This window comes from Brevundimonas sp. M20 (assembly GCF_006547065.1).
GTDB lineage: Bacteria > Pseudomonadota > Alphaproteobacteria > Caulobacterales > Caulobacteraceae > Brevundimonas.
Genome location: NZ_CP041243.1, coordinates 1,895,464 through 1,950,571 on the forward strand (window position 1 = coordinate 1,895,464; position 55,108 = coordinate 1,950,571).

Genomic DNA, 55,108 nt, shown 5'->3' on the forward strand with positions numbered 1-55,108 from the left:
CGCTGTTCGAACTGGCGGCGTGGAAGGTGCGCGACCTGACCGGCCGTCTGGTGCTGGCGGCGGTCCTGATCGGCGCTGTGCTGCTGGTGTGGGCCGATGGGGCCGTGGGGATCTTCTGACCCCGTAAACTCTGGTCGGAGTGAGAGGATTCGAACCTCCGACCCTCTGCTCCCAAAACAGATGCGCTACCAGGCTGCGCCACACTCCGATCCAGAGCGGCGCGTCTTGCCACGCGCCGCCCCCGACCGCAATGCGCCGCGTGCTTATTCCGCGAAGAAGGGGTGATGAACCTTGTCGCCCGGCTTGGCGCCGATCTCGTCCGAGCGGCCGCCACGCAGTTCCAGCACGCCCATGGCCGGACCGTTGGACGGCAGGACCGTGTCGTTGTTCGGCGCCGCGTTCTTGACGATCGAGACGATGCGTCCGTGCGGGTCGAGATAGAGGATGTCCAGCGGGCTGGGCGTGTTGTGCATCCAGAAACCGCGCTCGGCCACGTCCGGGAACTGGAACAGCATGCCGCGATCATCGGCCAGCGGCGGGCGCTCCATCAGGCCGCGTTGACGCTCGGCGTCGTCATCGGCGATCTCGACCATGAATTTGTGCTCGCCGGTCGAGGTGGTGATCGACAGCGGCTCCATCGGCTCGCCGTTCGCCCCCTTGGGCGTGCCCATGGCGCAACCAGCCAGCAGCAGGGCGCCCGCGATGGCCGCCAGAATTCCACGACGATAGATCATACGCATCCGCCCTTGCACGAGGGCGGATACCTTATCCGCCCATTCTGATTTCAGCGACCACCAGCCCCTTGGGGCCATCGGCGAACCGCACCGAAACCGGCTCTCCGGGCAGAAGATCGTCCAGCCCGCAGCGCCGCAGCGTTTCGACATGGACGAAGATATCGCCGGCCTGTCCGTCGCGCACCACGAATCCGTAGCCCTTGGTGCGATTGAACCATTTGACCACGGCGGGCTCCAGCGGACCGCCGGAGCCCGCCGGAGGCGCGGCCCCCTGCTGGCGCAGACTGTCATAGCCGTTCCGCCGCGCGGGCGGCGCGGCGGCGGCGGCCGGATCGCCCGCGCCCAGCTCCACGATTTCGGTCACCTGCCAGCCCTTCGGACGGCGCACGCAGTCACAGGAGATCGGCGCGCCCTCGGCGGCGGTCTCATGCCCGCTGTCCCGCAGGCTGGAGATGTGGAGGAGCACGTCCTTGAGATCCGTCAGCCCCGGATCGTCAGGTACGATGAAGCCGTATCCCTTGCCGGGATCGAACCATTTGACCCGTCCGGCGATACGCACCGCGACCGCCGCCTCCCCAACCTCGTAGTCCGACACAACTTTCCCCCTGCCCGGGATCAGTACGGGCACGGCTTATTTAACACGGTTCTTCGAACCCCTGAAAAGCGAAAAATGTCCATTTTTCTAAGTTGTAGGGCGGCGATCGTTCAACCCTGCCCCACACATCTCTCCGCGCGCGCCACGGCCATGTTGATCCGGACCCGACGCATCCGGCGGCGGGGGCGAGTCTGTCGGCGATGTGGGGAGAAGCCCCCGCGTGGCAGTCCCTAGGGGAATCGAACCCCTCTTTTCAGGTTGAAAACCTGACGTCCTAACCGATAGACGAAGGGACCGCGGCGCGGGGAAGCGGCGATATAGCCGAGCCCATCCCGCAGGCCAATCCCCAATCTGACGACAGCGTCCCTGCCTCATCCTGAAACCGGATGGCGGACACGACGAGGCTAGTCGCGTTGACTGTGCGGAAAAGCGGTTCGGAATGTCCTGGAGGGGGCGGCCTGTTCAGACCAGAAGCCTTTGAAAGGCTAACCCCGCGTGGCAGTCCCTAGGGGAATCGAACCCCTCTTTTCAGGTTGAAAACCTGACGTCCTAACCGATAGACGAAGGGACCGCGGCGCGGGGAAGCGGCGATATAGCCAACGCCTCCGAAGGCTGCAACGCCTTTTTCGAGAAAAGTTCAGATCGCCGTTCCGGTCGGGCTCAGGGCTGGGCCATGCGGGGATCGGCGACGTCCTCGATCTCGAATTGCACGCCGCGACGGCCGTTCCAGTCGTCCGCCTTCAGACGACCGACCACGCTCAGCCCGCCGCCGCCCGACAGCAGGGCCTGACCGGTCGGCAGGTCGGCGCAGCGCCAGGCGATGGCCTTGACCGAGGCGCCGTCCGGGCCGGTCAGGCGGCAACGCACATGGCCGCCGTTCATGGCCACGGGCTCGCGCACCTGCACATGCTCCATGGCGAACAGGGGCTCGGGATTGCCCGGCCCGAAAGGCGCCAGGGCGTCGAACTGTTCGAACAGGGCGCGGGTGGCGGCGCGCGGCTCGATCAGGGCGTCGACCTCGACCGCGTCCAGCGCCTCGGCGGCGGCCTGTTCGCCGGCCATGCGGCCGTTCAGGAAGTCGCGCAGCTCGCCGATCCGGTCCGCCTTGACCGTCAGCCCGGCCGCCATGGCGTGCCCACCGCCGGCGAGGAGCACGCCCTCCTCCCACGCCGCCTGCACGGCCTTGCCCAGGTTCATGCCCGGCTGGGACCGGCCCGAGCCCTTGCCCACGCCGTTCACCGCATCCACGCCGATAACGATGACGGGCTTGCGCCAGCGCTCGCGCAGGCGACCCGCGACGATGCCGACCACGCCCGGATGCCAGTCCTCGCCCTCGACCACGACCACGGCGGAGCCGTCGTCATGCGCGCCCGTCGCCTCGACGCGGCGGATGGCCTGATCGATGACGGCCTTCTCGACCTCGCGCCGGGCGATGTTCAGGCTGTCCAGTTCGCGGGCCAGCTCTGCGGCCTCGGCGGGATCGTCGGTGGACAGCAGGCGCGCGCCCAGATCGGACTTGCCGATGCGTCCGCCCGCATTGATGCGCGGCCCAAGAATGAAGCCCGCGTGATTGACCTTGGCCGGACCTTCCTCGGCGCCCGCGGCGGCCAGCAGGGCTTTGAGGCCCGGATTGCTCCAGCTGGACATGACGTTCAGCCCGAGACTGGTCAGCGCCCGGTTGAAACCGGTCAAACCGGTCACGTCGCAGATGGCGCCCATCGCGGCCAGATCCAGCCACTGGCGGATGTCCGGTTGCTCGCGCGCCTCAAAGAGTCCCCTGCCCCGCGCCTCGCGGTTCAGCGCCGCCAGCAGGACGAAGACCACCCCGGCGGCGGCCAGATTGCCCTGCCCGGAGTTGCAGCCGGGCCGGTTAGGATTGACGACCGCCAGACAGGCCGGCGGCTGCTCGCGCATCATATGGTGGTCGATGACCACGACCTTCAGCCCGATCGCCGCGGCATGGGCGACCGCCTCATTGGCCGCCGCGCCGCAGTCCACGGTGACGACCAGATCGGCGCCGGACGCCTTCAGGGTGTCGAACGCCTTTGCGCTGGGGCCATAGCCCTCGGTGATGCGGTCCGGGACATAGATGGGCAGCTCGGCCCCCATCTGGCGGAACCAGCGCACCAGCAGCGCCGCGCTGGAGGCGCCGTCCACGTCATAGTCGGCGAAAACGTGGATCGACGATCCGGCCTGCAGGGCGTCGATGATCGCCGTCGCGGCGGCGTCCATGTCGGTGAAGCTGGACGGGTCCGGGAACAGGGCCTTCAGCGTCGGCGCCAGAAAGTCCTGCCCCTGATCGGCGCGCACGCCGCGCGACGCCAGCGCTCGCGCCAGCGGTTCATCGAGCCCCAGCGCCTGCATATGGGCGCGGATGACGCCCGGCTCGGCGGGCCTTTGCCGCCATGGGCGACCGGAAAGCGAGCGGGAGACGCCCAGAAACGCAGACGCCGAGGCCGGGGAGCTCCCGCCGCCGTTCGCCATCAGGCCACCGGACGCGTCGTGCGGATGCGCTGCACGGTGCGGGTCGAGGAATCCATCACCAGCGTATGGGTGGTGACGAAGCCGTCGCGGAAGTGGACGCCGTCCAGCATCGCGCCCTTGGTCACGCCCGTGGCGGCGAAGATGGCGTCCTTCGAAACCAGCTCGTGCAAGTCGTATTTGCGGTCGAAGTCGGTCACGCCGGTGCGGCGGGCGCGCTCGCGCTCGTCATCGTTGCGGAAGACCAGACGCCCCTGGAAGAAGCCGCCCACGCACTTCAGCGCCGAGGCCGCCAGCACGCCTTCCGGCGCGCCGCCCTGACCGAGGTACAGGTCGATGCCGGTTTCCGGCTCGGCGGTATGAATCACGCCCGCCACGTCGCCGTCGGTGATCAGCACCACCTTGGCGCCGACCTCGCGCAGGGCGGCGATCAGCTCGGCATGGCGCGGACGATCCATGACGCAGACCGTGATCTCAGTCGGGGAGACGCCCTTGGCCTTGGCCAGATTGCGCACGTTGTCCTGCGGGGTGAAGTCCAGATCGACCGTGCCGGCGGGGTAGCCCGGGCCGACCGCGATCTTGTCCATGTAGGTGTCCGGCGCGTGCAGCATGCCGCCCCCCGGCGACATCGACAGCACGCACAGGGCGTTGGCCATGGCCTTGGCCGTCAGGGTGGTGCCTTCCAGCGGGTCCAGCGCGATGTCGATGGCCGGGCCTTTGCCGGTGCCGACCTTCTCGCCGATGTAGAGCATCGGTGCCTCGTCCCGCTCGCCCTCGCCGATGACGATCTTGCCGTCGATATCCAGGGCGTTCAGCGCGGTGCGCATGGCGTCCACGGCCAGCTGGTCGGCCTTCTTCTCATCGCCGCGGCCGATCTGGGCGTAGCTGGCGATGGCGGCCAGTTCCGTGACGCGGGCGGCGTCCGCGGCGAGGGTCGAGGCGTAGGGGGCCGTGTCGGCCATGGGCGGTCTCCGTGAGCTTGATCCCCGGATTCTGTCGCCCGGGCGATTCTGAAAGGGGATTAGCGGCGGGCGACCGGCGGCGGGGCGCGGCCCCGTTCGCGCGCGGCCCGCAGATTCGCCTCGATCTCCGCCAGGGTTTCGGCGGTGGCCGGAGCGACCGGCGTGGCGGCGACCCGCTCGCGCACCTGATCGGCGAAAGCGGCGGCGTCGCCGGTGGTCTGCCAGTCGATTCGCGCCGCCTCGCCCGCCAGGGCACCGGCGGAAACACGCAAGGTGTTCACCTCGACCGCCAGCTGAACCGGCTCAGGCGCGGCCTCGCCCTTCGGAAAATCCTCCCAGCGGGGATATTCGCGGTTCGCGTCGACCAGCGCCTGGGCCTGCGGCAAGACCGGCGAGCTCATGTCGCCGCGCGGAGAGAACGCGGCCCCGCAGGCCGACAACAGGCCCGCGCCCGTCAGGACGACGCACAGCGCAGCATTTTTCCGGATCAGCGCGTTCATTTCACTGGCGGTCATATGCCATGATCGTGACAGGCGGAAGGGCGGCGCGAGTCCTTTACGTCCAATAATGACGCGCAGCAGGAACCGCAGCATGGCCCGACGCCCCACCGTCCCGCCGCCCGCAGCCTCCTCCGGGGAGGCGGAAAAGGCGCCGCGCCGCTCCGGCCGCCCGACCTCGGCCAAGCCCCCTCGTCCCCGCGCCGCCAAGTCAAAGGCCGCCGCCGCGCCTGAGCCGGATCCCGCTCCCACGCCTCAACCTGAGCCGCGACAGGAACCGGACCCCGGCTCGCAAGCCGGGCCGGACGCCGGGGCCTACGGCGCCGAGCAACGGGAAATGCTCGAGACCCTGTCTTTCAATCTCGCCAAGGCGGTGATGACCGCCCAGACCGCCATCGCGGAGGCCGCGCTCAGTCAGGCGGATCGCCCGGCGGCCCTGTCGCCCGATCCGTTCAACGTCGGCCCGGCCATGACTTCGGTGATGTCCAGCCTCGCCGCGCGTCCCGACCGGCTGTTCAGCGCCCAGGCGGACCTGTTCAACCGCTATATGGACCTGTGGGCCAGCACCGCCCGCCGCGCGGCCGGCGATGACGTCGCCCCCGCCGCCTCCCGGGACAAGCGTTTCAAGGATCCCGCCTGGTCCGAGAACCCGATGTTCGACGTCATGCGCCAATCCTATCTGGTCACCGCCGACTGGATGAACGGACTGGTCGCCTCGGTCGACGATGTGGATCCGCGCACCAAGCGCCGCGCCGAGTTCTTCACCAAGCTGCTGACCGACGCCTTCTCGCCTTCGAACTTCCTCGCCTCCAACCCGGTCGCCCTGAAGGCGCTGGCCGAGAGCAACGGCGAGTCGCTCGTGCGCGGGATGCAGAATTTCGCCGCCGATCTGGAGCGCGGCCACGGCAAGCTGAAGATCAGTCAGGCCGACGACGGCGGCTTCGAGGTCGGGGTCAATGTCGCCACCGCCCCGGGTCAGGTCGTCTGGCGCGACGATCTGTTCGAACTGCTCCAGTACGACCCGGCTACCCCGACCCAGCACGCCGTCCCGCTGCTGATCTTCCCGCCGTGGATCAACAAATTCTACATTCTGGACCTTCAGCCGGCGAACTCGATGATCCGCTGGCTCTCGGCCCAAGGCTTCACGGTCTTCGTCTGTTCATGGGTCAATCCGGACAGGGACAAGGCCGATTACGGTTTTGACGATTATCTGGAGAAGGGCGTCTACCGCGCTGTCGAAAAGGTGCTGGAGCAGACTGGCTCTAAGCACGTCAACACGGTCGGCTACTGCATCGGCGGCACCCTGATGGGGGCGGCGCTGGCCCATATGGCGGAAAAGGGCGACGACCGGGTCTCGGCCAACACCTTCTTCGCGGCCCAGCATGACTTCGCCGAGGCCGGCGACCTGCTGCTGTTCACCGACGAGCACTGGCTGGCCGAAATCGAGCAGCAGATGGACGCCGCGGGCGGCGTGCTGCCCGGCGCGGCCATGGCGGACACCTTCAACGCCTTGCGGGCCAACGATCTGATCTGGTCGTTCTTCGTCTCGAACTATCTGATGGGCAAAGCGCCGCCCGCTTTCGATCTGCTGGCCTGGAACTCGGACCAGACCCGTATGCCCAAGGCCCTGCACATGGACTATCTGCGCTCCATGTACGGACGTAACGCCCTGACCGGTGGCGACTTCACCATCGGCGGCGTCACCGTCGACCTGTCGAAGGTAACCATCCCGCTCTATTTCCAGGCCAGCCGCGAGGACCACATCGCGCCGATGAACTCGGTCTATCGCTCGGCCCGCGCCTTCTCCGGCGCCGACGTGACCCTGACACTGGCCGGCTCCGGCCATATCGCGGGGGTCGTGAACCCGCCGTCGGCGAATAAGTACCAGCACTGGATCAACCCCGCCCTGCCCGCCACGCTCGAGGAATGGCAGGCCGGAGCCGTTGAACATCCCGGAAGCTGGTGGAACCACTGGGCCGACTGGCTGCATGACAAGTCCGGCCCGCAGGTCCCCGCCCGCGATCCGAAATCAGGCCCGCTCAAGCCGCTCGAACCGGCCCCCGGCAGCTATGTGAAAGTAAAGTCTTGAAGCGTATCGAACCCAATCTGCTGCTGGCGATCTCGACCGCCAGCGCCCTGATCCTCGTCCTGGCGACCATCCATCTCTTCGGCGCGCCGGGCCAGGATCTGCGCAACATCCTGCTGGTGATCATCTGCACCGGGGGCTTCGTGCTGCTCAACCCGATCATGCTCAAGATGATGAAGATCGCGCCGCGTCCGCCGCTGATCCACCCGGACAGCCCGTCGACCATGCTGTGGGCCGCCCTGTTCCCGATGGCGATCATCCTCGCCGCCGCCGTGCCGGTGTTCTGGCCCGGTCAGGATTACGGCCTCCTCGTCCTGATCGCCGCGGTATGGTTCGGCGCGACCGTGGAGTCCGCCCTCAAGGTGCTGCGCCCGCGCTGACTGTTCACGCTCTCGCGGGCTGCTAAGCTACTCGCATGAGCCGTATCACCGCCGCCCTCGCCGCCCTTGCCCTGCTGGCCGCCGCCACGCCCGCGCCGGCCCAGCAGCCGACGCCCGAGACCAATCCGTCCGGCGTCCTGTTCTGGTCGCCCGCCGATCGCGAGCGCGCCTTCCGGACGATGGACACCATCATGCCGCACGCGCCGGTGTCACGCGGCGACGGCCCGGTCCGGCCCCTGCCGCAGGGCGCGCCCCTTGATCTCGACCCGGCCGCTTACATGGTGGATCAGCGGGTCGCCGGGGTGCTGGTCCTTCAGGACGGCAAGATCAGGCTGGAGCGCTACGGCCTGGGCATCGACGCGGACACCCGCTGGGTCTCCTTCTCCATGACCAAGAGCCTGACATCGACCCTGGTGGGCGCGGCCTTGAAAAGCGGCGCCATCGCCTCGCTGGAGGATCCGGTCACCCGCTACCTGCCCGCCCTCGCCGGCGGCGGGTATGACGGCGTGACCGTTCGTCAGTTGCTGACCATGACCTCGGGCGTCGCCTGGAACGAGGACTATTTCGACCCGAACGCCGACGTGGCCCGCTTCCTTCAGGAGCCTCCGGTTCCCGGACAGGACCCCGTGGTGACCTATATGGCCCGTCTGCCCCGGGCGGCCGAGCCCGGGACGCGGTGGCGCTACTCCACCGGCGAAACCAATCTGGTCGGCGCCCTCGTCGCCGCGGCCGAAAACAAGCCTCTGGCCCAACTGCTCAGCGAACACATCTGGTCGCGCGCGGGCATGCAGGCCGACGCCGTCTGGGCGCTGGATCAGGGCGGGCGCGAGATCGGCGGCTGCTGCGTCTCCGCCGTGCTGCGCGACTGGGGCCGCATCGGGCTGATGGCGCTGGAGGACGGCGTCCTCGGCGGCGAGCGCATCGTCCCCGACGACTGGTTCGCCCAGGCCGTCCGCAAACAGGCGGAAACCGGCGAGCCCGGCGAGGGCTATGGTTTCCAGTGGTGGACCCAGGACGACGGCGTCTATGGCGCTTACGGCATCTTCGGCCAGAGCATCCGCGTCGACCCCGAGCGCAGGCTGGTCATCGTCCTGCTGTCCGCATGGCCCCAGGCCGTGGGCCGGACCCAGAGCGCCGCCCGTCGCGCCTTCTTCGCCGATGTCGTCCGCGCGGTGGACGCCGCGCCGCAGCCGTAAACCCCGACCGCTGTAGCGGTCAGCTCAGGCCAGCACCCTCGTCCAGACCCAGCATCAGGTTCAGGTTCTGGACCGCCGCGCCGGACGCGCCCTTGCCGAGGTTGTCCAGCAGGGCGACCAGACGCACCTGCTCCCCGCCGCGATCGCCGAACACATGCAGGCGCAGGCGATTGGTGCCGTTCAGACCTTCAGGGTCGATCCCGGTCATGGCCTCGGTCTCCTCCAGCGAGGCGACCTCGACGAAGCGCTGACCCGCATAGGCCTCGACCAGCGCGCCGTGCACCACCTCGACCGAGGGCGAGCCCGGCAGAGCCGACAGATGCAGCGGAACCTCGACCAGCATCCCCTGCCGGTACGATCCAACCGCCGGGGTGAAGAGCACCTTGCGCTCCAGCCCCGTGTGCGTCGTCATCTCGGGCACATGCTTGTGCTTCAGCGTCAGGCCATAGGCGCGATAGGCCTCGGCCTCGCCGCTCTCGAACTCGGCGATCATGGCCTTGCCGCCGCCGGAGTAGCCGCTGACCGCATTGACCGTCACCGGCCAGCCCGCCGGAATGATCCCCGCGCTGACCAGAGGCCGCACCAGACCGATGAAGCCGGTCGGATAGCAGCCGGGGTTCGACACCCGCGTCGAGGCCGCGATCTTGTCGCGCTGGTCCGGCGCCATCTCGGCGAAGCCGTAGGTCCATTCCGGATCGACGCGATAGGCGGTCGACGCGTCAATCACCCGCGCCTTCGGGTTTTCGATCATCGACACCGCTTCCTTCGCCGCTTCGTCCGGCAGGCAAAGGATGACCGCATCAGCGCTGTTCAGCGCCTCGCGCCGCGCCTCGACGTCGCGACGGCGATCGCCCAGCAGCAGCAGTTGAAGATCGGCGCGCGCTTCCAGACGCTCGCGGATCTCCAGCCCCGTGGTTCCGGCCTCGCCGTCGATGAAGATGGTGTGGGTCACGATAGAACTCTGCTCAGCGCCGGAGAGCACGCTCGCCCGCCGGGGGTCACGCACATAGGGCCGGTTTCGGATCGACGCCAGAGTTTCCGCCCTTGGCCGTGCGCCGGACTTCAGAACAGCCCGCGCGCCGTGATCTCCTGCTCGATCAGCCCGGCCAGCACGACTTCGTCCGCCAGTGACGGATGCCAGTCGCAGCCCTGCAGCTCCAGGCCGGTGAACGGCACGACCGTCGCCAGTCCGGGCGTCCGCCCGTTCACCGCCTCGGCCACCTGACGAACATCCCCCACAAAGGCGTCCCCGCCCATCAGGATGAAGCGCGCTTGCGGCTGCCGCCCGGCCAGTTCGCCGAGGAAGGCCACATAGCGCTCACGATAGGCCGCCCGCAGACCCGCATCATCCGCCCAGCGCTCATCGGAATGCAGGGGCGTCGAAAAATCGTTGGTGCCCAGGTTCACGACGATGACCTGCGGCTTCCAGTCGCCCGGTGCCCCGTCCAGCGCCTCGGCCATGTCCGGCTTCAGTCTTCCGTACAGCTCCGGCAGACTCAGATCACGCGACCCGCCGTCATAGTTTCGCACGATGCCGAAGCCGGAATAGGCGTTGATCCGGTAGTCCGCGTCGAAATGGCGGGCCACGCGCGGCCCAAAGGCGCTCTGGGTGTCCGTGGTCGCCGTGATCTCGTCCGGCGAGCACGTCCGCCCGCGCGCGGTATTGCCGTAGCCCACGGTGTAGGAATCCCCGATGAACTCGATCTGGCGCGTCTTCGGGACAGCAGGGAGCGCATGCCCCGCGCCGATCACCTCGAATCCGATGAACCGCCCGCCGCCCGTCTGGCTTTCGCCCTGCTTCTCCAGCCGCACGACGTGGTCGCCGACCGCCATCCCGGTCAGGGTCAGGTCGACCGCGCCGGCCTGCCGGAACACCGCGCGCTCCTGCCCGTCCAGCAACAGTCGCATACCACCGGCCGGAGCCTCAAAGCGGACCCGTACCGCCTCGCCGTGGAACCGGCCCTCGAAGTAAACGCCCGGCCAGCCGAAGCGCAGGCTCCCGTCCGCCTCATGGATCACCCGCCCGCCCATATGCAGCGGCAGGGGCTCGTCCGCGACCGCAGGCGTCGCCGCGACGGCCAGAACCGCAGCGGCGGCGGTCATCAGTGTCTTCAGCATTCTCAGGCCGTGAAGTCTTTGGTTTGGAGCGCCTCGGCCACCGCGCGGATCAGAGCTTCGGCGGCGACCGGCTTGGACACCGCGCCACAGAACCCTTCCGCCCGGAGGTCGGCTTCCAGACCTTCTCCCGCATCGGCCGTATAGGCAAGGATCGGCGTCAGGCGGTTCGGCCCGGCGCCCTCGCGGATCGCCTTCAACGCCTCGCGGCCGCCCAGCCCCGGCATCCGCATGTCCATCAGGATCACGTCATACGTCGTCCGTCCGGCGCACTCCACGGCGGCCAGACCGTCGACCGCGTCCTCGACCTCGACCCCCATCCCGCTCAGGAAGGCGCGGGCCAGCTCGCGGTTGGCCGGGTGGTCGTCGGCGATCAGCACCTTCAGTCCACCCACCTCGGCCGCCGCCATCGGGGTCGTCGCCGGCGCGACTTCCCGCTCGGCGCGCGGCGCGGGAATGTCGAACCAGAAGACGCTGCCCTGTCCCTCGACGCTCTCCGCGCCGATAGCGCCGCCCATGGCCTCGGCCAGACCCTTGCAGATCGCCAGCCCCAGACCGGTGCCGCCGACCGCCTTGTTCTGGGCTCCGTCCACCTGCGAGAACCGACGGAACAACCGGTCCAGCTTGTCCGCCGGAATCCCCGCCCCGGTGTCATGGACGGCCACGCGCAGCCGCTCGCTCTCCGGCGACCAGCGGACCTCCAGGCGCACCTCGCCGGTGGCCGTGAACTTCACCGCATTGCCGACCAGATTGAGCATGATCTGGCGCAGACGGTCCGCATCCGCGACCACCGGCGGGGCCGGATCGGCGTCCAGCGTCAGGGCCAGATCCTTCGCGCCCGCCTGCGGCGTGAACAGCTCCAGCGTGGCCGCTGACAGCGCGACGACGTCCATCGGCTGGGGCCGGATCACGACCTGCCCGGCTTCCAGCTTGGAGAAGTCCAGAATGTCGTTGACCGTGCACAGCAGGGCCCGGCCCGCATTGTCCACCCGCCCGATGTAGCTGCGCGCCGCGTCTGGCAGGTCCTGCTCGAGGGCCAGTCCGGTGAAGCCGATGATGCTCGTCAGCGGAGTCCGCAGCTCATGGCTCATATTGGCCAGAAACTCGGACTTCACCGTCGCGGCGGCCTCGGCCTCGGCGCGGGCCAATTGCAGCTGCGTCTCCAGCGACTTGCGGCGGGAGATGTCACGGATCACCACCACGGTCTCGACCGGTCGCCCGGCGTCGTCGCGGATCAGCTGCATCCGGGTCTCGCCCCAGACCTCACGTCCGTCACGATGCAGCAGGCGATGCTCCAGTGTCGCCGAGTCCAGCCCCCGCCCCATCTCGGCGAAGGTCTCGTCCAGTTGCGCGCGGTCTTCGGGATGTACGAAGGCCGCCGCCGACCGACCCGCCATCTCGGTCGGCGTCCAGCCCAGCAGGCGCTCGATGGCCGGCGAAATATAGTTCGATGAACCGTCCAGCTGAACCCGGGCGATCACGTCGGCGGCGTGATCGGCCAGCAACTTGTAACGGCCCCGGCTGCGCTCCATCACCGCCATCGCCTCGCGCTGGTCAGTCACATCCTGGAACACCCCGAACATCGCCGGAGACCGGCCGTCCAAGGACAGTTCCGCCGCCCCCTTGGCCACCACCCGGCGCTTCACCCCGTCGGCCCGGGTGATGCTGAGCTCGACCGAGAAAGCCCCCTCGCCCGCCATGGTCCGCTCGCAATGCTGCGACAGGATTGCGCGATCAGCCTCGGGGTAGAAGTTCAGAGCGCTTTCAAAGGTCGGGCTGTAGGTTTCCCGGGTCAGGCCGTGGATCGCGTAGACCTCATCGGACCAGACGACCTTCTGATCCATCATATCGACCCGCCAATGGCCGACACCGGACAGGCCCTCGACCATGGCCAGCATATGCTGGTTCTCGCGCTGCAACCGGTCCGCCCGCGCCCGCTCCAGCTCCCCGACCACCAACCGCGCCAGATCACGCAGTCGGTCCAGCAGGGTTTCGTTCGGCCTAGGTCGCGGCTTGGTGTCGATCACGCAAAGGGCGCCCAGACTGGCGCCGTCCGACGCGGTCAGCAGGGCCCCGGCGTAGAAGCGGACGTTCATCGACCCGGTGACGTTCGGATTGTCCACAAAGCGGGGATCCTGCGTGGCGTCCTCGACCACCATCACCGCATGCGCGGGCAACTCCAGGGCGTGAACACAAAACGAATCCTTGCGCGGCATGGAACAGACATCGACGCCGCACACAGCCTTGACCCACTGGATCTCGTCCTCGATCAGGGTCACCAGCCCGATCGGGCAATCCATCAGATGGGCCGCAAGCCGCACCGCGCCCTCGATCGCCGGACCCGGCGGGGCGCCGATCGCTCTCAGCGAGCGAAGAGTCGCGAGGCGTTGGGCTTCGTCCATTGGAACTCTCTCGGGTACGCCCGGTGAATTCTGGAGGACCAAAGCTGACGTTTCGTTAGCGCGCTGACGATCTCAACTCGTCGGCGGCGTCGCGATCACGACCGGAGGCGCCGAAAGTTCCGTCGCCGGACTGACCCAGGCGTCGCCGCCGAGAACCCGCTGACGGCCCAGTTCGAACACCCGCGTCATCGACTCATTGTCAAATTTCAATGACGACGCATCCTCGTCCGCCGGGATGGAGGCGACCCTGAAGGTCACGCCGTTGCGCTCGGCGAAGGCCGCGTTGGCGGCTATGAAGGTCCGCGCCGTCGCCTTGCTCATGCTCTCGTAGGTTCGCGTCAGGATGGAGGACAGGTTTCCCCGCACCACGCCGGACGTCCGCCCCACCTGTCCGTTGACCACCACATAGAGCGACGCCCGCTCCGCGCCGGGGAACCGGTTGGAGGTCGCCAGCAGTTCTTCGGGCACGGCGAGGAAGGGCATGTTCACCCCGCCGTCCACATGCATTTCCTGAACAATCTGATCGCCTTGCAGCGATGAAATCAGAACCGGCGGGAAGACGCCGGGAATGCTGGCCGACGCCACCAGCACTTCACGGAACAGCACCAGCGCCTGCTCGTCGCCCTGACTGGCCAGCTGGCCCATGTCCCAGATGACCGACTCCTGGGTGTCCAGATTGGTCGTCACCACCAGCAGCCGCCGCCCCTTGGCATGCTCCACCGCGATGGCGCGCAACAGCTCGGGCGTGACGTTCTGTTCGACCAGCCGCCGCAGCGGGGCGGCGCTGAACATGCTCGGGCCGACCAACCCCGCCAGCGCGCGCGGACTCAGGATGCTGGAGGCGCCGCCGCCGGTATAGGCCTCGCGCAACTCGTCGTCCCAGTCAGAGCCCAGGAAGGCGAACGGAGCCGAAAGCGCGCCCGTGCTGATGCCGGTGACGATGTCGAACTCGGGCCGGGTTCCCATCTCGGTCCAGCCGATCAGAAGCCCCGCGCCGAACGCTCCGTTGGCCCCGCCGCCGGACAGCGCCAGCATGGCTCCGCTGCCTTCATGTGAGGCCAGCCGCCGGGCCACGAGGTCGATGACCTCATGCTCCAGCACCTGATCGCCGGGGCGAATGCGGGGGTCTTCTGTCGGCAAGACCGAGGCCTCGACCTGGCGCAGGGGCACCGGCTCAAGTCGCGCCACCGTGCCACAGGCCGACAGGGTCATCGCCAGCGCGACGATGATCCCGATACCCGGCCATCCGCTCAGTCCTGATGGGCGAACCATGATCCTCTCCGGCCCGCCCCGATCATCCCGACCGGGGCTCGCGAGGAGGAATGCCTAACAGCACAGGTTGGTTCGCGCCATCACATCGGACCGGTGTTCTGACGCGGACTATTTCCTGTCCGGCAGGTTGCTCCAGATGGAGACGCCGCCGACCACCAGCATGAAGACGGAAAAAAGGCCGACGATGGCGATGACGACGGGGACAGCGGATTCGGGCATGACAGGCTCCTGTTCTGCCCGCCTTCTCCACCCGCACCCGGAGCAACGCCTTGATCAGGATCAAACGGCGACGCTGGCGGAGCGCAAGATGGACAACAGCCGGTCCTGATCAGGCCTCAATCTCAACGCCGCCCTGATTGGCCGAAGCCAGATAGGCATGACACGCCCGCGGCAGCTCACACCGCAGCCGATCCAGCGTCTCCTCGGACGGATCGGCCTCCATGACCACCCGAACCGATCCGCCCAGGATGGCCGTCAGCATGAAGGCCGCGGACGGCCGATCCTCGAACCGGGCCTCGGGCGCGTGGGCCAACAAGTCCTCGAACAGGCCGGACAGCATCTTCGCGGCCCGGTTCATGTGTTCCGACAGATCGAACTCGGCGGCGATGCCGTAGATGGCCCGCGACGAGACCATGTCCGCCAGCTTGGCGTCGAGCCAGGCGGCCGACAGCCCCTCCGCGATCCCCTTCAGATCACTCCCCCTCAGTCGCTCGGCCGCCGCGCACATCGCCGCCTCGATCAGCGCCATCTGCCGTTCGACGATCCCGAACAACAGGGCCTGCTTGTGCGGAAAGTACTGGTACATCGTTCCGACCGAGACACCCGCCCGTTCGGCCACCCGCGTCGTCGTCAGCCGCCCGACGCCCTCGGCCAGCAAAACCTGAATGGTCGCCTGCCGGATCGCCTCGATGGTGGCGGCGGATCGGGCCTGTCGTGGCGATTTGCGGGGCTGCAGCAGCGCGGGCCGGGGCCGGTTCAAATGCGAATTCCAAACCTGAAGGATGCTTCATATTCTGAAGCCTCAGTTCACCCCCCACAAGGAGTTTCCCATGCAGACCGTCCTCATCACCGGCTGTTCGACCGGCTTCGGCCGCGAGGCCGCGCTCCATTTCCTCGAAAAGGGCTGGTCCGTCGTCGCGACCATGCGCAACCCGGCCGCCGGCGACCTTCCCGCCTCCGACCACCTGCGGGTGCTGCCGCTGGATGTCACCGACCCTGACAGCATCGCCGAGGCGGTCGCCGCCGCCGGCCGCATCGACGTGCTGGTCAACAACGCCGGCATCGGCTGGCTGAACGCCATCGAAGGCACGCCGATGGAGGCCACCCGCCGGGTGTTCGAGGCCAATCTGTTCGGCGCCATCGCGATGATGCAGGCGGTGCTGCCGGGCATGCGCGCCCAGCGCTCGGGCGTCATCGTCAACGTCAGCTCCAGCTCGACCTACAAGCCCCTGCCCCTGCTCTCGGTCTATCGGGCCAGCAAGGCGGCGATGAACGCCCTGACCGAGTCGGCGGCGCCCGAACTGGCCGAGTTCGGCATCCGCGCCCGCGTTGTCCTGCCGGGCATGGCGCCGTCCACCGCCTTCGCCGCGAACGCGCAGGAACAGGTCTTCGGCGCAGGTGGTTTCCCCGAGGCCTACGCCGACTTCACCCAACGCACCATGGCCGCCCTCCACGCCGCCACGGCCGGCCCGGTCACCGTCGCCCGTGATGTGGCCGAAGCCGTCTATCGCGCCGCCACTGACCCGGCCTGCCCGATGCTGCTGCCCGCCGGCCCCGACGCGGTCGCCTGGGCCACCGGCGAATAATCCCACAAGAAGTACCGGCCTGACGGTCTATCCCGGGCACCGCGCATCGCTGGTGCGACTGAGCAGGCCGATATCCTCCACCGAAATCCGCGCAGCGCCCGACGACCGCAGGGCGAACGGCGTATCGACGGCGGTCACGCCCGCCCGGTCTGGATTGAAACAGGCCAGCGGAATGCGGATCGCTGTCCAGACCCCCGGTCTGGCGTCAGCCAGCAGGGGTGCGAGATCAATCCAGTCGCGGCCAAAACCGAGTTCGAGCGGCCCGGACAGCGGACCATCCAGTCGAACGGACAGCCCCAGGACCATGTCCCCATTACGTTGACGTGACAAATCGACCGTGGGTCCGGTGATCCTCATTTCCGCCCTGTCGCTGAACGCAAGGGCGGCCGCGCTCTCCTGGGCCGAGCCGTCGGTCGGGCGAACGCTCACACGCCCGCGGGGACTCGCCGCCGCCAGGATGGCTCCCGCCCGACTGTCGCCGCCCTCGTCCCGAAGAATGAGCGACCAGGGCGGCAACACCCGACCGTCAGCATAGTAGCGGTCGGCGTTCCCGCGACCCGGCGCGACGCCGGCCTCTTCGGAAAGACGGCCAACAAACGCCGGCCGGGCGTAGCTGAGGCCGTAGCCATAGGAGAATTGGGGGTCATAGCCCGGCGTTCCGACGTTCAGCACCTCCTGCGCGGCGCTCTTCGGCCACGAGAAAGACAATCGGCCGGAGAAGTCGAAGCGCGTGCGGCCATCGGGCCCGGCGACCAGGACATCGGCGACGCCCCCGCCCTCCGTTCCGGGGAGCCAGGCCGCGACAAAGGCGTCCGAGGCGTTGATCTCCGGATTGGTCCAGAGCGGGCGACCGCTCAGGAAGACGGAGACCGTCGGAATACCGGCGGCCTTGTAGCGCCTCAGAAGCGCCAGCGGCGTCTCCGGACCAAAGTCGAGGGTCTCGATATCGCCCTGAAACTCCGCGTAGGGCGTCTCTCCAAACACGACGATGGCGACGTCCGGACGCGTCCGCCAATCCCCGTCGGCGCTGAGTTCGGCCTGTCCCCCGCTCGCTTTCACCGCCGCCTCGAGACCGGCCCATATGGAGGTTCCGCCGGGGAAGTCAGCATTGGTGGTGTCCGCCCCCTGCCAGGTCACCGTCCAGCCGCCGGAGGCCTGGCCGATCGAGTCCGCCGCATCTCCGGCGACGAGAACGCGGGCGCCGGGCCGGAGGGGGAGCACGCCATTGTTCTTGAGCAGGACGAGGGATTTGCGGACCGCCTCGCGCGCCAACGCGCGGTGGGCCGGCGAGCCCAGGATGTCAGCACGGCCCTCCAGCGATCGGTCACGATCAAACACCCCCAGCTTGAACTTCACCCGGAGAATCCGGCGCACCGCATCGTCAACGCGCGCCTGCGGTATCTGCCCTGAGCGCGCCTGGGCCAGGGTGTTTGCGTACAGCCCGCGCCAGCTGTCGGGCGCCATGAACATGTCCAGCCCGGCGTTGATCGCCTCGGGACAGCTTTCATTGCCGCAACCCGGGATCTGTCCGTGAGCATTCCAGTCGCCGACGACGAAGCCCTCGAACCCCATCCGGTCCTTCAGGACGTCGGTGAGCAGGGAACGGTTTCCGGTGATCTTGACGCCGTTCCAGCTGGAGAACGACGCCATCACCGTCAGCACGCCGGCGTCAATGGCGGGGACATAGCCCTGGGCGTGAATGGCGACGAGTTCGGCTTCCGGAATGACGGCGTCGCCCTGGTCCACCCCCCCGGCGGTGCCGCCGTCGGCGAGGAAATGCTTGGCCGATCCGGCGATGTGGTCAGGGCCGAGCGGGCGGCCGGGGACAAGAGCCCCCTGCAGGCCGAGGGTCATCGGCCCGGCATAGCTGACGACAATCTCGGGATTTTCGCCGTAACCTTCATAGGCGCGCCCCCACCGGTCGTTGCGCGGCACCGCCAGTGTGGGCCCGAAAGTCCAGTCCGCGCCCGAGGCGGCGACTTCCTGTGCGGTCGCCGCACCGATGCGCCGGATCAGATCCGGGTCGCGCGCGGCCCCCAGGCCGATGTTGTGCGGAAACAGGGTGGCGCCGACGATATTGTTGTGCCCGTGGACCGCGTCGATGCCGAACATCAGAGGGACCGCCGCCCCGGGCCGGGCCGCCGCCGCGTCGCGGAACGCCCGGGACAGCGAGACCCAGTCCTGAAGGGGCGCGCGCTCGTTACCCGCGGGCGCCGAGTTGCCTCCCGCCAGGATCGAGCCGATCGGGTAGGTCGCGAGATCCGCCGGGGTAATTGAGGCGATGTCGGCCTGAATCAACTGCCCGACCTTCTCCTCCAGCGTCATGCGCGCCATCAGGGCGTCGATACGGGCCTCGGTCGCGGCGTCGGTGATCGCCGCCGGGCTGGCGGCGACCGGCCAGACGGCGGGATCGGCGACAGCGGCTCTCGGCGAAGGCCCGCCGGTCGAGGCGCAGCCGGCCAGGACGGCGGACAGCGCGATAGCGGAGACGAGCGCTCGACGGGACGCGGGCATGGGGGACCTCAACACGGCTCGGTACGGACAAGGAAAGGGCGGCGCGATCCGGAGATCCGCGCCGCCCCAGGGTCAGGAGACTAGAAGTTGGCGCGCAGACGCACGCCGAAGGTGCGCGGCTGGTTCAGGAACAGCACATTGACGACCTGATCGGACACCAGCTGCTTCTCAACGACGGTCTCGTCGAATACGTTGTTCACATAGCCCTCGACGCGGTAACGACCGCTGGACGGCTCCCAGCCGGCGCCGAGGTTGACCGTCACATAGCCGCCCTGCCGCCCCCAGAAGCCGCCGTCGCGGGCTTCGGTGCTGCGCAGATAGGGGCTGGTCAAGGGCGCGGTCGGATCAATCGTGGTTCCCGCCACCGACGCCTTGAAGGCGTCATAGGCCGCCTGCCCCGCCGCATCTCCGGGCCGCGCGGTGAACTGGATCACCGGAAGCTCATTGTAGATGTTGAGGTAGTAGGACGAGCGGTAGTTGGCCAGCAGGTGGAAGTCCGCCCGGCCGCCGAACAGATCCATCGTCTGCTGCAGGTGAGCGTTCAGATTCACCTTCGACACGTTCGGCAGGTCGTTGCCCCCGATATCGATGTTGAAATTGGGCGTGCCGTCGCCGTAGTCGGTGCCGCGGGTGTCCGTCAGCGACCCTTCGTCCGCCTGGGCGTCGATATAGGCGCCGATGATGTCCAGCCGCATGCCGAACGGCAGGTCGAAGCGGGTCTCGAGCTCGAAGCCCTGGATGGTCGATTGGGCGACGTTGATGTTCTGCTGCGAGAAGCCGGCGCTGGCCCCGCCCGGGCCCGTGCCGAGCGATACCAGGGTCTGGAAGACCTGGTCGGCGTAGTCATAGAAGAAGATGTTGGCGTTGACGTCGATCCGGCCGGTCGCGGGACGGAAGGTGTTCTTCGTGCCCAGCTCGAACAGTGTCACCGATTCCGGCGCGAACGTCGGTGCGGTCGAGACGCCGTTGACGACGATGGTGTCGTTGAATCCGCCGGACTTGTGACCCGTCGAGACGGTTCCGTAGAACAGGTTGTCGGGGGTGAGATCGTACTCGAAGCCCAGGCGATAGTCGCTGAACGAGTCCTCGTAGGAGCCGACCTGCTCGCCCGGGGCCGTGATCTGGAAGAAGCTGTGCTGGCCGTTGGCGGGGCAGACCTGCCCGCCGCCGCCCGGCTGGGTGTCCGGACGGTTGATGCAGGTGCCGTTGGGGCGCGAGCCGTCGGCCACCCCCGCGATCTGGTCCAGGAAGGTGTCGCGCGCGCCGGGCCGGAAGGCGCCGGCGAAGTAGCGCGCCGCCGCGGCGTTATCGCCCGGGGTCGGCGGAGCGTAGCTGTCCCGACCTGTGAAGATCGGGCGGAAACCCTCCGTGCCCAGACGGGAGGTGAAGCAGCAGTTGAAGGCTTCCGACCCGAGGCCGAGCGACCAGTTGCCGCCGATGCCGCGCCGGGACTTGTTCTCCTCCGTGTAGCGATAGCCGGCCTTCAGGCGCAGCTGATCCGTCACGGGATAGGTGATGTCAAAATAGGCGGCGAACGAATCGGCCTGCACGTCCGGGAAGGTGAACTCGGTTCCGGAATAGAACTGTCCCTTGTCGACCACCGACAGGAAGCCGACCTGCTGGCTTTCCTTGAAGTAGAACAGGCCGGTCGACCAGACCACCTCGGCGTCGGGCGCGGAGGACAGGCGCAGCTCGTGCACATCGGATTCGGACAGGGTCAGCCAGTACTGGGTGCCGAAATTGTCGTAGTCCACATCGCCCGCGCCGTATCCGGGACGCACCACGCCCTCGTTGGCCGCATTGACCTGATAGTAGTCCACGCTGCGTCGGCTGGCGGTGTACTCAAGCACAGCCGGGCCGAAATCATAGGAGGCGTTGAGCGCCAGACCCCAGTTGTCATTCTCCACCAGGCCCTGAGGCCCCCGGTAGAGAACCTCGCGCAATTCCAACTGGTCCGGCGTGCCGCCGCCGACCAGGCCGTTGCGCACGTTCGTCGCCGGATAGCCGGTGCCGCGCTCGGACTCGAAGTCGCCCATGAAGGTCAGGCGGAAGCGGTCATTGGGCTGGTAAAGGTAGGTGGCGCGAGCGGAGAACAGCTGCTGCTCGCCGGTCGGATCCAGACTCTGATCGTTGCCGACGTTCTCGTAGGCCGTGCCGCGATCCACTCCGTAGACCGCCAGACGAAGGGCCTGATCCTCGCCGATCGGCATGTTGACGGCGCCTTCGTAGCCGTAGGTGTCCAGATTGCCGACCTCGCCCTGAACAAAGCCCTCGCTCACGCCGAGCCGCGGCATATTGGGGATGATGTTCAGCGTGCCGGCGACGGCGTTGCGGCCCCGCAGGGTGCCTTGCGGTCCCTTGGCGACCTCGACGCGGGCGAGGTCGAAGAAGAGACCGCCCAGACCCCGGGGACGCGGCAGGTAGACGCCGTTGAGGTGGGTCGCCGCCGAAGGGTCGCCCAGCTCGGTGTTGTTGGCCGTGCCGACACCCCGGATGTAGATCTGGACGTTGCCTTCCTGGTTGGCGATCGACAGGCCGGGCACAGCCGACTGCAGATCCTCGATCTGGTCGATGCCGACCGCCCGGAGGTCCTCGCCCGAGATCGCCTGGGCGACGCCGGCGTAGTTCTGCAGCGTTTGTTCGCGACGCTCGGCGGTGACCACGACTTCGCCCAGGTCAGCCGCCTCTTCCTGCGTCGCCGGCTGCGGACGCGTCTGGGTGGCCTCGGGAGCTGTCTGGGCCGCGGCGACGCCCGCGCTCAGAGCCAACGACGCGCAACCGAGCAGCAGCGAGCGTTTGAATTCGATCATGATCTTTCCTCCCCGTGGATCCTGTTCTTCAGGATTCCATCGTGCCGCGCCCGGAGGCGCCCGTTTCCCTGGCTCAAACTGTCCTGTTTTGACAGCGCTGTCAAATTCAGCCCGAAAATCACGGCGTCCCTTGGGACGAGCGCCGGACTATAAGGGAATAGGACACTTCCTCGGCCTGCCCGGGAGCGCCGCGGCTTCCGGGGAGGAGCAGCCGGGTGGCCGCGGCCGCCATCTCGGTGACGGGCTGACGGATGGTGGTCAGCGGCGGAGTGCTCAACATGGCGCTGGGCGTATCATCGAACCCGGACACGGCCACATCCTCCGGAATCCGTACCCCCATGGCGACCGCCGCGTTGAGAACGCCAAGGGCCATGTCGTCGTTGCTGGCGAAGATCGCCGTGGGCCTGTCCGGCAGACCGAGACCGAGCAGTTGCTCCCCTGCCCGCCGCCCGGATTCGAAGGTGAAGTCTCCCTCGACGATCAGCCGGGCGGGTGCCTCCAGTCCCCGGGCCCTGAGAGCCGTCTCGAATCCCTCCTGACGCCGACGGCTGGCGGCGTAGCTCGCCGGTCCGGACACGAAGCCGATCTTCCGGTGCCCGAGGGCGATCAGGTGGTCGGTCATGTCGCCGGCGGCCTGACGATCGTCCATGAAGACACGCATGCCCCGCTCGGGATGGGTTTCCGCGCCAAGGCGGACGAAGGGCGTCCCGTGGCGTTCCAGAACGTCCATCACCCGGGGATCATCCGAGTTCGGCGGCGTCAGCAGAACGCCGTCCGGGCGGAGCGCCCGCAGGAGGGACGACAGGCGGGTCTCCAGACTCTGCGAGCCGTAGTCGATCAGTTCGACCATGAGGTAGTGGTCGGCCCGGCGGCACTCCACGAGCGCGCCGTACTCCAGACGGCTCAGATAGTCGTTGCCCCGACCGCTACGCCAGTGCTCGAGCGTCAGCTCGGCGTCGACGAAGGCGGCGATCAGGTAGGAAGAGGCTCCCGCCAGCGTCCGCGCCGACAGATTGGGGCGATAATCGAGGGTTTCAACCGCCGCGCGGACCTTCGCCGCGAGGGCGGGGCGGACATTGGGTTCACGGTTGAGGACGCGGGACACGGATTTGATGGACACCCCGGCAAGGGCGGCGACATCGTAGATCGTCGCGCTCATCGTGGCGGCCTTCTTCCCGGGGCCGCGACACGCGACCGAACTCGCCTGATATGCCGTGGAGAGTTCGGCGCACGCAAGATTCCCCTCGCATCCGGACGAGGCTTTCGACATGGTCCGCCCCCATGAGGGCATCCGTGGATCCCGGGCCTGACCCCGAAACGCCTGTCAGCATCAGCTTTATCGCCCTGCTGACCTGGGCCAACATCGGCGCCTTTATCGCCTTCGTACCGCTTCTGAGCCTTCTCGTGCCGTTGCGCGCGGAGGTGCTGGCGCCCGCCGACAAGGTCGGCCTGCTCAGTCAGGTCGCCCTCTGGGGCGCGGTCGCCGCCAGCCTGGCCAATATGGCGGTGGGCTGGGCGAGTGACCGGACGCGGCACCGCTGGGGCCGCCGCCGCCCATGGATCGCCGCCGGACTGGCCGGGCTCGTTCTTGCTTACGCCCTGATCGCCGTCGCGGCGTCGCCCGGCGCCCTGATCGTCGGCGTCGTGGCTTTTCAGGTGGCCTTCAACATGATGTTCGCGCCCCTGACCGCCACCCTGGCGGATCGGGTGCCGGACCGGCAGAAGGGACGCGTCTCGGCCTTTCTCGGACTGGCCGCTCCCATGGGCGCGGTGAGCGGCGTCCTGATCACGGCGCCGGGAGACGGGGTGCTGCGAATGGCCTTGCTGACCGGTCTGGTTCTGACCGGCGTTCTGCCCTTCCTGCTGGCTTATCGGGAGCCGGTTCGCCCCGCCCCCGAAAGCACGGTCGCGAGCCGCGGCGCGCTTTCCGCCGACTTCGGCTTCGCCTGGACCTCGCGTTTCTGCCTCCAGATCGCGGCCAGCGTCGTGAACGCCTACATGCTCTACTATCTGGCGGACTACGCCCGCTATGCGGAGCGATTCCCCGGATCGACCGTCGAGTCGGGACTGGCGCGCTTGATCGCCCTGTCGACGGTGCTGATCGTGGCGGCGGGCTTCCTGGGAGGGCTGGCCTCGGACCGTTTGAACCGCCGCCGCGCCTTCATTCTTCTGGCCGCGGCCCTGATGGCCGCGGGTCTTTCGGTGTTCGCGATCTGGCCTGACTGGCCCGGACCGCTGGTCGGCTACGCCCTGTATGGGGTGGGATTCGGCATTTACAGCACGGTGGACGCGGCCCTGGTCGCGCAGGTGCTGCCCTCGCGCCGTGACGCCGCGCGGGATCTCGGCGTAATGAACCTGACCAACACCCTTCCGGCGGTTCTGGCGCCTCTGCTTGCCCTGGTCGCGCTGGGGCCGGACCGACAGGGCTGGCCGATCCTTATGGGCGCCGCCGCCCTTATCGCCGTACTAGGCGGCTTGACCGTTCTGGGCGTGCGTCGTGTGCGTTGATCCTGCCTTACCTCTTCTCGCCGCGTCTTGACGCCGACGGCCGCTCACGATTGCCTGCGCCGCGTTCCATCCGCCGGAGTCATCCGATGTTCCGTCCACTGGGCCAGATCTTGCTGGCGATCGCCCTGTGCCTCGCCTCCCTCTCGACAGTGACGGCGGCGGAGCGTCCCACCGCGCGCGAGGCGGCGGACGGCATGGGCAAGGGCTTCAATCTCGGACAGATGTTCGAGAGCAGCCAGCATCCGCCGACGCTCCTGACCGCCCGTCCCAAGATCGACGCCTATTATGCCCGGGGCTTCCGCGTGGTGCGTATCCCGGTGACCTGGACGGAGTCCGTCCACGGCTCGACCCTGGCCGATCCTGACACCGGCCGCCTCGATCCGGACTCGTCGCGGCTGGCCCAGCTCGAGGCCGTCGTCGACTACGCCCTGTCCCGTCCCGGACTTTATGTCGTCCTCAACGCCCACCATGAAACCCGCTTGAAGGACGGCGCGCGGGGAGAAGTGCTCGCGGCGCTCTGGGCCGACATCAGCGCCCGGTTCGCCGACCGGGACGGGCGGCTGATCTTCGAAATCCTGAACGAGCCCCATCTCAGCGACAAGACGGCGATGGCGCCGGCCTCCCTGCGGGCGATAACCGGTCTGGCCTATGCGCGCATCCGCCAGAACGATCCGCGACGGCTGGTGGTGATCGGCGGAAACCAGTGGTTCGGCGCGCATGAAATGGCCTTGACCTGGCCCGACCTGGCCGCCGTTGGCGGTGGACAGGACCGCTATCTGATGGCGACCTTCCACCACTACGATCCCTGGACCTTCAGCGGCGACAATCAGGGCGACTATGCCGACGCATGGACCGACGCGAACATCGCCGATCCGATGGCGACGATGGCCGCCTGGGCCTCCACCATCGGCGGGGGCATGCCGGTCTTCATCGGCGAATGGGGCGTCGGCTGGAAGAGCACCCTGCCCGCCATGGACTGCAACAACATCAGGCTCTGGTACTCGCGTTTTGATGTCGTCCACGCGCGCGCCTTCCAGATGCCCACGGCGGTCTGGGACGATGGCGGCTGGTTCCAGCTCTACGATCACGACACCGGAGCGTTCTCCAGCAACCTGATCGACTGCCTCGACGGCGCCTGCCTCTGGACAGGCGGCGAACGCTTCGGCCCGAACTGCGGCTGAGTCAGACCACGGCGCCGACCGCCCGTGCCGGTGCCCCGTCCCGCGTCAGCGAGGACTTGCAGGGAGCGCGTGACTCACTCCCACTCGATCGTCCCCGGCGGCTTGGAGGTTACGTCGTAGACGACGCGGTTCACGCCGCGGACCTCGTTGATGATGCGCGTGGCGGTCTTGCCCAGCACATCCCAGGGGAACGGGTAGAAGTCGGCGGTCATCCCGTCGGTCGAAGAGACAGCGCGCAGGGCCAGCACCTTCTCGTAGGTGCGCGCGTCGCCCATCACGCCAACCGTCTTGACCGGCAGCAGCACGGCGAAGGCCTGCCAGATGTCGTCGTAAAGACCCGCGTTGCGGATTTCTTCCAGATAGATGGCGTCGGCCTGTTGCAGGGTGGCGACGGCGTCCGGGGTGATCTCGCCGGGGATGCGGATGGCCAGCCCTGGTCCGGGGAACGGGTGACGGCCCACGAAGGCGTCGCTCAGGCCCAACTCGCGGCCCAGCGCGCGGACCTCGTCCTTGAACAGTTCCCGCAGCGGCTCGACCAGCTTCAGCTTCATATAGTCCGGCAGGCCGCCGACATTGTGGTGGCTCTTGATGACGTGGGCCTTGCCGCTGGACGACGAGACGCTCTCGATCACGTCCGGATACAGGGTGCCCTGCGCCAGGAACTCGGCGCCCTCGATCCTGGCGGACTCGCGATCAAAGATTTCGATGAACACCCGGCCGATGGTCTTGCGCTTGGTCTCGGGGTCCGACTGACCGGCCAGCGCGCCGAGGAATTCCTTCGACGCATCAACGTGGATCAGCGGAATGTTGTAATGCTCGCGGAACAGGGTCGTGACCTGCTTGGCCTCGTCCTTGCGCAGCAGGCCGGTGTCCACGAACACGCAGGTCAACTGGTCGCCGATGGCTTCGTGGATCAGCACGGCGGCGACCGAGGAATCCACGCCGCCCGACAGGCCGCAGATCACCCTGGCGTCGCCGACCTGTTCGCGGATCTGGGCGATCTTTTCGTCGCGATAGGCCGCCATGGTCCAGTCGCCCTTCAGCCCGGCGATGCCGTGGGTGAAGTTCTTCAGCATCTGGTGGCCGCGCGGGGTGTGCATCACCTCCGGGTGGAACTGCACGCCGTAGAAGCGGCGCGTCTCGTCGGCGATCACCGCATAGGGCGAGCCCGACGATGAGGCGACGACGTCAAAGCCTTCGGGGATGGCGACGATCTTGTCGCCATGGCTCATCCAGACTTCCTCCTCCTCGCCCACCGGAGCCAGACCGGCCAGCAGGGGCGAGGTCTTCTCGACGGTGATCGCCGCACGTCCGAACTCGCGGGTGTGGCCGCCCTCGACCTTGCCGCCCAATTGCTCGCACATGGTCATCTCGCCGTAGCAGATGCCCAGCACCGGCACGCCCGCCTCGAACACGCCCTGCGGCGCGCGCGGGCTGCCTTCCTCGTGCACGCTCTCGGGCCCGCCAGACAGGATGATCGCCGCCGGCTTCATGGCCGCCATCGCCGCCTCGGCCTTGGCGTAGGGATGGATCTCGCAATAGACGCTCGCCTCGCGCAGGCGACGCGCGATCAGCTGGGTCACCTGACTGCCGAAGTCGACAATGAGAACTTTCTGGTGGGTCGGCTGGGTCATGCGAGCGATTCCGGGGAGGGCGTGGAATGGGCGGGGTCTTGGCGGTCTGAAACCGCAATAGCAAGGGCGGCGAGGCCGTCGGCCTCCAGCACGGCGATCAGACGATCCAGCGCCGTCGCCAGGTTCTCGTCCACGTGGTGCAGGGTGGAGGTCCAGTCCTCCAGCGCCTTAAGTTCGGCGCGTCCATCCGACACCCCGCGCAAGGCGACCAGAGGCAGGCCGAAGGTCTGGCAGGCGCGCAACAGGGCGAAGGTCTCCATGTCCACCATATCGGCGTCGATGGCGTCATAGGCCGCCCCGGAGACGACATTCCCGCCGGTGGACAGGCTCGCCGTCGGCACGCCCGGGATCGGGCACGGCAAGGCCATCACGGCGGGGAGGTCCAGCAAGGGCGTCTTGCCCTTCTCGAAGCCGAGCGCGCTGGCGTCCATGTCTCGATAAGAAACCGACGACGCCTGATAGACCGCCGCATGCTCCAGCGTCGGCGAGCCGCACGAGCCCAGCGACAGCACCAGATCGGGCAGGTCTCCCCTCGCCTCCAGCCGCGCCAGTTCGGCGGTCAGGGCGATTGCGCCCTCGACCGGACCGATACCGGTCATCAGCGGCTGGATGCGCGCCTTCAGATGGACACCGTACTCCGCCGGGGCCGCCATGACGCAGAGGACCGACACGTCGCCGTATCGCTCCATGCGCCAGGCCCCGCTCACGAAGCGCGCTCGTACAGGGCGACGAAGAAACCGTCCGTGTTGGTCGAAGCGGGCGACAGACGCAGGCGATGCCCGTCCGCCTTCGCCGCCAGCGTCGCCGCGCCGTCGCCGTTCAGCGCCGCATCCGACAGGGCCGAGGCCACCGTCACCGGCTTGAACTCCGGATGCGCCGCCTCGAAGGCCGCGACCGACGCCTCGTTCTCGCGGCTCAGCATCGAACAGGTCACATAGACCAGACGCCCGCCCGGCTTCACCAGCTGGGACGCCTGCGACAGGATGCGGACCTGCAACGCATGCAAGCGCTCCACCTCCTCGGTCGTCAGACGCCACGCGTCCTCCGGACGCCGCCGCCAGGTGCCCGAGCCGCTGCACGGCGCATCGACGAAGACCACATCGGCCTGACCGTTCAGATCCTCGATCCCGCCGCCGTTCTGGCCCAGCAGGCAGAGGTCCGCCGCCACGCCCGCGCGGGTCAGGCGAGGCCGGATGTTGTCCAGACGCTTCTGCACCACGTCACAGGCGACCAGCGTGCCTTGCGCCTGCATGGCCTGGGCCAGCGCCAGCGTCTTGCCGCCGCCGCCCGCGCAATAGTCCACGACCGTCACGCCCGGCCTGGCGCCGGCCAGCCACGACACGATCTGGCTGCCTTCGTCCTGGATCTCGACATGGCCCTGTTTGAAGGCCTCCAGCGCCTGCACGTTCGGCGGCGGCTCGCTGGGCAGGCGCAGGCCGAAGGTCGAGAACGGCGTCGGCTCGGGCGACAGACCCGCTTCCTTCAGCTCGGCCTCAACATCGGCGGTCGTCGCCAGCAGGCCGTTGACCCGCAGGTCGATCGGCGCGCGCGGCGCCATCAGCTCGCGCGCCTCCTCGGCCCAGCGCTCGCCGTAGGTCGCCTTGAAGTCCTCGACCGCGAACTCGGGCAGGCCCGACGCGACCCAGCCCGGCAGTTCGCCTTCGCCGGCGGCGGTCAGGCGCGAGCGCTCCTGCTTGGACAGCGGACGGGGACCGTAGCCGTCGCCCGAGTGCAGGGCCTCGATCTCGTCCAGCGACAGGCCGTCAATCAGGCTCAGGCTACCGATCACCAGCGCCCGGCCGTCCTCGCGCCCGCCCATGGCCCAAACCAGGCGGCCGCGCGCGCGCAGCACCTTGTAGACCCGGTCGGCGATGGCCCGCCGGTCCTTGGACCCGGCATATCGGTTGGCCGTCCCCCAAGCCTTCAGCACGGTTTCAGCGGGCTGACGCCCCTGGGCGATGCTGTCCAGGATGGAGGCGGCGGCGGCGAGACGGGCGGCTGGGGTCAATTCAGATCTTTCAGACGAACAGGGCGGCGATGACCATCAGCAGTCCGCCGGTGGCGATCAGCCAGACCAGCGAACGAACATAGGGCACGCCGAAGGCGTAGAGCGGGACATAGATCAGCCGCCCGAAGAAATAGAGGTGCGTACCGAGGGCGGTCAGGAAACCGAACTTGCCCTCGATGCTCGCCATGAGGACCGCGCCGATGAACAACGGCAGGGTCTCCAGCAGGTTGTTCTGCGCCCGCTTCAGGCGGCCCGCCAGCTTGCCGGAAGGCTGGGCGTCGCCATCACGCGGGCCCGCGTTCCACTTCCCGCCCAGTTCCGCCGTGCTGGCCATGCCGGCCGCCAGAATCTGGGCGAGCGCCAGAATGAGAGTGAAAGCCAACAGAATGAATTCAGGCGTCATATCCATGGCTTGCACTCCCTTGCTCAGCCCTGACGATAGTTCGGAGCCTCCCGCGTGATCATCACGTCATGGACGTGGCTCTCACGCAGACCGGCGCCGGTGATCCGCACAAAGCGGGCCCGTTCCTGGAAATCCGGAATGGTCCCGGCGCCCACATAGCCCATCGAGGCGCGCAGGCCGCCGACCAGCTGGTGCAGGACGGGGCTGATCGGCCCCTTGTACGGGGTCTGGCCCTCGATGCCCTCCGGCACCAGCTTCTCGGACGACACTTCCTTCTGGAAGTAACGGTCCGCCGAGCCCGCGCCCATGGCGCCGACCGAACCCATGCCGCGGTACGACTTGTAGCTCCGGCCCTGATACAGGAAGACCTCGCCCGGGCTTTCGTCGGTGCCCGCGAACATCGAGCCCATCATGGCCACGTTGGCGCCGGCCGCGATGGCCTTGGCCAGATCGCCCGAATACTTGATGCCGCCGTCGGCGATGACCGAGGCGCCGGTGCCCCTGGCCGCGCGGGCCGAGTCCATCACGGCGGTCAGTTGGGGCACGCCCACGCCCGCGACGATGCGGGTGGTGCAGATCGATCCCGGCCCGATGCCGACCTTCACGGCGTCGGCGCCCGCGTCGATCAGAGCGCGGGTGGCGTCATAGGTCGCCACGTTGCCGGCGATGATCTGCAGGCGGTTGTTCTCGCGCTTGATGCGCTCCACCACGGCGGCGACCGAGGCCGAGTGGCCGTGGGCGGTGTCGATCACCACCACGTCGCAGCCCGCGTCGGCCAGCGCCATCGCCCGCTCGAAGCCGGAATCGCCGACCGTCGAGGCGGCGCCGACCAGCAGGCGGCCCTGCTCGTCCTTGGCGGCGTTCGGGAAGGCCTGCGCCTTCTCGATATCCTTCATGGTGATCAGGCCGACGGCCCGATAATCCTCGTCCACCACGATGACCCGCTCGATCTTGCGGGTCCGCAGCAGTTCGCGGGCCTCGTCGCGGCTGGCGCCCTCGCGCACCGTGATCAGGTCGCCGGTGGTCATCAGCGAGGCGGCGGTGACGTTCAGGTCGCTCTCGAACCGCATGTCGCGGTGGGTCAGCATCCCGACCAGCCTGCCCGTCTTCGGATCGACGACCGGGAAGCCGGTGATCTTCTTGCGCTCGACGATCTGGCGAACCTCGCCGAGCGTCGTCTCGGGGCCGACCGTCACCGGATTGACCACCATGCCGCTTTCATAGCGCTTCACGGCGCGGACCTGATCGGCCTGCTCCTCGATGGTCATGTTCCGGTGCAGCACGCCCAGACCGCCGGCCTGGGCCATGGCGATGGCCAGACGGCTTTCGGTCACCGTGTCCATGGCGGACGACAGCAGCGGGATGTTCAGTCTGATGTCGCGGGTCAGCTGGGTCGAGACATCGACCATCGCCGGCATGAACTCGGACGGGCCGGGTTCGAGCAAAACATCATCGAAGGTGAAGCCTTCGCGTATCTCCATGAGGAGTCTCCGTTTTGCGGGCCGCGTATAACCGCACCGGGGGCGGAACCGCAAGGCCCGAGGCGGGCTATTGGACGGATAAGAAAAATTGCCTTGCGTCGCGAGGCTTTGGCCCCAATCTGTCGATAATGGTTCGCATCTTGTTCAACACGGCCCGCCGCCTTGCGCTCAAGATCGCGAGCTATGGCGTGATGCACCTTCTGGTCGCCATCCTGGTGGCCTTCGCCATCACGCGCGACTGGCGTCTGGCGCTGGCGGTCGGGGTGGTCGAACCCTTTTTCCAGACCATCGCCTATTCGATCCACGACCGCGTCTGGCACCGGATCGAACGTCGCCGCATGCTGTCCGGCGTCGAGGAGGCGTCCGAGGCCGTCACCGCCCGCCTTGGCCTCATGGACCCGGCCGAGCAGACGCGCGCCCACGGTCATCACGGCCACGGCCACCATGGCCACAGTCACGCCCTGCCCCGCTCGCTGAAGCAGATCGCGCTGAAGTCGATGACCTACGGCGCCATGCACTTCACGGTGGCCGTTCTGGTCGCCTTCGCCCTGACGCGGAACATCGGCCTGGCCCTGACCATCGGTCTGGTCGAGCCTCTGGTGCAGACGGTCTTCTTCACCATCCACGACCGCATCTGGACGGCCATCGAAGCCCGCAAGGCCAAGCGGGCCGAGGAACTGGCCCAGGCCTGAGCGCTCCCTCAGGGCCTCAGATTGCCATATGCCGTGCAGCCCCGGCGATGGTCGCCCGGCCGGTTCTCCGTATCGCGGCACATCAGCGACGCCAGCCCCAGATGACCGGCCTCGCGCCGGACCTCCCATACCACCCGATCACCGCGCACGCCCAGCAGGCCGACGTCGGCGATATTGTCCGATCCGTCGCCCAGCTTGACCGCGATCACCGCGAAATCGGGATCGACCGGATCACGATGGATACGAACGCCGCGCCGCCTGCCCACGAAGGCGTCGACCCCGCCCGGCAGGATCGATCCCGGCTCGACCGAATCCAGCAGGGCGCCGCCCTCGCGGTCCGCCCGTGACTCTTCCGCCCGCTGGAACGGCACGAACGGCAGCACGGTCAGCCCGACCATGGCCCAGATGATATCGGTCCCGATGTCGCCGGACCGAGCCGTCTGCTCCGGCAACTGCATGCACAGACTGGTCACCGACAGATCGGCGGGCGACGGCGGGAGGCGCTCCAGCACGCCCAGACCATCCGACAGCGGCAGCCGCCCCATCCCCACCGTCATCGGCGACGGCGGCTGGGGCGCCAGAATCCGGGCTTCGACCGAGTCCCGCGTCGCGGGACTTGCCGGACCGGTGCGGCGCGGAACCGGCATCTCGGGGTAAACCCCGGTCAGCACCCCGTTCTCGAACACGTACCAGCCCCGGCTACGGCGCATCAGTTCGGCGTGGGGATTGGGGTCCGGCTCGTCCGCCAGCGGGGGGACCTCCGGGAAACCCGTCACACACACCCCGCCCCGGGGCCAGGCGCGCTGGAAGCGTTGGGCGGGATAGATATCGACCCGGCGTCCGCCCTCAAGGATGCGCACGGCGTCGGCCTCGACGACCTCGCCCGGCGCGCCGGTCATGAGGCCGACCTCGGCGGGTGTACGTCGCAATAAGTCGGCTACCGGAACGCGCACCGGCGGCAGGGCCGTGGCCTGCATCGCGCCGATCAGGGCCAGGGCAGCGACACTCATCGCTTGTTCAGCGCCACCAGAAACACCTCGGCGCTATCCTTGCGGCTCGATTCCGGCTTCACGTATTTCACCGTCTCGAACTCCTCGCGCAGGCGCGCCAGAACGCCCCCGGCGTCGCCGCCCTGGAAATTCTTTGACACGAAGGCCCCGCCCGGCCGCAGGGTGCGGATGGCGAAGTCGGCGGCGATCTCGATCAGGGCGATGATCTTCAGGTGATCCGTCTTGCGATGGCCGACCGTGTTGTGGGCCATGTCCGACAGCACCAGATCCGGCGGCCCGCCCAGCAGGTCCATCATCTGTTGATCCACGCCCGGATGGGTGAAGTCGGCCTGGATCAGCTCTGCACCCGGAACAGGCTCGATCGGCAGCAGGTCCACGCCCACCACCGCCCTGGCGCCGCGCTTCAGCGCCACCTGCACCCAGCCGCCCGGCGCCGCGCCCAGATCGATCACCCGGCTGCCCGGCCTGATCAGGCGGAAACGGTCGTCGATCTCGATCAGCTTGAACGCCGCGCGCGAGCGCCAGCCCTCGGCCCGCGCCTTCTCGGACCACTTGTCCGACAGCTGGCGCTTGATCCACTGCTGGCTGGACATCGACTTGGTGTCCGCCGTTTTCATCTTGGCGCCCATGCCGCGCCCGGCAGCGGTTCCGCCGGTGGGCGGTTTCACCATTCTGCGGCGTTCGGCGGGCTTTTCGTCTTCACTCATGACACCCACATAGCCGCGACAGCGTTTGCGGGCTATGACCCCGCGACATTTCAAAGGAGCGCGCCCATGGCCGAAACCCTCACCCTCACCCTCGACAACGGCGACGCCCCGGGCGGCGACGTGGTCATCAAGCTGCGCCCGGACCTGGCGCCGAACCACGTCAAGCAGATCACCGAACTGGCGTCGGAAGGCTTCTATGACGGCGTCGTCTTCCACCGCGTGATCCCGGGCTTCATGGCCCAGGGCGGCGATCCGACCGGCACCGGCACCTCGGGCTCCAAGAAGCCGAACCTGAAGCAGGAATTCTCGGCCGAGCCGCACGTCCGCGGCGCCGTGTCGATGGCTCGCACCTCGGACCCGAACTCGGCCAACAGCCAGTTCTTCATCGTCTTCGATGACGCCACCTTCCTGGACCGCCAGTACACCGTCTGGGGCAATGTCATCGAAGGCATGGAGCACGTCGACAACCTGCCCAAGGGCGAGCCGCCGCGCGCTCCGGGCAAGATCGTCAAGGCCACGGTGGCCTGATCATGATCTCCGGTGCGGTTCGCGACGAGCTGATCGCGCGCTACGGCGAACCGCACCGGCGCTATCATGCGATGGCGCATATCGAGGACTGTCTGACCCAGATCAGGGCCTCAACCGACCTCACCGCCGACCAGCGCGACCTGCTGGAGACCGCGATCTGGTTCCACGACGCGATCTACGACCCCACCCGAAATGACAACGAGGCCGCCAGCGCCGATCTGGCGCGCGAACGCCTGTCCGCCGACGGCGCCGATCCGGCCTTCGTCGCCGAGGTCGAACGGCTGATCCTGCTCACCGCCGGCCATTCGGTCAGCGACGGCGACGCGCTGGGCGCCCGTCTCGTCTCCATCGACCTGTCGATCCTCGGCGCCGAGCCCGCCTGCTATGACGCCTACGCCCGCGCCATCCGCGAGGAATACGCCCACGTGCCCGAGCCCTTCTACCGGGCAGGCCGCGCGGCCATCATGACCCGCTTCCTCGACAGCCCCGCGCTGTTCGCCGATCCGGTCTGGGCGGACCGCTACGAGGCGCAGGCGCGTGAGAACATCGCGCGCGAGATCGCTGAACTGATGGGCTGACGCGTCAAAGAAAAAGGCCGCCCCTTCGGACGGCCCCTTCCCTACTCGATCTCCACGACCTCGACCCGCGGTCCGTTCAGGACCAGGGCGATCTCGCCGCGCTTCAGCTTCAGTGCGTCCTCGCCGAACAGCTGACGGCGCCAGCCCTTCAGGGCCTCGACGTTGGCGTTGTCGTCCAGCGCGATCTTCTCCAGATCGGCGACGTTGGCGATCAGCTTGGTGGCCACGCCCGCGTTGTCGCTCTTGGCCTTCAGCAGCACCTTCAGCAGTTCCACCACCGAGGGCGGGGCCGGCTGGTTGTGCGCCGGGCGCTCCAGCTTGGGCGCATGGGCTTCCGGATCGGCCATCACGCGTTTCAGCTCGGCGATCAGCTCCAGACCCAGCCGCGACGCGCCGAAGCCCTTGGGGACCGAACGCAGGCGGTTGAAGGCGTCGGGGTCGGTCGGCGCCTGCGCCGCGATCTCATCGATGGCCTCGTCCTTCAGGATGCGACCGCGCGGCTGGTCCCGCTCCTGCGCCGCCCGCTCACGCCAGACGGCGGTGGCGACGAAGGGCGCCAGATATTTGGCCGAGAACTTCTTCGGCTTCAGGCGCTTCCACGCCTTCTCCGGGTCGGTGTCGTACAGGGCCGGGTCGGTCAGGTCGCCCATCTCGGCCATCACCCAATCCAGACGGCCATCCTTCTGCAGTCGGTCGCGCAGCTTGGGATACAGGGCCGCCAGATGGGTCACATCGCCCAGCGCATAGACCAGTTGCGCCTCAGACAACGGACGGCGCGCCCAGTCCGTGAAGCGGCTGCCCTTGTCGACTTCCTGACGCAGCATCTGGCGAACCAGCGCCTCATAGCTGACCTGATCGCCGAAGCCGGCGGCCATGGCGGCCACCTGGGTGTCGAACATCGGCTTGGGCATGGCGCCCAGCTTGGCGAAAATCTCCACGTCCTGACGGGCGGCGTGGAAGACCTTCAGAATCGATTCGTCGCGCAGCAGCTCAAGGAAGGGCTCCAGATCCAGCCCCTCGGCCAGCGGATCAATGATCGCGGCGTCGGTCGGCGAGGCGGCCTGAATCAGGCACAGCTTGGGCCAGTACGTCGTCTCCCGCATGAATTCGGTGTCGACGGTGATGAAGGGCTCGGAGGCCAGACGCGCGCAGAACTCGCGCAGCGCCTCGGTGGTGGTGATCGGCGTCATTCGGATGCTATAGCCCCGCGCAATGCGGTTGTGGCAAGAGCCGCGACATATTTCCGCCCACTGATTCAGGCCCGTGACCGATGAGCGACACCCCCGAAAGCCTCAAGAACGGCCTGACCTATGCGGATGCGGGGGTCGACATCGACGCCGGGGAGATGCTGGTCGAGCACATCAAGCCGCTGGCGAAGTCCACGGCGCGCCCGGGTTCGGAGCCCTCGCTGGGCGGTTTCGGCGCCCTGTTCGACCTCAAGGCCGCCGGTTTTGAAGACCCGCTGATCGTCACCACCACGGACGGCGTGGGCACCAAGCTGAAGATCGCCATCGAAACCGGCCGCCACGACGGCGTCGGCGTCGATCTGGTCGCCATGTGCGTCAACGACCTGCTGGCCCAGGGCGCCGAGCCCCTGCTGTTCCTCGACTATTACGCCACCGGCAAGCTTGAAATCGACGCCGCCCGTCGCGTCGTCGCGGGCATCGCCGAAGGCTGCCGTCAGGCCGGAGCCGCCCTCGTCGGCGGCGAGACCGCCGAAATGCCCGGCATGTATCAGGGCGGCGACTATGACCTCGCGGGCTTCTCGCTCGGCGCCGTCGAGCGCGGTCAGGCCCTGCCTTGGCTGGACCGCCAGCAGGCGGGCGACCTGATCATCGGCATCGGCTCTTCAGGTCCGCACTCCAACGGCTATTCGCTGATCCGCAAGGTGGTCGAGAAGTCGGGCCTGTCGTGGGCCGACGACGCGCCCTTCGCCAAGGACCGCTCGCTGGCCCAGGCCCTGATGGAGCCGACCCGCATCTATGTGAAGTCCGTCCTGCCGATCATGAAGGCCGGTCTGGTCAAGGGCGCGGCCCACATCACCGGCGGCGGCCTGATCGAGAATCCGCCCCGCTGCATCGCCGAGGCCCTTCAGGCCCGCTTCGACTGGGACGCCTGGCCGATGCCGCACGTCTTCCAGTGGCTGGGTCAGGTCGGCGGAATTTCGGATCACGAACTGCGCCGCACCTTCAATTGCGGCGTCGGCTTCATCCTGATCGTATCGCCCGAAAACGCCGAGCCGGTGCTGGCCGCCCTGCTCAACGCGGGCGAGGTCGCCTTCGTCTGCGGCCAGCTGGAAGCGGCCTAAAGGCCGCTACTCCTCGGTGCTGGTGTAGGTCACGCGAACCACGGTCGCGCGGCCTTCCGCCTGACGCACCGACACGGTCACGGCGCCCTTGGTCCACAGCGCCCGGTTGGCGGACGTCGTCGGCTCGGCGACAAAGCCCGCCTGCTCCAGCGGACGGCGCACCGCGCCGCGCGCCGAAGCGAAGTCGATGGTGCGTCCCTGAAGCGTGCACGCCCGCAGGACTTCGCCATCGTCGTCGCCTTCGTCGTCGGCCAGTTGAAGCATGTATTTCGCGATCCGGTCGCCACCGCTCCGGGTCACCGCGTCGCCGGACTCCATCTCCACGACCGGCCCTTCCTCGCTCACCACGGTGAAGCCCAGGAACTCGGCCGGCGCCCTGTCCTTCTCGCCGCCGACGAACGGCAGGCAGACGTTGACCAGCACGTCCCGCGTCAGATCATCACCCTGCAACGGCGGGCTGAACAGGGCGGCGGCGAACAGGGCGGCAAGCATGTGGTGAACTCCCCTCGAAACAATCGGCGCCACTGTTTCCGAGCGAACGTCGCGACGCAAGCGCCTGATCGCGAACGCCCCGCCGTTGACCCGGCCGGGCCGGGGCGGCATTCCTCCCCTCCCTCCCCGAGGCTGGCCCGATGACCGAATCTCCGCCGCGCCGTACCCGCGTCGCCGTCCTGATTTCAGGCGCGGGCTCCAACATGGCCGCCCTGATAGAGGCGTCCCGCAAGCCCGGGGCGCCGTTCGAGATCGCCCTGGTCCTGTCCAACCGCCCCACCGCGGGCGGGCTCGCCATCGCTGAGGCGCAGGGCGTTCCCACCGTCGTCGTCAATCACCGTCTCCATGGTCAGGACCGCGAGGCGCATGAGCGCGCCATCGACGCCGTCCTGATGGAGCATGCGATCGATGTGGTTGCGCTGGCCGGCTACATGCGTCTGCTGACGCCCTTCCTCGTGCGTCTGTGGGCGGCGCGGATGATCAACATCCATCCCAGCCTGCTTCCCAAATACCCGGGGCTGGACACCCATGCCCGCGCCATTGAGGCCGGGGACGCCGAGGCCGGCTGCACCGTCCATCTGGTCACCGAGGGCGTCGACGAAGGTCCCATCCTGGATCAGGAGTTCGTGCCGATCCTGCCGATGGACACCCCCGAAAGCCTGGCCGCGCGGGTGCTGGCCGCCGAACACAAACTCTATCCTCGCGCCCTGACCGCCTTCTGCCGGGCGCTCTGCTAGGACCGCCCGTCCGCCCGGCGCGCCGCGCGTTCCGCCACGGCCGTCAGGACCGTCAGCAGCCCCGTCACGGCGGCCGCGCCCCACAGCGCCATGACCCCGGCCTTCAGAAAGGCCAGCGCGCCCAGCGCACCGCCGGTCGCCAGCCCGAGCCAGAGCAAAAGGAAGGGCAGCCAGTCCCACCGCGCGCCGCCATGCAGCGCCGTGGCGATCCTCTGCCCCATGCGAACGAGGGTTCCGGTCATATAGGTCAGGCCCAGTCCGACATCGCCCTCGCGCTGGAAGACCGCATTCTCCACCCCCATCGCCATGACCACGAAGACCATGCCGACGTGCGGCCGACCGAGGCCGCACAGGGCCGCCCCTGAGATCAGCAACAGCGTCTCGGTCGCCAGCACAAGGGATCGACGCTCCTCGCCGAACCGGCGCGCCACCGTGCCCCCCAGCACCACGCCCGCCACGAACAGCCCGATCAGCATCAGGGCCATGCCCGCCTGCGCCGGATCGCCGGAGGCCAGGCCCACGCCCAGCCGGGTCGAGTTCCCGCTCATGAAGGAGACGAAGAAGCCGCCCAGCGTCATGAAGCCGATGGCGTCGACATAGCCCGCCAGCGCCGAAAGGCTTGCCCCCAGCAACACGCCCCTTTTGCCGTAGTGCTTCATGGCGTGCCCGAACGGCCCAATTGAAAACGGCCGGATCGTCTCCGATCCGGCCGCTGCATTTCAAGATGCCGGGCTGAAATCAGCCGACAATCTGATCTTCGGTGAAGAACTGGGCGATCTCGATGGCGGCGTTCTCCTGCGAGTCCGAACCGTGGACCGAGTTTTCACCGATCGACAGGGCGAACTGCTTGCGGATGGTGCCTTCGGCGGCCTGTTCCGGGTTGGTGGCGCCCATGACTTCACGGTAGGCGGCGACGGCGTTCGGGCCTTCCAGCACCTGAACGACGACCGGCTCGGCGGTCATTTGCTCGACCAGCTCGCCGTAGAACGGGCGCTCGGCGTGCACTTCGTAGAATTTCTTGGCCTGATCGGTCGACAGCTTGACGCGACGCTGGGCGACGATGCGCAGGCCGGCGCCTTCGATCACGGCGTTGATCGCGCCGGTCAGGTTGCGGCGGGTGGCGTCCGGCTTGATGATCGAGAAGGTACGTTCGGTCATGGGATGACTTCTGGTTTGGGAGATTGAAGGTCGCGGGCTTATAGACGCGCGCTCCCCGGTTTCCAACCGCCTCACAATTTTGCCTCTATCGCTGACCGATCCCCGGTCGTTCGGCGTCGGGGGCGCGCCCGAGTTCTGGACTATGCTGCAGATCAATCGCCTGACCCTCAACGCCTGGGGCCGTTCGTTCCTCGACGACGCCTCCGTCAGCCTGCCGCCCGGCGCCAAGGTCGGCCTGGTCGGCCGCAACGGCATCGGCAAGTCGACCCTGTTCAAGGTCATCCTCGGTGAACTGGTCGCGGGCGGCGATGAAGTCAGCCTGCCCAAGACCGCCCGTATCGGCTCGGTCGATCAGGAGCACCCGGCCACGCCCGTTTCCGTGCTGGAGACGATTCTCGAGGCCGACGTCGAACGCCACGAGCTGCTGACCCGCCTCGAAACCGCCGAGCCCGAGGAAATGGGCGAAATCTGGGGTCGTCTGATCGAGATCGACGCCGACGCCGCCCCGGCCAGGGCCTCCGAAATCCTCGTCGGCCTCGGCTTCTCGCAGGAAGACATCCATCGCCCCATGGCCCATTTCTCGGGCGGGTGGCGGATGCGCGTCGCTCTGGCTGCGGCCCTGTTCGCCGAGCCGGACATGCTGCTGCTCGACGAACCGACCAACTATCTCGATCTGGAAGGCGCCCTGTGGCTTGAGGCCCGCCTGAAGAAATATCCGGCGACGGCGCTGATCATCTCGCACGACCGCGAGATGCTGAACGAGGTCTGCACCCACATCCTGCACCTGTCGAACCGCAAGCTGGACCTCTACACCGGCAACTACGACACCTTCGAAAAGACCCGGGCCGAGAAGCTGCGCCTGATGGCCGCGACCCAGTCCAAGCAGGAGGCCGAGCGCGCCCACCTTCAGAAATTCATCGACCGCTTCAAGGCCAAGGCTTCCAAGGCCACCCAGGCCCAGTCGCGCGTCAAGAAGCTGGAAAAGATGGAGCGGATCGAGCTGCCGCCAGAGGAGCGCGTCGCCCCCTTCGTCCTGCCGTCGCCCGAACGCCCCCTGCCCCCGCCGCTGATCCGGCTGGAGCGGGCCAATGTGGGCTATGAGCCCGGCAAGCCGATCCTGAAGAACCTCAACCTGCGCATGGACCTGGACGACCGGATCGGCCTGCTGGGCGTCAACGGCGCGGGCAAGTCGACCTTCGCCAAACTCATCGCGAAAGCACTGACGGTCGAGACCGGCGAGTTCCACCGCGACGGCAAGATGCGCGTGGGCTGGTTCCACCAGCACCAGATCGAGGCCATGGACCCGACCGACACGCCGCTGGAGATCATCCGCCGGGCCATGCCGGAAGCTTCCGAATCCAGCCGCCGGTCGAAGCTGGCCCAGTTCGGCCTGCCCTTCCAGAAGCAGGAAACCACGGTCGCCAGCCTGTCGGGCGGCGAGCGCGCCCGCCTGCTGCTCAATCTGGTGGCGATGGACTCGCCCCACATCCTGATCCTCGACGAACCGACCAACCACCTCGACATCGACAGCCGCCGGGCCCTGCTCGACGCACTGAACGAGTACACCGGCGCCGTCATTCTCATCACCCACGACCGCTCGCTGATGGAGCTGGTCGCCGACCGCCTGTGGCTCGCCGCCGACGGCACGGTGACCCCGTTCGAGGGCGACATGGACGACTACGCCAAATTTGTCCTGGACCGCGCCAAACAGGCCGGGATGAAGCCGTCACAGGTCAAGCATGAGCCGGTGGCCGAAGCCGCGCCGGCCGCAAGCACCTCCGCCCCTCAAGCAGCGAGCGGCCGCGCCGCGAGCGATAGGGGCCAAAAGAAAGGCGGACCGTCGCCGTCCACCCTGCGTCACGCGGTGAAAAAGGCCGAGGAGCGCATGACCCAGCTCGCCGCCGACCTCTCGCGCCTCGACGACGACCTCGCCAACGCCGCCGCCAACGATCCGAAGAAGCTCGAAGGCCTCAGCCGCTCCCGCGCCAAAACCCAGGCCGACCTCGACGCCGCCGAGGCCGCATGGATTGAGGCCGAGGAAGCCCTGGCCGAGGCCACCGCATGACACCCATCAGGTTCAGCCGCGAGGAGATCACCGCCATCGCCGCGAAACTGCGTCCCTATTTCCGGGACGAGTTCGACGTCGACTTGCGCGACCTCCCGGCTGAAATGCTGGTCGACTTCCTCGCCCGCGAAATCGGCCCCTTCTTCTACAACCGCGCCCTCTATGACGCGCAGGCCATCGTAAAGAAGAAGGCCGACGACATCGCCGAAGCCATCGCCGGGCTGGAGCGCGGCTAGACCTTTCCCTACCCATCTCCGATGGGGAGAAGACTGTTATGTTCAGCGAACGCGAATCCCCCGACGCTCCGGCGCCCTCAAGGAGTTGTCCATGATCCGCCCCATCCTGATCGCCGCTGCCCTGTTCGCCGCTGCCCTGTTCGCCGCTACCCCGGCCCTCGCCCAGGAGCCCGCGCCGCGTCACTACCGACTGGACGTGTCGGTCGTGCGCAACGGCGTCGAGGTCGTGTCGACCCACACCCAGATCATGGAGAACGCCCCGGCCAGCGCATCGGCGACCCTCGGCGACACCACCTATGAGTTCGAGGCCAATCTGTTCACCGTCCAGGGCGACGGCGCCGACGCCCAGATGATGGTCGAGGCCAATCTGGCCCGGAACGAGACCCGGATCGCCGCCCCGCGCCTGACCTTCCTGCGCGGCGAAATGGCCGAAATCGCCATCGGCGACGAGGCGGGTGACATCCTGAAAATGTCGATCATGCCTGTTCCCGCCGCCGACTGACCGGCCCGCGTCTCCTCCCCATCTGCGATGGCGCGGAGACGCGTCACCGGCCCTACGACTGCCCCTGCTGCATATAGGTTTCCTCATAGGGCTGGACCACGACCCAGCCCTCGCCCTGGAACTTCATCTGGATGCTCTCGCCCGAGCCCCGGCCGACGAAGGTCTTCAGCGAGATGTCCGTGGCGATCTCCGGCGACAGGCCGCCGGACCAGGCCACCGTCGCGTTCGGATCGGTGAAGATCGGCCCGGTCTCGTGGCTGACCTTGAGGATCAGCGGGTCATAGTGGCTGGTGATCGCCACGATGCCGCTGCCACTCAGCTTCACATTGAACAGACCGCCGGACATCATCCCGGCCACCCGCTTCATCATGGTGATCTGGTTGCTGACGCCGGTTTCCAGCGCCAGCACGTCGTTTCCGTTGGCGAAGATGGTCTCGTTGTCGAGGCGCAGCAGGGTGATCTTCTTGCCGGTGTCGGCCAGATAGACGCGCCCCTGCCCCTCCACCTTCATCAGCACCATGCCCTCGCCACTGACGGCCTTCTTCAGCAGATTGCCGAGGCCCTGCTCCATCAGGCCCTGACGGGTGAATTTCACCGAGCCGGTGCGGGCCACCATCGCGCCCGCCTTGGCCCAGATCGCGCCGTTCAGCTTCACCTCCAGCAGATACTGGCTCTCCAGCTCAAAGGCTTCAGGGCTGACGTCCTTCTCCTTGTAGGCGGCGACGAACTCGGCGACGGTCTTGACCGGCATGGGAACCTCGAAGGGGGGTTTTCGGAAGCCGCGAGGCTGGGCGGGTATCCGTCGCGGCGCAAGCCGTTTGACCACCCGCCCTCGTCTTTTCCACGGACCTGACGTCCCTATTCCGGGTTGTCCGCGAGCGGCGTCGCCCCCAGCGCCAGCCGCGTCGCCTCCGCCTCGGCCAGCAGGGCCGCGCGTTTGGCTTCGCCGAAACCGTCCAGCGTCCGGTAGGGCATGGCCAGCCGGATATTGTCGCGCAGCCGCCCCCGGTTCCGCTCAAGGAACCCCCAGTACAGCCGGTTGAAGGGACAGGCGCCGTCGCCGGACCTGCCCTTCACGTCATAGCGGCAGGCCCCGCAGTAGTCGCTCATCCGGTTGATGTAGGCCCCTGACGCCGCATACGGCTTCGACCCAACGATCCCCCCGTCGGCGAAGGTCGCCATGCCCCGCGTATTGGGCATCTCCACCCACTCATAGGCGTCGGCGTAGACGGTCATGTACCAGTCATCCACCGCGTCCGGATGCACCCCCAGCATCATGGCCAGATTGCCCGTGACCATCAGCCGCTGGATATGGTGGGCATAGGCGTTGTCGCGGCTGGTCGCGACAACGTCGGCCACACAGGCCATGTCCGTCTCGCCCGACCAGAAGAACCACGGCAGGGCGCGGTCGGCGTCCAGGAAGTTGCGCCGTCCGTACTCCGGCGACTTCAGCCAGTAGACGCCGCGCACGAACTCCCGCCAGCCGAGGATCTGCCGGATGAAGCCCTCGACCGCATTCAGGGGCGCGGCCCCGGCGGCATACACCGCCTCGGCCCGGCGGCAGACGTCCAGCGGGTCCAGCAGGCCCAGGTTGATCGCGGTCGAGATCAGCCCGTGCCACATCCACGGCTGCCCCTCCGCCATCGCGTCCTGCCAGTCGCCGAAGCCCGGCAGGATGCGCGTCAGAAAGTCCTCCAGCACCGCCTCGGCGTCCGCGACCGTCACCGGCCAGCCGAACCCCTCCAGCGTCCCGAAATGCGCCGGGAACAGCCGCTCCACGTCCGCAATGGCCTCGCGCGTCATCGCGGACGGCGGCGTCTTCAGCCGCTCCGGCGGTCGCACGCCCTTGGCCGGCTTACGGCGGTTCTCCGTGTCATAGTTCCAGCGACCGCCCTCAGGCTCCGCGCCGTGCATCAGCAGCCCGGTCTCGCGCCGCATCTCGCGATAGAAATACTCCATCCGCAGTTCGCGCTTGTTCGCCGCCCAGCGCCGGAACCGGTCGTGTGAGCAGATGAACCGCCGGTCCTCGCGGACCTCGACCGGCACGCCCGCCGTCGCCGCGAACGCCTCCAGCGCCCCGGCCAGCCGCACCTCGCCGCATTCGGTCAGCACCACCCGCTCGAAGTCCCCGCCCTCCAGCGCGCGCGCCAGCTCCCCGACGATGGAGTGGCTGTTGTCCGGCGCGTCGATCCGCACATAGCGCACGCTCACGCCCCGCCCCTCCAGCCGCGCCGCATGGGCCCGCATGGCGGCGAAGGTCAGGGCGATCTTCTGCTTGTGGTGCCGCACATAGGTGGCTTCCTCGCGCACCTCGGCCATCAGCACCACGTCCCGGGCGGCGTCCAGATCGGCCAGCCCCGCCAGCCCGTCCGACAGCTGGTCTCCCAGCACCAGTCTCAGGGTCGCGCCACGCCGGGCCGGGTCGGGGTTCGTCATCGCCATGCCCTGTCTCTAGGCGCCTCCGCCCCCGGTCGCCAAGGCCCGCGCCCCTTCTTCCCTTTCCCGGATCAGGCCATACTTGCGAATCCATGCCCATCCGTCGCCTCCCCCCCGAGACCGTCAATCGCATCGCCGCCGGCGAGGTGGTCGAACGCCCGGCCAGCGCCATCAAGGAGCTGGTCGAGAACGCGCTGGACGCGGGCAGCACCCGTATCGAGATCCAGGCGGACGGCGGAGGCCTGTCGCGCATCCTCATCGCCGACGACGGTCACGGCATGGCCCCGGACCAGCTGGCCCTGTGCGTCGAGCGCCACGCCACCTCCAAGCTGGAACCCGACGACGCGGGCGACGTGGACCTGCTGCGCATCCACACCCTGGGCTTCCGGGGCGAGGCCCTGCCCTCCATCGGCTCGGTCGCCCGCCTGACCATCACCAGCCGCCCCCGTGAAGGCGGCGACGCCCACCAGATCACCGTCGAGGGCGGCGACCAGAAACCTGTCGCCCCCGCCGGCTTCCCCGGCCCGCACGGCGCCCGCGTCGAGGTCCGCGACCTCTTCTACGCCACCCCCGCCCGGCTGAAGTTCATGAAGTCCGAGCGCTCGGAGGCCATGGCCATCTCGGAGGAGATCAAACGCCAGGCCATGGCGCATGAGGATGTCGCCTTCACCCTCGATCTCGACGGCAAGACCGTCCTGCGCCTGCCCGCCGAACACCCCGGCGACCACGGTCGGTTGAAGCGCCTCGCCGCCCTGCTGGGCCGGGATTTCGAGGCCAACGCCCTGCTGATTGATCAGGAGCGCGACGGCGTCCGGCTGACCGGCTACGCGGGCCTGCCCACCTACAGCCGGGGCAACGCCGCCCACCAGTATCTGTTCGTCAACGGCCGCCCGGTGAAGGACCGCCTGCTGCAAGGCGCCCTGCGCGGCGCCTACGCCGACTTCCTCGCCCGCGACCGGCACCCGGCGGCGGTCCTCTTCCTCGACATCGACCCGCTCTATGTCGATGTGAACGTCCACCCGGCCAAGGCCGAGGTCCGCTTCCGCGATCCCGCCCTCGTGCGCGGCCTGATCGTCGGCGCCCTGCGCCACGCCCTCGCCGCCGCCGGCCACCGCGCCAGCACCACAGTCGCCGCCGACGCCCTCTCAGGCTTCCGCGCCCACGAAGGCGTGACCGCGCCGGGTGTGGGGAGTGGGGCATGGGGTGTGGGGTCGGGCGGCGGAAACGCCTCCGGCTACAGCGGCTGGCAAGCCTGGGCCGCCCCCGCCACCCAGACCGCCCAGATCCTCCCCGGCCTCAACGACCGCAGCGCCCGCGTCGAGACCTTCGACACACCCCACACCCTGCACCCCACGCCCTACACGCCCGGCGCGCCCCACACCCCACACCCCACACCCGACCCCCTCGACTTCCCCCTCGGCGCCGCCCGCGCCCAGCTGCACGGCACCTATATCGTCGCCCAGACCCGCGACGGGCTGGTCGTGGTCGACCAGCACGCGGCGCACGAGCGGCTGGTCTATGAGCGGATGAAGTCCCAGATGGCCGAGGGGGCCGTCACCCGTCAGGCCCTGCTGGCGCCCGAGGTGGTCGAGCTGGACCCCGCCGAGGCCGACCGCGTCGCCGCCCGCGCCGAGGAGCTGGCCGAGCTGGGCCTGATCGTCGAAGCCTTCGGCGGCGGCGCCGTCCTGGTCCGCGAGACCCCCGCCCTGCTGGGCGACACCGACGTTCAGGGCCTGATCCGCGACATCGCCGACGACCTCGCCGAACACGGCGCCGCCCTGTCGCTCAAGGAGCGCATGGCCGAAGTCTGCGGCACCATGGCCTGCCACGGCTCCGTCCGCGCGGGCCGCGTCCTCAGCGCCCCCGAAATGAACGCCCTCCTCCGCCAGATGGAAGCCACCCCACACTCAGGCCAGTGCAACCACGGTCGGCCGACCTATGTGGAGCTAAAGCTGGGCGATCTGGAGAAGCTGTTCGGGCGGCGGTGAGACAACGGCGATTTGCCAGTTTCCCGTAAAAGTCATACCCATTGCCTAGAATCACTGAAGCAATGGACTCTACGGAACCGCTACATGCCCGCCGCTATTGGTTTGAGATTTTACAAGATTTTTGCAAAACGCTTGCGTGGAAAATACGATGAAATCGCAACCGCTAGCGATCTCTCGGTGACCATACCTGACTATCTGTCCAACTTCGTAGACAGCCATTCCGAAGATGACACGGTTGCAGACGCTGAGAAGGAGCGTAGCTATTATTTCGTGCCTGCCGAAAATTACGGGATAGGCAGCATCCGAGGTCACGTGCACTACGGAACTTTCGGTTTCGAAAGCAAAATTAAAAAATACAAATCCAAGGCTGTGGCTTACAAGAGAGCTAGCAGCGACACCGAAGAAATAGCGCTCTATTTTGACATTTGGTGCGTTCCGAAAGAAGATTTCGCAATTTTGGCGTTACAATCTTTTGGAGGACGATCATGCGTTCATCTTGTTTTACATGACATGCAGATCGAATTTGAGAAAGCCAACAAAGATTTTAGGCTTCACGCACACAAACTTATGGGCAACGATTCGCCCATAACCCTGTACGGTGACGCTCCCGTTAAGAAGTTAAAGCTCACTAAGCACAATGCACAGAGCGATAGCTTCGGCAGTTACCGCCCCGGAAAGCCACCGCGGCCGGTCGATATTGAGATTTCCTACAAAGCGAAACGCGGCGGAGCGCTCGGTAGCCTTCGGGACATGGGCGGCGTACTGAACGAAAACGACAAGGGCATTATCGTTTTCGAAGGTGGCGAGTTCGACGAAGTGGTAGCGGAAGTGATGATTGGTAATAGGCGTCGCCCCGTCGGCCTAATCGGAGCTAACTCCGAGACAGGTGCCATCGACGTCTCAGAATCCATCACTTACGGGGCCGACGGCCACCCCACGCTCGACAGCATAAAAAAACAATCAAATCTAATAATCCAAGATTTCTATAAGCGCTTAAAGAGCATTTAGGATGAAAATAGATATTATTCCGATAATAAAAGATCACATCGAAACGCTTCGAGACGACCGAAGCGGACGGTACTCATTCAACGATTTCGCGTTGTTTTACGGAGCCCCTTTGGTCGGAGGAGCATCAATAGCTTACAGCTCAATAAAATTTGATTCCAACTTTTACAATGTATCAATAACATTTTTTGGAATATTTATAGCATTACTGCTAAATGTTCAGGTTGCTGTATTTGGTATATTTCAAAGAAAATGGGAGAAACCTGAAGATGAAAACCTAGCCGAGATACAAAAATCCAAGCTGGAGCAACGCAGAAGTTTATTGGGCGAGCTAAATTCAAATTTGTCCTACTTAATATTGATCAGCTGCTTTTCTTTAGTTACTTTCTTAGTTTTTTTTGTTTTTCCTTTTCGTGGTTCATTTTCATCAGTTATTTCGTGCGTGCTATACGGTCACTTTGTTCTGACGCTGATGATGTCAGTAAAGCGAGCGCACACCTTGTTTCAGATGGAGTACGAAGGACATTGCTGATCGAGTAAAGCAACATAATACATTCCATCCTCTTCGCCTGCCTCGGCAACCTCTGTCGCTCGCCGCTCACCGAGGTTGCCCTGCGCGCTAAAGCCACCCGGCTCCGGCTTGAGCTGATCGTCGAATTCACCGGGAACGGGAACTGCATGCGGGCGAGTTGCCGAATAAGCGGGCCATCGCGGTGACCGCGCCCCGTCCCACCAGCAGCACGACGACCGCCCCTCCCCCTCACACCCCCCGATCCGCCAGCATCGCCAGTTCCTCATAGATCGCGTCACCCGACCGGCTCTCGGCATTCCGCCAGTTGGTGGCGGTGGCGGGGTTCACCAGCATCCCGTCGGCCGTCAGGACCAGCACATTGGGCAGGCCGGGCAGTTCCGGCAGGCCGAACCGGCGGGCGATGGCGAGGTTGTGGCCGTCGCCGGTGCGGGGCATGCCGATGTTGACGAACACCAGCTCGTATTTGCGCTCGATCAGGGCGGCGAAGCGTTCGGTCTCCAGCCAGCCGGCCAGGGTGCGGCTGTCGCTGCACCAGTTGGCGCCCATGACCAGCAGGACCCGCTTGCCGGACGCCCGGGCGCGCTCCAGCGCCGCATCCACGTCGCCCATCGCATTGTCGCTGACCAGATAGGCGCGCGCCTGCGGCCGGGGCGCTTCCGGCGGCGTCAACGCGACCGCCGCCACGGGCGCAGCAGGGGCGACCGGCCCGGAGGTGGTGGCGCAACCGGCCAGAGCGCTCGCGACCACGAGCAACGACACGACAGTTCTCATTTTCAGCATCCCCCCGCCGGCCTCATCGCCCGCGTCCGGCCCGCTTCTCCGACACTTTCGCGACGCGCTCAACAGCGTTCGCCACCGGCCCCGGAACCGTTCAGACTGCGCGGCCCATCCCGCCCCCAGGTCGCCCCCCATGCCCTCCATCCTCTTCGTCTGCCTCGGCAACATCTGTCGCTCGCCGCTGGCGGAGGGCGCCCTGCGCGCGGAGGCGGCCCGGCTCGGGTTCGACCTGATCGTGGACTCCGCCGGGACCGGAAACTGGCACGCGGGCGAGGCGCCGGATGAGCGGGCGCAGCGCACCGCGCTGAAGCATGGCGTCGACATCTCGGCCCTGCGCGCGCGGCAGGTGACCAAGGGCGACTTCCGCCGCTTCACCCACATCATCGCGCTGGACCATGAGAACCTGTCCAACCTGCGCAAGCTGGCCCCGTCAGACTCGACCGCCGAACTCAGCCTGCTGCTGGACCACGTCCCCGGCCGCGAGGGTCAGGCCGTCACCGACCCCTGGTTCGGCGACGAGGCCGGGTTCGAGGTCACATGGGACGAGGTCGAGGCGGCGGCGCGGGGACTGGCGGCACAGCTTCGGGCGCTCTGAGCGTCACTTTTGGGGGTGTGGGGTGTCGGGTGTGGGCATGCCCCGGCGTCCCGCCAATCCCCACTGCCCACTGCCCACTGCCTACTGCCTACCCGACACCCCACACCCCATCCCCTACGCCCCAAACCGCTCCACCACTCCCGTCGCCGCGCCGCCGGACACGACCGAGCCCCCGGCGATCGCATAGACCGCCCCGTCCACCGACGCCGCCGCCAGCCCGTGCCGGGGCGTCTTCATGTCCGGTCCCGCCGTCCACGCATCGCGCGCCGGGTCATAGAGCCAGGTCTCGGCGAACACGCCGCCGCCCCCTCCCCCGCTGTTTCTGGGGGCGAACCACTCCCCGCCGAACGCCACCAGCTTCCCGCCCGCTTCCGCCATAGCCAGCCCGCCGCCGACCTGATTGTTCTGCGCATGGGAGCGCGGGATCGGCGCCAAGGTGTCCCAGCGATCCGCCGCCGGGTCATAGCGATCCAGCCGCCCCGTCCCGCCGCCGCTGACCGTGCGTCCTCCAGCCACCCAGATCGCGCCGTCCAGCACCGCCGCCGCCGCGCTGTTGCGGGCCATCGGGCACGGCCGCGCCGTCTCCCAGCGTCCGTCCACCCGCACCAGATGCCGGTCGGTGTCGGCCTGCTCGTTCCAGCGGGCGTTGGCCGCGCCCGCCGGCGTCCGCCCGGTGATCAGGTGCAGCCGGTCGCCCACCCCCAGCCCCACCGCCTCGGCCTGCGGCGTCGGCAGGCCCGGCGCCTCGACCCAGCCGCCGTCCGTCAGCGTCCACGCCGTCGTCGTATTGACCCAGTCCCCGGCCCCGGTCCGCGCATAACCGCCGACGATGTTCAGCTTCCCGTCCGCGACCACCACCATCGGGTGATGCCGGGCCTCGGGCAGGCGCGGCAGCTCGCTCCACGCATCCGCCGCCGGATCATAGGCGGCCACGCGATCCTCGACATGCAGCCCGCCCTGCCGCTGCACCAGACCGCCCGCCGTGACGATCTTCCCGTCCCACACCGCCGCATAGATCTCCTGCACGATCCACGGCAGGGACGCGCGGCTGGTCCAGCCGCCCGGAGGCGCGGCCCGCGCGCGAGCCGCCAAGGGGGTTGTCAGGGGAACGAGGCCGAGTGCGGCTCCGGCGGCGATCAGGGTGCGGCGGTCGGGATGGGTCATGGGGTCAGACTGACACGGCTTCGCGCACGTTCGCCACCTTCCCTCTCTTCCGCTCATCCTCGGGAGGGCGCGCCACGGCGCCTGGGTGTGGGGTGTGGGGTGTCGGCATGCCCCACGGCGTTCCGCTCATCCCTACTCCCTACTCCCTACTCCCTACTCCCTACTCCCTACTCCCTACTCCCCACACCCCACACCCCACACCCCACACCCTCAAAAATTGCGCGCGTCCGATCCGTACGACCAAATTTGACGTACCGGCGGTTTATCGTGCGCGAATGACCGACGCTTATCGCATCCGCCCCGTCCGAACCTGGCTTCTCGCGCGCGACGCCTATCTCGGCGGCCTGACCGCCGAAACCGTGTGCCGCATGTACGATCTGGGCCTGTCCGCCTTCCGGCGCCGCGCCCGCAAATACAGCTGGCGGCGCATGGACAATGTCGGCGACCCCGCCTCCGAACGGGACCGCTCCATCTATGACGATGTGGAGGTCGAGGAGCAGATCGAGACCGCCCGCCTGCGCTTTCTCCAGACGCTGGAGCAGGGCAAGGCGCTGGAAGCCCTGCGCTGGCGCAAGCTCTGGGGGGAGTTGCGGACCGAGTCCGCCGCCTTTGATGCAGCCTTCTTCAGGGACATGACCCCGGAGGAGATCAGCGCCTTTCATGCCTCACCGCACGAGTACGAGGACGAGGACACCGAAGAAGACGCGGCCCTGCTCAGTGCGCCCCGGCGTGACGTCCATGACGAGGACTGAGCCGGGAAATGTCCACTAAAGTGCACTCAAAAAATAATTGAGTGCACTCAGCCCCCGGTTGGCAGGGCCCTGAGGAACAGAACCCGCGCCGCGCCGTAGTCGCGGGCGTCCAGCCGTTCGTAGCCCGGGGTCTCGATCTCCGGCTCGTCCGAGCCGCGCTCGAACACCACGGTGGCGCCGGGCTTCAGCCAGTTGCCTTCCAGCAGCCGGGCCAGCGTCTGCTCCCCCAGACCCTTGCGGTAGGGCGGGTCGAGGAAGGCGATGTCGAAGGCCTCGCCCGCCGAGCCGGGACGGACGCCCAGATCGGTGGCGCTGCGGCGGTGCACCCTCGTGCGGCCCATCAGGCCCCAGGCGTCGGCGTTCTCGCGGATGGCGCCGCGCGCCTCGTCCTCGATCTCGACGAACAGGGCGAAGGCCGCCCCCCGACTGATGGCCTCATAGCCCAGGGCGCCCGAGCCCGCGTACAGGTCGATGACCCGCGCGCCGTCCAGCGGCTCGGCCCAGCCGGCATGTTCCAGCACGTTGAAGATGGCCTGACGCGCCCGGTCCGAGGTCGGGCGGGTGTTCTGGCCCTCGGGGGCGGTGATGGCCCGCCCCTTCAGGCTTCCGGCGACGATCCGCATGGATCAGCCGCCCGAGCGCGGACCACGCGGACCGCCCCGCCCGGCCCCGCCGGACGGACGCGAGCCGCCGGGGCGAGCCCCGCCGCCCCCGGCGGGCTTGCCGAAGGTGCGGCCGCCCGAGGGCTTGGCGCCATAGGCAGGCTTGTCCCCGAAGGCCGGCTTGCCGCCGGTCTTGCGGGGGCCGCCCGCCGGCTTGCGGCGGTCGTCGATGAACTGGTCATCGCGGGGAGTGAAGGCGCGTTTCGGCCGGTCGCCGCCGTCCTCGTCCTTGCGGGCGGGCGCGGTGCGCTCACGGGGCTTGAAGGTCTTGGTGTGCTCGAACTTCGGCTTGGCCTTGGCCCAGCCGTCCTTTTTCGGGGCCCGACGGCCGGTGTCGCCACCCTCGGTCGCGGCGGCCTCGGCGGCGCGGACGCGGCTGGGCTTGCGCGACGGGTCCGACAGGGCCGAGCCCGAGGCGCCCTTCACGATCGGCGCCGAGGTGCGGCGGCCGGGGATCGGCGCGGGGGTGCTGACCGTATTGCCGGTCGGCAGGTTCTCGGGCCGGATGTGCTCTGCCAGCAGCTCACGGATCACCCGCGGACCGACCTCCTCGACCGAGCCCACCGGCAGGGTGCCCAGCTGGAACGGACCGTAGGCCAGACGGATCAGGCGGTTCACGGTCAGGCCCAGATGCTCCAGCACCTTGCGGACTTCCCGGTTCTTGCCCTCGGTGATCGAGACACTGATCCACAGGTTGGCCGACGACTTCTCGCCCTCGGCCTTCTCCCTGGCCTTGTCGAGGGTCGCCTCGATCGGGCCGTAGCGGACGCCGTCGACGGTGACGCCGTCCTTCAGGCTGTCGAGCTGCAGCTGGGTGACGCGGCCACGGGCGCGGGCGCGGTACTGGCGGACCAGCTCGGTTTGCGGCAGCTCCAGCGCGCGGCTCAATTCGCCGTCGTTGGTCAGGATCAGCAGGCCCTCGGTGTTCAGGTCGAGGCGGCCGACCGAGATCACCCGCGGCAGGCCGCTGGGCAGGGCGTCGAAGACCGTCGGGCGGCCCTGCGGGTCGCCGTGCGACGTCACCAGCCCGGCGGGCTTGTGATAGCGCCAGACCCGCGTGGCCTGCGCCGCGCCGATGGGCTTGCCGTTCACGGTGATCACGTCGTCGCGGGTCACCAGGGTCGCGGGCGTGTCCAGGATCTTGCCGTTGACGGCCACCTGGCCCAGGCCGATCAGGCGCTCGACCTCGCGGCGCGAGGCGATGCCCGCCCGGGCCATGGCCTTGGCGATGCGCTCGCTGCGCTTGGGGGCCTCGTCGGCGGCGGGCTTGCCCCCCGGTTTGGAGCCCGGCTTCGCGCCGAACTTGCCGGCCGGCTTGTCAGCGCGGGGGCCCTTGGCGAAGGGTTTGCCGCCGCGCGGCGGACCGCGCTCGCTGTCCGCGCTCTCGACGCGTTTGACGTAGGGTTTGCGGGGGCCGTCGCGGTCGCCGTCTTGACGAGGGCGCGGCTTCTTGTCGTTGTCTCGGGGATGGAAGGCCATGATGAGCGGTTCATGCGCATGGCCTTGGCCTGCGCGCAAGCGGCGGCGGACGCCGGAGAGACTCCGGTCGGCTGTGTGATCGTCGACGAATCGACCGGTCAGGTCGTCGCCGAGGGCATGAACGGCCCCATCGGCGCCCACGATCCGACCGCCCACGCCGAGATCGTCGCCCTGCGCGCGGCGGCCCGAAAGCTGGGCAATTACAGGCTCACAGGCCTGACGCTGTATGTGACGCTGGAGCCCTGCGCCATGTGCGCCGGGGCCATCAGCCACGCTCGTATCGGCCGGGTGGTCTGGGGCGCCGACGACGCCAAGGGCGGCGCCGTCGCCCACGGCCCGCGCTTCTTCGACCAGCCGACCTGCCACTGGCGCCCCGTCGCCGAGGGCGGGGTTCTGGCCGCCGAGGGGGGCGACCTCCTGCGGTCCTTCTTCCGGGCCCGCCGCAAGGGAACGCCCCCCGATACGGCGCGTTGATCCGCCTGCTCCCGTCACGGCAAGGCTTGTTACGTATGAAGACGCTTCTGGTCCCGGCGCTCGCCGTCCTCTCGCTGGCCGCCTGCGGCCGTCAGCCGGCCGAGGCCCCGACCGACGGTGATTCGGTCCGTGAGCGCGCCGAGGAAGCCCAGACCGCCCGCCGCCGCACGGGCGCCGAGCTTCAGGACCGCGCCCTGAACCGGGTCATCCGCGCCGTCTATATCTGCAATGACGGCCAGCGCCTGTCGGTGGACTTCGACAACCCCCGGGAGATGGCCACCGTCCGCAACTCGAACGGCGAGGCCGTTGACCTGTTCCAGGAACGTGCCGCCGACGGCATCTGGTATCGCGCCTCGGGCTACGAACTGCGCGGCAAGGGAACCCAGGCGACCTGGACCGCGAACAACCTGCCCCCGACCACCTGCCGCGCGGTCGACTAGGAGAGGGCCGTCGGTCGCCTCTACGCGTCCTGCAGAGCGGCCGGATCGAGCATCACGCCGCGCCCTCGGCCTTCAGGAAGGCGGTCAGGGTCGCACGGTCCACGGTCTTGTCGGTGAAGGCCTCGCCGATGGCCCGGGCCAGGATCAGGGTCAGGCGGCCGCCCTCGGCCTTCTTGTCCCCCTCCATCCGCCTGATCAGGGCCTCCGCCCCGAACTGGCCCACCTCGGCCAGACGCACCGGCAGACCGGCCGCCGCCGTCACCGTCTCGACCCGGTCCGCGTCCGCCTGAGCGCACAGCCCGGTCGCGGCCGAGTAGCGGAAGGCCATGGCGCAGCCCAGCGCCACCGCCTCGCCGTGGGCCAGCTTCTCCTCGTCGAAGTCCAGCTCCGCCTCGATGGCGTGGCCGAAGGTGTGGCCGAGGTTCAGCAGGGCGCGCCGCCCCGCCTCCTTCTCGTCCTCGCCGACGATGCGGCTCTTGATCTCGACCGAGCGAACCACGGCGCGATGCAGCGCCGCCGGGTCGCCCTTGACGCCGACCGCGCCCTCTCCAGCCAGCCAGTCGAAGAAGGCCGCGTCGCAGATCAGGCCGTGCTTCAGCACCTCGGCCCAGCCCGACCGCAGCTGCCGCTCCGGCAGGGTCGCCAGCACGTCGATGTCCGCAACCACCAGCCGGGGCTGATGGAAGGCGCCGATCAGGTTCTTGCCGCGCGGGGTGTCGATGGCCGT

Annotated in this window: 54 protein-coding genes and 3 tRNA genes (2 of these 57 running past the window's edge); 23 read left to right on the plus strand and 34 right to left on the minus strand. The window is 67.9% G+C overall.

The window, feature by feature from the left end; all coding sequences use genetic code 11:
- Positions 1 to 119, plus strand: partial view of a hypothetical protein gene (locus tag FKQ52_RS09145; protein ID WP_240811604.1) — the end only. The gene continues 169 nt to the left of window position 1, outside the view; 119 of the gene's 288 nt are visible here — the last part of the coding sequence; the start codon falls outside the window, past its left edge; it ends in the stop codon at positions 117 to 119.
- 12 nt (positions 120 to 131) lie between these two features.
- Here FKQ52_RS09145 and FKQ52_RS09150 read toward each other — a convergent pair.
- The 8 genes from FKQ52_RS09150 to FKQ52_RS09185 form a co-directional block, all read right to left on the minus strand.
- Positions 132 to 208 (minus strand) — tRNA-Pro (locus tag FKQ52_RS09150).
- Positions 209 to 263: 55 nt separating this feature from the next.
- Entirely contained in the window at positions 264 to 740 is a 477-nt protein-coding gene (locus FKQ52_RS09155; RefSeq protein ID WP_168196820.1) for a DUF192 domain-containing protein, read from the minus strand.
- 25 nt (positions 741 to 765) lie between these two features.
- Positions 766 to 1,329: a cold-shock protein gene (locus FKQ52_RS09160; RefSeq protein WP_141626903.1), complete on the minus strand. Its 564-nt coding sequence runs from the start codon at positions 1,327 to 1,329 to the stop codon at positions 766 to 768.
- 221 nt (positions 1,330 to 1,550) lie between these two features.
- Positions 1,551 to 1,625: transfer RNA gene (locus FKQ52_RS09165), tRNA-Glu, on the minus strand.
- 200 nt (positions 1,626 to 1,825) lie between these two features.
- Positions 1,826 to 1,900 (minus strand) — tRNA-Glu (locus tag FKQ52_RS09170).
- Positions 1,901 to 1,989: 89 nt separating this feature from the next.
- Complete coding sequence (recJ, locus tag FKQ52_RS09175) at positions 1,990 to 3,813, minus strand: single-stranded-DNA-specific exonuclease RecJ (RefSeq protein ID WP_141626904.1); 1,824 nt, start codon at positions 3,811 to 3,813, stop codon at positions 1,990 to 1,992.
- Positions 3,813 to 4,772 carry a class II fructose-bisphosphatase gene (gene glpX, locus FKQ52_RS09180; protein WP_141626905.1) on the minus strand — a complete coding sequence of 320 codons (960 nt, stop codon included), beginning with the start codon at positions 4,770 to 4,772 and terminating at the stop codon, positions 3,813 to 3,815. Before glpX ends, recJ begins: the two co-directional genes overlap by 1 nt.
- Before the next feature lie 59 nt (positions 4,773 to 4,831).
- Positions 4,832 to 5,365 (minus strand): hypothetical protein, encoded by a 534-nt coding sequence (locus FKQ52_RS09185; RefSeq protein ID WP_240811605.1) that lies wholly within the window; start codon positions 5,363 to 5,365, stop codon positions 4,832 to 4,834.
- Here FKQ52_RS09185 and phaC point away from each other — a divergent pair.
- Genes phaC through FKQ52_RS09200 form a run of 3 tightly spaced genes read left to right on the plus strand, consistent with a single transcriptional unit; the run spans position 5,364 to position 8,931 of the window.
- Complete coding sequence (gene phaC, locus FKQ52_RS09190) at positions 5,364 to 7,358, plus strand: class I poly(R)-hydroxyalkanoic acid synthase (protein ID WP_141626906.1); 1,995 nt, start codon at positions 5,364 to 5,366, stop codon at positions 7,356 to 7,358. The genes FKQ52_RS09185 and phaC overlap by 2 nt on opposite strands.
- Positions 7,355 to 7,735, plus strand: coding sequence for a hypothetical protein (locus FKQ52_RS09195; RefSeq protein ID WP_141626907.1), 381 nt, complete (start codon positions 7,355 to 7,357; stop codon positions 7,733 to 7,735). Before phaC ends, FKQ52_RS09195 begins: the two co-directional genes overlap by 4 nt.
- Before the next feature lie 35 nt (positions 7,736 to 7,770).
- Positions 7,771 to 8,931, plus strand: coding sequence for a serine hydrolase (locus FKQ52_RS09200; RefSeq protein ID WP_141626908.1), 1,161 nt, complete (start codon positions 7,771 to 7,773; stop codon positions 8,929 to 8,931).
- Positions 8,932 to 8,950: 19 nt separating this feature from the next.
- Here FKQ52_RS09200 and argC read toward each other — a convergent pair whose 3' ends face one another.
- The 5 genes from argC to FKQ52_RS09225 all read right to left on the minus strand — a co-directional run bounded on the left by argC (position 8,951) and on the right by FKQ52_RS09225 (position 15,699).
- Positions 8,951 to 9,883 (minus strand): N-acetyl-gamma-glutamyl-phosphate reductase, encoded by a 933-nt coding sequence (argC, locus tag FKQ52_RS09205; protein ID WP_141626909.1) that lies wholly within the window; start codon positions 9,881 to 9,883, stop codon positions 8,951 to 8,953.
- Positions 9,884 to 9,993: 110 nt separating this feature from the next.
- Positions 9,994 to 11,049: an SGNH/GDSL hydrolase family protein gene (locus FKQ52_RS09210; protein WP_141626910.1), complete on the minus strand. Its 1,056-nt coding sequence runs from the start codon at positions 11,047 to 11,049 to the stop codon at positions 9,994 to 9,996.
- A gap of 2 nt (positions 11,050 to 11,051) precedes the next feature.
- On the minus strand, positions 11,052 to 13,448 hold the full coding sequence (locus tag FKQ52_RS09215; protein ID WP_141626911.1) for an ATP-binding protein: 2,397 nt from the start codon (positions 13,446 to 13,448) through the stop codon (positions 11,052 to 11,054).
- Between the two features lie 72 nt (positions 13,449 to 13,520).
- Positions 13,521 to 14,720, minus strand: a complete 1,200-nt coding sequence (locus FKQ52_RS09220; protein ID WP_141626912.1) for a patatin-like phospholipase family protein — start codon at positions 14,718 to 14,720, stop codon at positions 13,521 to 13,523.
- Positions 14,721 to 15,048: 328 nt separating this feature from the next.
- Entirely contained in the window at positions 15,049 to 15,699 is a 651-nt protein-coding gene (locus FKQ52_RS09225) for a TetR/AcrR family transcriptional regulator (RefSeq protein WP_168196821.1), read from the minus strand.
- 70 nt (positions 15,700 to 15,769) lie between these two features.
- Here FKQ52_RS09225 and FKQ52_RS09230 point away from each other — a divergent pair, with 70 nt between their 5' ends.
- Positions 15,770 to 16,525 (plus strand): SDR family oxidoreductase, encoded by a 756-nt coding sequence (locus tag FKQ52_RS09230; protein ID WP_141626914.1) that lies wholly within the window; start codon positions 15,770 to 15,772, stop codon positions 16,523 to 16,525.
- A gap of 27 nt (positions 16,526 to 16,552) precedes the next feature.
- Here FKQ52_RS09230 and FKQ52_RS09235 read toward each other — a convergent pair whose 3' ends face one another.
- The 3 genes from FKQ52_RS09235 to FKQ52_RS09245 all read right to left on the minus strand — a co-directional run bounded on the left by FKQ52_RS09235 (position 16,553) and on the right by FKQ52_RS09245 (position 23,008).
- A complete protein-coding gene (locus FKQ52_RS09235) occupies positions 16,553 to 19,039 on the minus strand; it encodes a glycoside hydrolase family 3 protein (RefSeq protein WP_141626915.1) in 2,487 nt (828 codons plus the stop codon).
- Positions 19,040 to 19,119: 80 nt separating this feature from the next.
- A complete protein-coding gene (locus FKQ52_RS09240; RefSeq protein ID WP_141626916.1) occupies positions 19,120 to 21,849 on the minus strand; it encodes a TonB-dependent receptor in 2,730 nt (909 codons plus the stop codon).
- A 118-nt stretch (positions 21,850 to 21,967) separates the two neighbouring features.
- Positions 21,968 to 23,008 carry a LacI family DNA-binding transcriptional regulator gene (locus tag FKQ52_RS09245; protein WP_141626917.1) on the minus strand — a complete coding sequence of 347 codons (1,041 nt, stop codon included), beginning with the start codon at positions 23,006 to 23,008 and terminating at the stop codon, positions 21,968 to 21,970.
- A gap of 134 nt (positions 23,009 to 23,142) precedes the next feature.
- Between FKQ52_RS09245 and FKQ52_RS09250 the strand changes: the two genes are divergently transcribed.
- Both FKQ52_RS09250 and FKQ52_RS09255 read left to right on the plus strand, forming a co-directional pair.
- On the plus strand, positions 23,143 to 24,357 hold the full coding sequence (locus tag FKQ52_RS09250) for an MFS transporter (protein ID WP_168196822.1): 1,215 nt from the start codon (positions 23,143 to 23,145) through the stop codon (positions 24,355 to 24,357).
- An 86-nt stretch (positions 24,358 to 24,443) separates the two neighbouring features.
- A complete protein-coding gene (locus tag FKQ52_RS09255; protein WP_141626919.1) occupies positions 24,444 to 25,538 on the plus strand; it encodes a glycoside hydrolase family 5 protein in 1,095 nt (364 codons plus the stop codon).
- Between the two features lie 74 nt (positions 25,539 to 25,612).
- Here the strand turns inward: FKQ52_RS09255 and guaA are convergent, their stop codons facing one another.
- The 5 genes from guaA to guaB are packed head-to-tail and all read right to left on the minus strand — an operon-like array spanning position 25,613 to position 31,064.
- The gene (gene guaA, locus FKQ52_RS09260; protein ID WP_141626920.1) at positions 25,613 to 27,172 is read right to left on the minus strand and encodes a glutamine-hydrolyzing GMP synthase; all 1,560 of its coding nucleotides are present in this window, start codon (positions 27,170 to 27,172) and stop codon (positions 25,613 to 25,615) included.
- A complete protein-coding gene (locus FKQ52_RS09265) occupies positions 27,169 to 27,879 on the minus strand; it encodes a 5'-methylthioadenosine/S-adenosylhomocysteine nucleosidase (RefSeq protein ID WP_240811606.1) in 711 nt (236 codons plus the stop codon). Before FKQ52_RS09265 ends, guaA begins: the two co-directional genes overlap by 4 nt.
- A complete protein-coding gene (locus FKQ52_RS09270; protein ID WP_141626921.1) occupies positions 27,876 to 29,180 on the minus strand; it encodes an RsmB/NOP family class I SAM-dependent RNA methyltransferase in 1,305 nt (434 codons plus the stop codon). The genes FKQ52_RS09265 and FKQ52_RS09270 overlap by 4 nt, the downstream gene beginning before the upstream one ends.
- A 10-nt stretch (positions 29,181 to 29,190) precedes the next feature.
- Positions 29,191 to 29,589, minus strand: a complete 399-nt coding sequence (locus tag FKQ52_RS09275; protein WP_240811607.1) for an MAPEG family protein — start codon at positions 29,587 to 29,589, stop codon at positions 29,191 to 29,193.
- A 17-nt stretch (positions 29,590 to 29,606) separates the two neighbouring features.
- Positions 29,607 to 31,064 carry an IMP dehydrogenase gene (gene guaB, locus FKQ52_RS09280; RefSeq protein ID WP_141626922.1) on the minus strand — a complete coding sequence of 486 codons (1,458 nt, stop codon included), beginning with the start codon at positions 31,062 to 31,064 and terminating at the stop codon, positions 29,607 to 29,609.
- A 128-nt stretch (positions 31,065 to 31,192) separates the two neighbouring features.
- Between guaB and FKQ52_RS09285 the strand changes: the two genes are divergently transcribed.
- Complete coding sequence (locus FKQ52_RS09285) at positions 31,193 to 31,756, plus strand: DUF2061 domain-containing protein (RefSeq protein WP_141626923.1); 564 nt, start codon at positions 31,193 to 31,195, stop codon at positions 31,754 to 31,756.
- Between the two features lie 8 nt (positions 31,757 to 31,764).
- Here FKQ52_RS09285 and FKQ52_RS09290 read toward each other — a convergent pair whose 3' ends face one another.
- Both FKQ52_RS09290 and FKQ52_RS09295 read right to left on the minus strand, forming a co-directional pair.
- On the minus strand, positions 31,765 to 32,766 hold the full coding sequence (locus FKQ52_RS09290) for a hypothetical protein (RefSeq protein ID WP_141626924.1): 1,002 nt from the start codon (positions 32,764 to 32,766) through the stop codon (positions 31,765 to 31,767).
- On the minus strand, positions 32,763 to 33,473 hold the full coding sequence (locus FKQ52_RS09295; protein WP_141626925.1) for an RlmE family RNA methyltransferase: 711 nt from the start codon (positions 33,471 to 33,473) through the stop codon (positions 32,763 to 32,765). The genes FKQ52_RS09290 and FKQ52_RS09295 overlap by 4 nt, the downstream gene beginning before the upstream one ends.
- Before the next feature lie 66 nt (positions 33,474 to 33,539).
- Here FKQ52_RS09295 and FKQ52_RS09300 point away from each other — a divergent pair, with 66 nt between their 5' ends.
- Both FKQ52_RS09300 and FKQ52_RS09305 read left to right on the plus strand, forming a co-directional pair.
- The gene (locus tag FKQ52_RS09300) at positions 33,540 to 34,001 is read left to right on the plus strand and encodes a peptidylprolyl isomerase (protein ID WP_141626926.1); all 462 of its coding nucleotides are present in this window, start codon (positions 33,540 to 33,542) and stop codon (positions 33,999 to 34,001) included.
- 2 nt (positions 34,002 to 34,003) lie between these two features.
- Positions 34,004 to 34,579: a phosphohydrolase gene (locus tag FKQ52_RS09305; protein WP_141626927.1), complete on the plus strand. Its 576-nt coding sequence runs from the start codon at positions 34,004 to 34,006 to the stop codon at positions 34,577 to 34,579.
- Positions 34,580 to 34,620: 41 nt separating this feature from the next.
- On the opposite strand, the gene rnd is transcribed toward FKQ52_RS09305, so the two are convergent.
- Entirely contained in the window at positions 34,621 to 35,769 is a 1,149-nt protein-coding gene (gene rnd / locus FKQ52_RS09310) for a ribonuclease D (RefSeq protein WP_141626928.1), read from the minus strand.
- A gap of 80 nt (positions 35,770 to 35,849) precedes the next feature.
- On the opposite strand from rnd, the gene purM reads away from it, so the two are divergent.
- Positions 35,850 to 36,887, plus strand: a complete 1,038-nt coding sequence (purM, locus tag FKQ52_RS09315; protein ID WP_141626929.1) for a phosphoribosylformylglycinamidine cyclo-ligase — start codon at positions 35,850 to 35,852, stop codon at positions 36,885 to 36,887.
- Between the two features lie 6 nt (positions 36,888 to 36,893).
- Here purM and FKQ52_RS09320 read toward each other — a convergent pair whose 3' ends face one another.
- Positions 36,894 to 37,379, minus strand: coding sequence for a hypothetical protein (locus FKQ52_RS09320; protein WP_141626930.1), 486 nt, complete (start codon positions 37,377 to 37,379; stop codon positions 36,894 to 36,896).
- Positions 37,380 to 37,519: 140 nt separating this feature from the next.
- Here FKQ52_RS09320 and purN point away from each other — a divergent pair, with 140 nt between their 5' ends.
- Complete coding sequence (purN, locus tag FKQ52_RS09325) at positions 37,520 to 38,116, plus strand: phosphoribosylglycinamide formyltransferase (protein ID WP_141626931.1); 597 nt, start codon at positions 37,520 to 37,522, stop codon at positions 38,114 to 38,116.
- Here purN and FKQ52_RS09330 read toward each other — a convergent pair.
- Positions 38,113 to 38,775: a YoaK family protein gene (locus tag FKQ52_RS09330; protein ID WP_141626932.1), complete on the minus strand. Its 663-nt coding sequence runs from the start codon at positions 38,773 to 38,775 to the stop codon at positions 38,113 to 38,115. The genes purN and FKQ52_RS09330 overlap by 4 nt on opposite strands.
- Positions 38,776 to 38,854: 79 nt before the next feature.
- A complete protein-coding gene (gene ndk, locus FKQ52_RS09335; protein ID WP_141626933.1) occupies positions 38,855 to 39,274 on the minus strand; it encodes a nucleoside-diphosphate kinase in 420 nt (139 codons plus the stop codon).
- Positions 39,275 to 39,416: 142 nt separating this feature from the next.
- Between ndk and FKQ52_RS09340 the strand changes: the two genes are divergently transcribed.
- The 3 genes from FKQ52_RS09340 to FKQ52_RS09350 all read left to right on the plus strand — a co-directional run bounded on the left by FKQ52_RS09340 (position 39,417) and on the right by FKQ52_RS09350 (position 42,077).
- Positions 39,417 to 41,339, plus strand: coding sequence for an ABC-F family ATP-binding cassette domain-containing protein (locus FKQ52_RS09340; RefSeq protein ID WP_141626934.1), 1,923 nt, complete (start codon positions 39,417 to 39,419; stop codon positions 41,337 to 41,339).
- A complete protein-coding gene (locus FKQ52_RS09345; protein WP_141626935.1) occupies positions 41,336 to 41,575 on the plus strand; it encodes a DUF2164 domain-containing protein in 240 nt (79 codons plus the stop codon). The genes FKQ52_RS09340 and FKQ52_RS09345 overlap by 4 nt, the downstream gene beginning before the upstream one ends.
- Before the next feature lie 91 nt (positions 41,576 to 41,666).
- A complete protein-coding gene (locus FKQ52_RS09350; RefSeq protein ID WP_141626936.1) occupies positions 41,667 to 42,077 on the plus strand; it encodes a hypothetical protein in 411 nt (136 codons plus the stop codon).
- Between the two features lie 52 nt (positions 42,078 to 42,129).
- Here FKQ52_RS09350 and FKQ52_RS09355 read toward each other — a convergent pair whose 3' ends face one another.
- Together FKQ52_RS09355 and FKQ52_RS09360 are read right to left on the minus strand one after the other, a co-directional pair.
- Positions 42,130 to 42,828, minus strand: coding sequence for an AIM24 family protein (locus FKQ52_RS09355; protein WP_141626937.1), 699 nt, complete (start codon positions 42,826 to 42,828; stop codon positions 42,130 to 42,132).
- A 107-nt stretch (positions 42,829 to 42,935) separates the two neighbouring features.
- Complete coding sequence (locus FKQ52_RS09360; RefSeq protein ID WP_141628305.1) at positions 42,936 to 44,513, minus strand: cryptochrome/photolyase family protein; 1,578 nt, start codon at positions 44,511 to 44,513, stop codon at positions 42,936 to 42,938.
- 92 nt (positions 44,514 to 44,605) lie between these two features.
- On the opposite strand from FKQ52_RS09360, the gene mutL reads away from it, so the two are divergent.
- From mutL to FKQ52_RS16875, 4 genes are all read left to right on the plus strand, one after another.
- A complete protein-coding gene (gene mutL / locus FKQ52_RS09365; protein WP_141626938.1) occupies positions 44,606 to 46,501 on the plus strand; it encodes a DNA mismatch repair endonuclease MutL in 1,896 nt (631 codons plus the stop codon).
- 84 nt (positions 46,502 to 46,585) lie between these two features.
- Positions 46,586 to 47,509, plus strand: coding sequence for a hypothetical protein (locus FKQ52_RS09370; RefSeq protein WP_141626939.1), 924 nt, complete (start codon positions 46,586 to 46,588; stop codon positions 47,507 to 47,509).
- A 1-nt stretch (position 47,510) separates the two neighbouring features.
- A complete protein-coding gene (locus FKQ52_RS09375; protein WP_205750736.1) occupies positions 47,511 to 48,038 on the plus strand; it encodes a hypothetical protein in 528 nt (175 codons plus the stop codon).
- Between the two features lie 26 nt (positions 48,039 to 48,064).
- Positions 48,065 to 48,223: a hypothetical protein gene (locus FKQ52_RS16875; protein ID WP_370451059.1), complete on the plus strand. Its 159-nt coding sequence runs from the start codon at positions 48,065 to 48,067 to the stop codon at positions 48,221 to 48,223.
- Positions 48,224 to 48,266: 43 nt separating this feature from the next.
- On the opposite strand, the gene FKQ52_RS09385 is transcribed toward FKQ52_RS16875, so the two are convergent.
- A complete protein-coding gene (locus FKQ52_RS09385) occupies positions 48,267 to 48,797 on the minus strand; it encodes a thioredoxin family protein (RefSeq protein ID WP_205750737.1) in 531 nt (176 codons plus the stop codon).
- 151 nt (positions 48,798 to 48,948) lie between these two features.
- Between FKQ52_RS09385 and FKQ52_RS09390 the strand changes: the two genes are divergently transcribed.
- Entirely contained in the window at positions 48,949 to 49,410 is a 462-nt protein-coding gene (locus FKQ52_RS09390) for a low molecular weight protein-tyrosine-phosphatase (RefSeq protein WP_141626941.1), read from the plus strand.
- A gap of 114 nt (positions 49,411 to 49,524) precedes the next feature.
- Here the strand turns inward: FKQ52_RS09390 and FKQ52_RS09395 are convergent, their stop codons facing one another.
- Entirely contained in the window at positions 49,525 to 50,574 is a 1,050-nt protein-coding gene (locus FKQ52_RS09395; RefSeq protein WP_141626942.1) for a kelch repeat-containing protein, read from the minus strand.
- 275 nt (positions 50,575 to 50,849) lie between these two features.
- Between FKQ52_RS09395 and FKQ52_RS09405 the strand changes: the two genes are divergently transcribed.
- Positions 50,850 to 51,326 (plus strand): hypothetical protein, encoded by a 477-nt coding sequence (locus FKQ52_RS09405; RefSeq protein WP_141626944.1) that lies wholly within the window; start codon positions 50,850 to 50,852, stop codon positions 51,324 to 51,326.
- Positions 51,327 to 51,373: 47 nt separating this feature from the next.
- Here the strand turns inward: FKQ52_RS09405 and rsmD are convergent, their stop codons facing one another.
- Both rsmD and FKQ52_RS09415 read right to left on the minus strand, forming a co-directional pair.
- Entirely contained in the window at positions 51,374 to 51,949 is a 576-nt protein-coding gene (rsmD, locus tag FKQ52_RS09410; protein ID WP_141626945.1) for a 16S rRNA (guanine(966)-N(2))-methyltransferase RsmD, read from the minus strand.
- Between the two features lie 3 nt (positions 51,950 to 51,952).
- Complete coding sequence (locus FKQ52_RS09415; protein WP_141626946.1) at positions 51,953 to 53,467, minus strand: pseudouridine synthase; 1,515 nt, start codon at positions 53,465 to 53,467, stop codon at positions 51,953 to 51,955.
- On the opposite strand from FKQ52_RS09415, the gene tadA reads away from it, so the two are divergent.
- Positions 53,456 to 53,941, plus strand: coding sequence for a tRNA adenosine(34) deaminase TadA (tadA, locus tag FKQ52_RS09420; RefSeq protein ID WP_240811608.1), 486 nt, complete (start codon positions 53,456 to 53,458; stop codon positions 53,939 to 53,941). The genes FKQ52_RS09415 and tadA overlap by 12 nt on opposite strands.
- Before the next feature lie 35 nt (positions 53,942 to 53,976).
- Complete coding sequence (locus tag FKQ52_RS09425) at positions 53,977 to 54,381, plus strand: MliC family protein (protein ID WP_141626948.1); 405 nt, start codon at positions 53,977 to 53,979, stop codon at positions 54,379 to 54,381.
- A gap of 52 nt (positions 54,382 to 54,433) precedes the next feature.
- Here the strand turns inward: FKQ52_RS09425 and aroB are convergent, their stop codons facing one another.
- Positions 54,434 to 55,108: the 3' portion of a 3-dehydroquinate synthase gene (aroB, locus tag FKQ52_RS09430; RefSeq protein WP_141626949.1), read on the minus strand. 432 nt of this gene lie beyond the right edge of the window; 675 of the gene's 1,107 nt are visible here — the last part of the coding sequence; its start codon lies off the right edge, out of view — the gene reads right to left on this strand; it ends in the stop codon at positions 54,434 to 54,436.

What these genes read in the sequence shown, in the direction of transcription:
- FKQ52_RS09155 (WP_168196820.1), bottom strand. Translation starts at nt 740, where the DNA reads ATGCGTATGATCTATCGTCGTGGAATTCTGGCGGCCATCGCGGGCGCC.
- recJ (WP_141626904.1), bottom strand. Translation starts at nt 3,813, where the DNA reads ATGGCGAACGGCGGCGGGAGCTCCCCGGCCTCGGCGTCTGCGTTTCTG.
- glpX (WP_141626905.1), bottom strand. Translation starts at nt 4,772, where the DNA reads ATGGCCGACACGGCCCCCTACGCCTCGACCCTCGCCGCGGACGCCGCC.
- phaC (WP_141626906.1), top strand. Translation starts at nt 5,364, where the DNA reads ATGGCCCGACGCCCCACCGTCCCGCCGCCCGCAGCCTCCTCCGGGGAG.
- FKQ52_RS09185 (WP_240811605.1), bottom strand. Translation starts at nt 5,365, where the DNA reads ATGCTGCGGTTCCTGCTGCGCGTCATTATTGGACGTAAAGGACTCGCG.
- FKQ52_RS09200 (WP_141626908.1), top strand. Translation starts at nt 7,771, where the DNA reads ATGAGCCGTATCACCGCCGCCCTCGCCGCCCTTGCCCTGCTGGCCGCC.
- FKQ52_RS09210 (WP_141626910.1), bottom strand. Translation starts at nt 11,049, where the DNA reads ATGCTGAAGACACTGATGACCGCCGCCGCTGCGGTTCTGGCCGTCGCG.
- FKQ52_RS09215 (WP_141626911.1), bottom strand. Translation starts at nt 13,448, where the DNA reads ATGGACGAAGCCCAACGCCTCGCGACTCTTCGCTCGCTGAGAGCGATC.
- FKQ52_RS09220 (WP_141626912.1), bottom strand. Translation starts at nt 14,720, where the DNA reads ATGGTTCGCCCATCAGGACTGAGCGGATGGCCGGGTATCGGGATCATC.
- FKQ52_RS09230 (WP_141626914.1), top strand. Translation starts at nt 15,770, where the DNA reads ATGCAGACCGTCCTCATCACCGGCTGTTCGACCGGCTTCGGCCGCGAG.
- FKQ52_RS09235 (WP_141626915.1), bottom strand. Translation starts at nt 19,039, where the DNA reads ATGCCCGCGTCCCGTCGAGCGCTCGTCTCCGCTATCGCGCTGTCCGCC.
- FKQ52_RS09240 (WP_141626916.1), bottom strand. Translation starts at nt 21,849, where the DNA reads ATGATCGAATTCAAACGCTCGCTGCTGCTCGGTTGCGCGTCGTTGGCT.
- FKQ52_RS09245 (WP_141626917.1), bottom strand. Translation starts at nt 23,008, where the DNA reads ATGAGCGCGACGATCTACGATGTCGCCGCCCTTGCCGGGGTGTCCATC.
- FKQ52_RS09255 (WP_141626919.1), top strand. Translation starts at nt 24,444, where the DNA reads ATGTTCCGTCCACTGGGCCAGATCTTGCTGGCGATCGCCCTGTGCCTC.
- guaA (WP_141626920.1), bottom strand. Translation starts at nt 27,172, where the DNA reads ATGACCCAGCCGACCCACCAGAAAGTTCTCATTGTCGACTTCGGCAGT.
- FKQ52_RS09275 (WP_240811607.1), bottom strand. Translation starts at nt 29,589, where the DNA reads ATGGATATGACGCCTGAATTCATTCTGTTGGCTTTCACTCTCATTCTG.
- guaB (WP_141626922.1), bottom strand. Translation starts at nt 31,064, where the DNA reads ATGGAGATACGCGAAGGCTTCACCTTCGATGATGTTTTGCTCGAACCC.
- FKQ52_RS09285 (WP_141626923.1), top strand. Translation starts at nt 31,193, where the DNA reads ATGGTTCGCATCTTGTTCAACACGGCCCGCCGCCTTGCGCTCAAGATC.
- FKQ52_RS09290 (WP_141626924.1), bottom strand. Translation starts at nt 32,766, where the DNA reads ATGAGTGTCGCTGCCCTGGCCCTGATCGGCGCGATGCAGGCCACGGCC.
- FKQ52_RS09295 (WP_141626925.1), bottom strand. Translation starts at nt 33,473, where the DNA reads ATGAGTGAAGACGAAAAGCCCGCCGAACGCCGCAGAATGGTGAAACCG.
- FKQ52_RS09300 (WP_141626926.1), top strand. Translation starts at nt 33,540, where the DNA reads ATGGCCGAAACCCTCACCCTCACCCTCGACAACGGCGACGCCCCGGGC.
- FKQ52_RS09305 (WP_141626927.1), top strand. Translation starts at nt 34,004, where the DNA reads ATGATCTCCGGTGCGGTTCGCGACGAGCTGATCGCGCGCTACGGCGAA.
- rnd (WP_141626928.1), bottom strand. Translation starts at nt 35,769, where the DNA reads ATGACGCCGATCACCACCACCGAGGCGCTGCGCGAGTTCTGCGCGCGT.
- purM (WP_141626929.1), top strand. Translation starts at nt 35,850, where the DNA reads ATGAGCGACACCCCCGAAAGCCTCAAGAACGGCCTGACCTATGCGGAT.
- FKQ52_RS09320 (WP_141626930.1), bottom strand. Translation starts at nt 37,379, where the DNA reads ATGCTTGCCGCCCTGTTCGCCGCCGCCCTGTTCAGCCCGCCGTTGCAG.
- purN (WP_141626931.1), top strand. Translation starts at nt 37,520, where the DNA reads ATGACCGAATCTCCGCCGCGCCGTACCCGCGTCGCCGTCCTGATTTCA.
- FKQ52_RS09330 (WP_141626932.1), bottom strand. Translation starts at nt 38,775, where the DNA reads ATGAAGCACTACGGCAAAAGGGGCGTGTTGCTGGGGGCAAGCCTTTCG.
- ndk (WP_141626933.1), bottom strand. Translation starts at nt 39,274, where the DNA reads ATGACCGAACGTACCTTCTCGATCATCAAGCCGGACGCCACCCGCCGC.
- FKQ52_RS09340 (WP_141626934.1), top strand. Translation starts at nt 39,417, where the DNA reads ATGCTGCAGATCAATCGCCTGACCCTCAACGCCTGGGGCCGTTCGTTC.
- FKQ52_RS09345 (WP_141626935.1), top strand. Translation starts at nt 41,336, where the DNA reads ATGACACCCATCAGGTTCAGCCGCGAGGAGATCACCGCCATCGCCGCG.
- FKQ52_RS09350 (WP_141626936.1), top strand. Translation starts at nt 41,667, where the DNA reads ATGATCCGCCCCATCCTGATCGCCGCTGCCCTGTTCGCCGCTGCCCTG.
- FKQ52_RS09355 (WP_141626937.1), bottom strand. Translation starts at nt 42,828, where the DNA reads ATGCCGGTCAAGACCGTCGCCGAGTTCGTCGCCGCCTACAAGGAGAAG.
- FKQ52_RS09360 (WP_141628305.1), bottom strand. Translation starts at nt 44,513, where the DNA reads ATGACGAACCCCGACCCGGCCCGGCGTGGCGCGACCCTGAGACTGGTG.
- mutL (WP_141626938.1), top strand. Translation starts at nt 44,606, where the DNA reads ATGCCCATCCGTCGCCTCCCCCCCGAGACCGTCAATCGCATCGCCGCC.
- FKQ52_RS09370 (WP_141626939.1), top strand. Translation starts at nt 46,586, where the DNA reads ATGCCCGCCGCTATTGGTTTGAGATTTTACAAGATTTTTGCAAAACGC.
- FKQ52_RS09375 (WP_205750736.1), top strand. Translation starts at nt 47,511, where the DNA reads ATGAAAATAGATATTATTCCGATAATAAAAGATCACATCGAAACGCTT.
- FKQ52_RS09390 (WP_141626941.1), top strand. Translation starts at nt 48,949, where the DNA reads ATGCCCTCCATCCTCTTCGTCTGCCTCGGCAACATCTGTCGCTCGCCG.
- FKQ52_RS09395 (WP_141626942.1), bottom strand. Translation starts at nt 50,574, where the DNA reads ATGACCCATCCCGACCGCCGCACCCTGATCGCCGCCGGAGCCGCACTC.
- FKQ52_RS09405 (WP_141626944.1), top strand. Translation starts at nt 50,850, where the DNA reads ATGACCGACGCTTATCGCATCCGCCCCGTCCGAACCTGGCTTCTCGCG.
- rsmD (WP_141626945.1), bottom strand. Translation starts at nt 51,949, where the DNA reads ATGCGGATCGTCGCCGGAAGCCTGAAGGGGCGGGCCATCACCGCCCCC.
- tadA (WP_240811608.1), top strand. Translation starts at nt 53,456, where the DNA reads ATGGAAGGCCATGATGAGCGGTTCATGCGCATGGCCTTGGCCTGCGCG.
- FKQ52_RS09415 (WP_141626946.1), bottom strand. Translation starts at nt 53,467, where the DNA reads ATGGCCTTCCATCCCCGAGACAACGACAAGAAGCCGCGCCCTCGTCAA.
- FKQ52_RS09425 (WP_141626948.1), top strand. Translation starts at nt 53,977, where the DNA reads ATGAAGACGCTTCTGGTCCCGGCGCTCGCCGTCCTCTCGCTGGCCGCC.